Raw genomic sequence first — 57,671 nt, 5'->3', positions numbered from 1 at the left:
TCTATCTCTAGGCGGTAGAAGGTCTGGTCGCTGCCGATGAACTTGGCGTACATCATGCCGCGGAAATCCAGATACATACCACGGTAGGCGTTGGCAGGGACGTCACGGCTGTCGTATGTCAGCAGGAAACCGAGGCCGGAGTTGAAGTTGTTATAGCCATTAGCCGTACCGCCTGCCTCTTTGTACGAGGGTTCGTCCACCAAGAACTTGCCGGGCTCCGTCAAGTGGTCGTAATTGATGTCGATTTGAGGTCCGGCAAAGATATTGCTGTTGCCCAGTCGGAAAAGGAACCAGGGGTTGATTTGCACGCCGCTGTACCGGTATTTGCTGGTACTGTCGCTTCGTACATAATCTTTATTGGTATTATAGCCGATGCCGTAAAAGTTTTCTTCCGTATTTTTATAGCTGAACTTTCCGAAGATACGGAAACGGTCGCCCTTAAAGAAGAGTTGCGGTTTGGAGAAGAGATTGATGCCACCGTTGAACATGAAGGCGATGGCCATGGGCACTACGGAGCGCAGCTGCGTGGTGTCGCTGGGGTTCATGCGGAAGGTCATTAGGGCGCTTCCTCCCAGCACGGCACCGAAGTCGGGGGTGTAGCTGGGTCCGCCCAGAATATTGTAATGCAGATTCCGACGCGCTACCTTTTGCTTGCGTAGTTCTTTTTTGGTCAGTGCAGGAACGCTGTCGTTTGTGGCGGCCGCAGTCTGTTCCTGGGCATAAAAGGTGGTGGCGAACAGCACCAGTGCGATAATGCTTAGTATATATTTTTTCATGTCGTACGAAATGTGGGTGCAAAGGAAACTATTTTATCCCGAATAGTTTTCGCTGTAATAGATAATAAATCTAAAGATGTCACTAAAATTATCAAAAAAGACATTACTTTTGTCTGCTTCACGAAGCAAGACATCAATAACTAAAAACACATAATCTGAATGAAGAAACGATTTTTATCTGTAATTGTTCTGAGTGCCGCACTGTTCTCTGTGCAGGCACAAGAGGGAAAAGGGGGTATCAGCCCCGAAATGCTTGGACAAATCAAGCAAAGTTATCAAGGCACGGCTGCCGACAAGGCGCTCCGCAATGCCATAGGCAATAATGACATCCGTAAACTGGCACTCAACCAGGAGAATATGCAGGGCATGGATACCCACTTCTCCATCAAGGTAGAATCCAAAGGTATCACCGACCAGAAGTCGTCTGGCCGCTGCTGGCTGTTTACGGGGCTGAATGTGATGCGTGCCAAGACCCTTGCCGAATACGGTTTCCAGTCTTTCGAGTTCTCCGAAGTCTATCCCTTCTTCTGGGACCAGTTGGAGAAGGCAAACCTCTTCTTGCAAGGCATCATCGACACCTCCAAGAGTCCCCTGACTGATAAGACCGTGGAATGGCTCTTCCAGCATCCGCTGAGCGATGGGGGTACCTTTACCGGTGTGGCCGACATTGTTTCCAAATACGGCCTTGTTCCCAAAGATGCCATGCCCGAAACAAACAGCAGTGAAAATACCTCCCGCATGGCCAACCTCATCTCTCTGAAGCTGAAAGAGTATGGTCTGCAACTGCGTGACATGGCTGCCGCCGGTGCCAAGCCCGAAGCTCTGGAGAAGGAGAAAACTACGATGCTCGGAACCATCTACCGCATGCTGGTGCTGAACCTCGGTGTACCTCCCACGGAGTTCGACTATGTCCGCCACGATGCCAAGGGTAATCCTGTGGAGACAGAGCATCACACTCCCATGTCTTTCCTTGAGAAATATGGAGACAAACAACTGCTGACCAACTACGTAATGCTGATGAACGACCCCAGTCGCGAGTATTACAAGTGCTATGAAATAGACTATGACCGCCACCGTTACGACGGCAAGAACTGGACTTATGTCAACCTGCCCGTAGAGGACATCAAAGAGATGGCCATTGCCTCCTTGAAGGACAGCACCATGATGTACTTCTCTTGCGATGTGGGCAAGTTCCTGAACTCCGAACGCGGTCTGCTCGATGTGAAAAACTATGACTACGAATCACTGATGGGCACCACCTTCGGGATGGACAAGAAGCAACGTATCCAGACTTTCTCCAGTGGCTCTTCCCACGCCATGACCTTGATGGCCGTTGACTTGAACAAAGACGGAAAGCCCGTAAAGTGGATGGTAGAGAACAGTTGGGGAGCCGCTTCCGGTTATCAGGGACATCTCATCATGACCGACGAGTGGTTCAATGAATACATGTTCCGTCTGGTAGTGGAGACAAAGTATGTTCCCGCCAAAGTGATGGAACTGTTTAAACAAAAGCCCGTCCGCCTGCCGGCATGGGACCCGATGTTCGCTGAAGAAAAGTGATGATAAGGATTAGGGATTAAGGATTAGTGGGCTGCACTATGATTCCGCAGGGTATTAATCCCTAATCCTTAACCCCTAATCCTTGTTCTCGTGTTCGTTAACGAAAGGGATTACGGAAATTTCTCCGTAATTCCTTTCTTTTTTACTCTTTATTCACGTTCTTTTTTGCTACTTTTGCGGCAAATTAATGAAACCATTATTTTAAATAAACGCATGGCAAATGTAATTAAGTTACGTAAAGGCCTTGACATCAACCTGAAAGGCGCTGCTGCCCAGGAACTTGTGTCTGTTAAGGAACCGGGATTCTATTCGCTGGTTCCCGATGACTATACAGGCATCACTCCGAAAGTGGTGGTCAAAGAGCAGGAATATGTGATGGCCGGGGGACCCTTGTTTATCGACAAGAATCATCCTGAATTGAAATTTGTTTCGCCCGTTAGCGGCGTAGTGACAAGCGTGGAGCGTGGTGCACGCCGCAAGGTGCTGAACATCGTCGTAGAGGCTGCCACTGAGCAAGACTATGAGGAATTCGGCAAGATGGACCCGTCCAAGATGAGCGGCCAGCAAGTAAAAGAAGCTCTTTTGCAAGCAGGTATGTTCGCTTTCATCCGCCAACGTCCGTACGACGTTATCGCTGATCCGACGGTAACTCCGAAAGCTATCTTCATTTCGGCTTTCGACAGCAATCCGCTGGCTCCCGATTTTGAATTCGCGCTGAAGGGAGAAGAAGCAAACTTCCAGACGGGACTCGACGCTTTGTCAAAGATGGCAAAGACGTATCTGGGTATTAGTGTAAAACAAAAGTCTGCTGCTCTTGTGCAGGCAAAGAACGTTACCGTAACAGCTTTCGACGGACCACATCCGGCAGGCAACGTGGGTGTACAGATTAACCACATCTCTCCGGTAGTGAAGGGTGAAACGGTCTGGACCATCAGTGCCGAAGCCGTACTCTTCATCGGACGTCTGATGAATACCGGTCGTGTGGACATGACCCGTACGGTGGCTGTAACGGGTTCCGAAGTGTTGAAACCCGCTTATTGCAAGCTGAAAGTCGGCGCTCTGTTGACGAACGTTTTCAAAGGTAACGTGACTACCGACAAAGACCTCCGCTACATCAGCGGCAACGTGCTGACCGGTAAGAAAGTTTCTCCGAACGGCTTCCTCGGCTCTTTCGACAGCCAGCTGACCGTTATTCCCGAAGGAGATGAAATCCATGAAATGTTGGGTTGGATTATGCCGCGTTTCAATCAGTTCAGCGTCAACCGCTCTTACTTCAGCTGGTTGATGGGCAAGAAGGAATATGTGATAGATGCCCGTATCAAGGGTGGTGAACGTCACATGATTATGTCCAACGAATACGACCGCGTATTTCCGATGGACATCTTCCCCGAATACTTGGTGAAAGCAATCATTGCAGGTGACATCGACCGTATGGAGGCTCTGGGCATCTACGAAGTAGCTCCCGAAGACTTCGCTCTCTGCGAATTCGTATGTTCTTCCAAAGTGGAAGTGCAGCGCATCGTACGTGCAGGGCTCGATATGCTTCGTGCCGAAATGGCATAATCGGGGCGTATGGCAAATCGTAAATTGTAAATCGTAAAATCGTAAATATATTAATGAAAGCGTTAAGAAATTATCTCGACAAGATAAAGCCGAACTTTGAGGAAGGCGGCAAATTCCACGCATTTCGTTCGGTGTTTGATGGCTTCGAAACATTCCTGTTCGTGCCCAATGCCACTTCGAAATCGGGAACGCATATTCACGACTCCATTGACAGCAAACGCATCATGTCGATGGTGGTCATTGCGTTAGTACCGGCGCTGCTGTTCGGTATGTATAACGTAGGTTACCAGCATTTCCACGCGACCGGTGCTGCCGGAGGCTTCTGGGAAATGTTCATCTACGGTTTTCTGGCTGTATTGCCAAAAATCATTGTATCTTATGTAGTAGGTCTCGGCATTGAGTTCGTAGTGGCTCAGTGGAAGAAGGAGGAGATTCAGGAAGGTTTCTTGGTTTCCGGTATCTTGATTCCGATGATTGTTCCGGTAGACTGCCCGTTGTGGATTCTGGCGGTGGCTACTGCATTCTCTGTAATTTTTGCTAAGGAAGTATTCGGTGGTACGGGTATGAACGTGTTCAACGTAGCTTTGATTACCCGTGCATTCTTATTCTTCGCCTATCCTACGAAGATGTCCGGTGATGCCGTTTGGGTATCGGGCGACAGTATCTTCGGTCTGGGACAGTCGGTAGATGGTCTGACGGTAGCTACTCCGTTGGGTGCAGCCGCTACCTCGGGCGCCGTTCCGGAGTTCTCCTGGGACATGGTGACCGGCCTTATTCCGGGTTCTATCGGTGAGACAAGCGTTATCGCCATCGCTCTGGGTGCCATTCTGCTGTTGTGGACGGGTATTGCAAGCTGGAAGACGATGTTCTCCGTATTCGTAGGCGGTGCCTTCATGGCATGGGTGTTCAATGCAATCGGTCCCGACACTCCGATGGCACAGATGCCTTGGTACGAACACCTCGTGCTGGGTGGTTTCTGCTTCGGTGCCGTGTTCATGGCTACCGACCCCGTTACATCGGCACGTACAGAGACCGGTAAGTATATCTTCGGATTCCTGATTGGTGCCATGGCTATCATTATCCGTGTGCTCAACCCCGGTTACCCCGAAGGTATGATGCTTGCCATCCTGCTGATGAATATCTTCGCTCCGCTGATTGACTATTGTGTGGTACAGGGCAACATCAGCCGTCGCGAGAAACGTGCAATCAAGTCTAACAATTAAATACCGGAAAAGAAATGAATACCAATAGTAATAGTTATACTATCATTTATGCTTCGGTAATGGTTGTTATCGTTGCATTCCTGCTGGCATTCGTAAGTTCTTCCTTGCGCGAGACGCAGAACAAGAATGTGGAACTTGACACGAAGAAGCAGATTCTTGCTGCACTCAACATCAAGGACGTGAAGGATGCCGAAGCTGAATATAATAAATATGTAAAGGGCGATATGCTGATGAACGTTGACGGTACTCTGACAGAGAATACCGGTGTATTTGCTACCGCTTACGAGAAGGAAGCCAAAGAAAATAACCGTCTGCACGTATTCGTGGCAGAGGTTGACGGTGAGAAGAAATATGTATTCCCCGTTTACGGTGCCGGTCTTTGGGGCGCTATTTGGGGATATGTTGCACTGAACAGCGACAAGGATACCGTTTACGGTGTTTACTTCTCCCATGCCAGTGAGACTCCGGGTCTGGGTGCCGAAATTGCCAGTGCGCACTTCCAGGGAGAGTTCCCCGGCAAGAAAACGTTGGAGAACGGCGAGGTAGTCCTCGGTGTTGTGAAGAACGGCAAGGTAGAGAAACCTGACTATCAGGTGGACGGCATTTCCGGTGGTACCATCACTTCTGTAGGTGTGGATGCCATGTTGAAGGCTTGTCTGAGCAGCTACAAGAACTTTTTAACTAATAATAATGAGGAGGAATAAGAATATGGGACAATTGTTTTCAAAGAAGAATAAAGAAGTATTCTCTACTCCGCTGGGACTGAACAACCCCGTTACCGTGCAGGTATTGGGTATCTGTTCTGCTTTGGCTGTTACTGCCAAACTGGAGCCTGCCATTGTGATGGGTCTTTCAGTGACGGTGATTACAGCATTCTCCAATGTAGTGATTTCACTGCTGCGCAAGACGATACCCAACCGTATCCGTATCATCGTTCAGCTGGTGGTTGTTGCCGCGTTGGTAACTATTGTAAGTGAGATTCTGAAAGCTTTTGCTTACGATGTAAGTGTGCAGCTTTCTGTATATGTAGGTCTGATTATTACCAACTGTATCCTGATGGGACGCTTGGAAGCATTTGCCATGCAGAACGGTCCCTGGGAATCTTTCCTTGACGGTGTGGGTAATGGTTTGGGATATGCCAAGATTCTGGTAATCGTAGCCTTCTTCCGCGAGCTTCTGGGTTCGGGAACGCTGCTCGGTTTCAACATCTTGAACTATGAACCTCTGCAGAAGTTGGGCTATGTGAACAACGGCTTGATGCTGATGCCGCCAATGGCGTTGATTCTCTGCGCTTGCATCATCTGGTATCAGCGTGCACGTCACAAAGAATTGCAGGAAAAGCAGTAATAAATAAATGAAGAATGAAAAATGAAAGAATGAAAAATGGGCTGCTCTGCTGCAGTACAAGTTCTCATTGCTTTAATTCTTTAATTCTTTAATTCTTAATTTATCGAAGAGATATGGAACATTTAATAAGTTTATTCGTCCGCTCTATCTTTGTGGACAACATGATATTCGCGTTCTTCCTCGGTATGTGTTCTTACCTTGCCGTATCGAAGAATGTGAAGACTGCCGTAGGACTGGGTATCGCCGTAACTTTCGTGTTGGTGGTTACGCTTCCGGTCAACTATTTATTGCAGACCAAGGTGCTGGCTGCCAACGCAATCATTGAAGGCGTTGACCTCAGCTTCCTGAGCTTTATTCTTTTCATTGCTGTAATCGCAGCTATCGTTCAGTTGGTGGAAATGATTGTAGAGCGTTTCAGCCCTTCGCTGTATGCTTCACTGGGTATCTTCCTGCCGCTGATTGCTGTAAACTGTGCCATCATGGGTGCTTCTCTTTTCATGCAGCAGCGCATCACGCTGGGTGAGAGCGACCCGAAATTCATCGGTGGCATTGCTGATGCTGTCTCTTATGCGTTGGGCTCCGGTATCGGTTGGTTGCTGGCTATCGTGGGTTTGGCTGCCATCCGTGAGAAAATGGCCTATTCTGACGTTCCTGCTCCGTTGAAAGGGCTGGGCATCACGTTTATCACTGTAGGTCTGATGGCAATGGCATTTATGTGTTTCTCTGGTTTGAACATCTAAAAGAAAGGAATAAAACAATGGATATGAATATGATATTAGCAAGCATTGGAGTATTCCTCGTGGTTGTCATCCTGCTTGTTGTTATCCTGCTGGTTGCCAAGAATTTCTTGGTGCCTTCGGGTAATGTAAAACTGACTATCAATGGCGACAAGGAACTGGACGTAGCTTCCGGTTCTACATTGCTGAATACGCTGTCTGTAAACGGTGTGTTCCTTTCCTCCGCTTGCGGTGGTAAAGGTTCCTGCGGACAGTGCAAATGCCAGGTAATGGAAGGTGGGGGTGAAATCTTGCCTTCTGAGACTCCGCACTTCAGCCGTAAGCAAATACAAGATCACTGGCGTCTGGGTTGCCAGGTGAAAGTGAAAGGCGATATGGCCATCAAGGTTCCCGAAAGCGTACTGGGCGTAAAAGAGTGGGAGTGCGAGGTTATCTCCAACAAGAATGTGGCTACGTTCATCAAAGAGTTCATCGTTGCATTGCCCAAAGGCGAGCACATGGATTTCGTTCCGGGTTCTTATGCGCAGATTAAGATTCCTAAATATTCGATGGATTATGATAAGGACATCGACAAGAGCCTTATCGGTGATGAGTATCTGCCTGCATGGGAGAAATTCGGTCTGCTGGGCTTGAAGTGCCGCAATGACGAAGAAACCATCCGTGCCTATTCTATGGCCAACTATCCTGCCGAAGGCGACCGCATTATGCTGACGGTACGTATCGCCACGCCTCCGTTCAAGCCGAAAGACCAGGGCCCGGGCTTCATGGATGTAATGCCGGGTATCGCTTCTTCTTATATCTTTACCCTGAAACCGGGTGATAAGGTAACCATGAGTGGCCCTTACGGAGACTTCCATCCGATATTCGACTCCAAGAAGGAGATGATGTGGGTCGGCGGTGGTGCCGGTATGGCTCCGTTGCGTGCACAGATTATGCACATGACGAAGACGCTGCACACTACAGACCGCGTGATGAATTACTTCTACGGTGCACGTGCATTGAATGAAGTGTTCTATCTGGAAGACTTCCTGCAGATTGAAAAGGATTTCCCCAACTTCAAGTTCCATCTTGCACTGGACCGTCCCGATCCGGCAGCCGATGCAGCGGGCGTGAAGTACACTCCGGGCTTCGTACACAACGTAATTTACGAGACTTACTTGAAAGACCACGAAGCTCCCGAAGACATCGAATACTACATGTGTGGTCCCGGCCCGATGTCGAAGGCTGTTGAGAAGATGCTCGACGACCTCGGCGTTCCGGCTCAGAACCTGATGTTCGATAACTTCGGTGGATAATCTTCCTTGTCCGTCTTGAGATAAAAAAACTCCGGCTTGGCCTTCAGGGCTTTGCCGGAGTTTTTTGTTCGGGGCATTTCCTCTCTATTGAAAGAAAGTGGAGTGGATTCTTCGTCGCTTTTTCTTTATTCCTTGATATGAATCAGTGCATTTGCCAGAATGGCTGTTATTTCTCCGGTGGTAATTCCTGTTGACACAGACCTCGTATGAATGGTTCTTGGTGAAGGAGAATGCGGTTTTTCTGAGTTTTCATGTTGGATGTTTTATTGAATGTTATCGTTTTCCTCTTCTGTTTCTTCTTGAATGGTGTCTTTGGGCAGCAATCTTGGAGAAATGCATTTCTTGGGAGTGAGGCTCATGCCTTTCAGCATTTCGGCCTGGCGCACTACGCTGCCGTTACCGTCCGAGAGCTGGTTGAAGGCTTTGTCGTAATCCCTTTGCAGGCTGGCCAGCCGGTCGCCGATACCGAGGAAGGTGTCGGTAAAGCCTGCAATCTTTTCATATAAGATGGTGCCGCGCTTGATGATGGCCTGCACATTCTTTACCTGGTTCTCCTTCTTCCAAAGGTCGAGCGAGAGGCGCAGGGCGCTAATCAGGTTGGTGGGGCTCATTAGTACCACCTTTTTGTTGTAGGCATATTCCCAGAGGTGGGCATCGCTTTGGATGGCGAGGAGGTAGGCACCTTCGGTGGGGATGAACATCATAACGAAATCCGGTGATTGGGCGTCGTAATGCGAGTAGTCTTTATGGCTGAGCTCGTCGATATGGGCGCGGACAGATTGCAGGTGTGCTTTCAGGAAGTGTGCCTGCTCCTCCTTGTTTTCGGCAGAGGTGTAGGCAGCATAGGCAGTCAGCGACACTTTGGAGTCGATAATCATTTCCCGTTCGTCGGGGTATTTCACGATGATGTCGGGCTGCATCTTCTGCTCGCTTTCCTCGTTGATGATGGCTTCGCCCCGTTCGTCTTTTAGAAACTCCTGGCGGAAGTAGTGTTCACCTTCAATCAGTCCGGAGGCTTGCAACAGACGTTCCAGAATCATTTCGCCCCAGTTGCCTTGCATTTTGGAGTCTCCTTTCAGGGCACGGGTCAGGTTGTTGGCATCTTCGCTGAGGCGGTTGTTCAGTTCCACCAGTTCCTTGATGCGTTCACCCAGCGAGAAGCGTTCTTTGGCTTCGGTGCTGTATACTTGTTCCACCTTTTGGCGGAAGTCCTTCAGGTTATCGCCCAGCGGACGGAGCAGATTGCCCAGGTGTTCGGTATTCAGCCTGGTAAAGTCTTCGGCTTTGCTCTGGAAGATACGGTTGGAGAGATTCTCGAACTCGGTGTTCATGCGCTTGTGCAACGCTTCGGCTTCTTCCTTCTGCAGCTTCAATAATTCTATTTCCTTCTTTGTCCCGCTGATTTCTGCCCTCAGTGCGGCAGACTTGCGGTCTGCCGCCAGATAGCCGACTACGGTTCCGATGATTATCCCTATAATCAGTAATACTATCTCCATAAGTGTTTTGAAGTGTCCGCCTTATTGTGTCAATATTTCGTTTCCGTCTTCAGTAATCAGGATTTGGCTTTCCCATTGGGCAGAAGGCAGTCCGTCGTCTGTGCAGACGGTCCATCCGTCGGCTTCGTCGATAAAGACTTCGTAGCTTCCCATGTTAATCATCGGTTCGATGGTGAACGTCATGCCCGGCACTATCAGCATGCCCGTACCACGTTTGCCGAAGTGTTCCACATCCGGTTCTTCGTGGAACTTGACGCCGCAGCCATGTCCGCAGAGGTCGCGTACCACGCTGTATCCGTTCTTTTCCGCATGCTCCTGGATGGCGGCGCCTACGTCACCGAGGCGTGCCCAGGGCTGTGCGGTCTGTATGCCTATGTCACGGCATTCTTTGGTGACCTGTACCAGTCTCTGCATGTCGGGGCTGACTTCGCCAATCATGAACATGCGTGATGCGTCGGCAAAGTAACCTTTGTAAATGGTGGATACATCGACATTTACAATATCACCGCTTTTCAGGAATTCCCTGGTGCTGGGAATGCCGTGGCACACTACATCGTTGATGCTGGTGCACACACTTTTTGGGAAGCCTTCGTACATGAAGGGGGCGGGGATGGCGTCGTGGTCTGTGGTGAAGCAATACACCATATGGTCAATTTCAGCTGTGGACATGCCTTCGCGAATGTTCTCGGAGAGATAATCCAGCAGGGCCGTGTTGATTTTGGCGCTTGCACGGATACCGGCTAACTGCTCCTCGGTACGGAGTGCGCTTCGCATCGGCAGTTTATATCCTTCTTTCTTATAATGTTGAATTTTGGCTTCTACTTCGTCGGAATAGTTTTTAGGAGTAAACCGGACTCCTTTCATGAACTTTTTCATTGTCTTTTCTTTTTTATGAGACTGCAAAAATACACAATAATGCAGGTGCTTGTACTATCAAGAGCCGAAAAAACATTCGTTTTCTTTATCCCGATACCAGCTTAGAGGGTATTCACCACTTCTATTTCGCTTCTTGAACTGTCTATCCTCCGTACTTGTATCTGGGTCTTTATGCGCTCTTTCAGTCCTTCCACATGACTGATGATGCCTACCTTCTTGCCGCCCATCTGGTGCAGTTTTTCCAATGTGTCCATAACGGTGTTCAGGTAGTCGCTGCTCAGTGTGCCGAAACCTTCGTCGATGAACAGTGTGTCTACCGAGAGGCTCTGGCGGCTGAGGGAAGAAAGTCCGAGGGCAAGTGACAGAGATACCAGGAAGCTTTCGCCGCCCGATAAGGTGCATGCCGGACGTGCCGCACCTCCTTGATGGAAGTCGCGCAGCAGGATGGTGAGCGAACCGGCCTGGCATTCCAGTTCGTAGCGGTCGGTCAAGCGTTGCAGATAGAAATTGGCGCCTGCCAGCAGTTCTTTTAAGACGAAGCTCTGGGCTATGTTGCGGAAGTTCTTTCCCCGTTCGTCACCGAAGTGGTGGCAGAGGCGGTCCCACTTCAGATACTCTTCGCGTAGCCGGTCGGCACGTTCCTTTTCTTCCTTTATCCGGTCGATGTTACGGGTGTTTTCTTCCAGGCGTAACTTCTGCTGGCCGATGGATTGGTTGCCGACGGTTATCTTTTCTTCGAGATTCGCGATGAGTGCATCCAGGGTTTCGAGGTTCTCGTTTTCTTCTATTTCGGGCTTCCGGCCGATGTGCTCTTCCACTTGTCCGGTGGCCAGATGAAAGGCGGTCGATGCAGCTACTTCTTCCTCTTTAAGTGTCTGCAATGAGGCACGCAATGCTTCTATCCGGGAGCCGGACCAAGCGGATAGGACGGTGATACGCTCCTCGTCGAGAGTGGGGTTGGCGGCATAGAACCCGGTTAAATCCTTTTGCAGCCTTGCCATTTGTTCTGCGGTGGAGGATATGCTTTGTTTCAGTCCGCTTGCTTGTGTATTCAGATTATTCCAGGCAATCCCCAGGTCCTTGATTTCCATTTCCTGTGTTGCTGCAGGTGCGTTGCGCCAGTCGGGGAATGCGGCATCGATGCTTTCCTTGTTGATGTTTATCCCTTCCAGCTCTTTGTGGATAAGGGCAATGGTGGATTTCAGTTCTCTTTGTTTTTCCTGCGCCAGCTGGTAGTTGCGCGTAGCTTGCGTCAGGCGGTCAATAAAGGAGAGGGGGGAGTTTTCCCATTCCGTGTTCCATCCCTCCCAGAGGATGTGGGGAGTGACGCGGTCCATGGTGGCACGTATGTTCTCCTTTTCGTTGGCGGTGAGCGACTCGTAATTGACGATGCTGTTTTTCAGCTCATTCAGCACTCTGTCGGCAGAGTTGAAGGCTTGGCGTGCAGCGTCCACATGTTTTTGGCATTCGTCCTTTTGCCGTTGCAGAGTTATGATTTGTGCGCTGAGCTTTTGAACTTCAGTGAGCTTTTCGTTCAGTTTGTCTGCTTCCAGCTTGTTCTTTTCCAGTAGCTTCTTCAGGGTTTCGCCGGTGGTTGTGGAGAGGCCGACGCTGTTGCATTGGGCGCATTTGGCTTGTGCGTCAGTGTGGGCAAGGTCGTAGCTCCGGAGCGCTCTTGCTGTGGACTGACGGGCATTCTCTGCCAGCGTTCCGTAGGTCTTGGATTCTGTCCGGTTGTTGTTCAATGCCTGCTCGGCTTCCTTGTATTCTTTCTCTTTTGTTTCCAGGGAGGTGCGTATGGGAGCAAGGACAGACTGGAAATCTTCATCTTTGCAAAGCGATTTTATTTCTTGTCCGCACACAGGGCAAGTATCTCCGACGGCAAGCCGGGAGCGTGTTTCCTTTGCCCACTCTTCTACGGCTTCCTTTTGCTTGTCGTAGAGGGTGCGGATGTCATTATAACTTGTTTTCTTGCTGTCGAATGCCGTTTGCAGGAGGACGTATTGCTTTTGGCACGCCTCCACTTTGGCGTTCAAAGCCTTTTCGTTTTCCTTTGCCTCGTTCAGTGTCCTTTCCGTTTCAGCCAGTAAAGACAAGGCGCTCAAGGCTTGCAGCAGGTTCTCCCGTCCGGCATCGAGTTTGTTTTTCTTGTCTTGCAGGGCAGGGCGGTCCATGGTTTCAAGCTGCTTGTTCCGGAGGTTTATTTCGTTTTGCAATGTATGGTTCTCTTGTTCTTTCCGGGTGAGGGCAGCTTCCTTGTCGGTACGCTCCTTGACTTTTACGGGTTGTTGCGCGGCAAGTCTTTCAAGGTGCGCGTTGTAGGTGCCGATGCGTGTTTGGGCATCGAGTGCGGATTTCAGGCCGGTAATGATGGATTGGCTTTGCTCGAACATGGGCAGTAAGGGCGAATGCTCTTGCAAATACTTCTCGGCACGATGCAGCTTGTCTTCTTGCTCTTTCAGGAAACCGCATAGCCACTTGCTTCCTCCGTCCAGCCGGGCAAAGGATGCTCTCAGTATCCCGGCTTGTGCATGGTTCTGTTGTTGCTGCTGTTGCTGCTGTTTCAAGGTAGAGAGCCAGTTGCGGGCGTCGGCGGTGGCATTCCATTCTTTAATCAGGAGTTCTTTCTGTTTGAATTCGTCCGATTGCAGTTGCGCTTGCTTCCCTTCCCACATTTTCTTTTGCTGTTCACGGGTGAGGAGGAGTTCGGAGTATTTCTTCAGCCAGTCCCGTTTTGCGAGGGCGGTAGTTTTCTGCTCATTGGCTTCCTTGACTCCGGCATTTTGCGTGGCTATGGCTTCCTTGATTGTGGAGATTTCTTCTTCTGCCAGGATGTGGATGCCTTCCAGCTTCCGGTTCTGGTTTTCGTATTCCGTCCGTCTTTCCTTGGTGGCAGCATATATTTCGGCACCTATTTCGGAGTAGATACTTGTACCGGTCAGCTTTTCCAGAATATCCGATTTTTCGCTTTCCTTGCTTTGCAGGAACTTGGTGAAGTCGCCTTGCGCCAGCATGGTGGTGCGGCAGAATTGTTCGAAGGTCAACCCCACTGCAGCTTGTATTTCTGCCTTTATCTCATTCTTTTTGTTGAGCTGTGCGCCGCTTTTCTTGTTTTCCAGTGTCCAGCGCACATCTTGTACGGCTCCTGAAATCTTACGGTGTGCCCGTGCCACGTACCATCGGGCGGTGTAGGGCGTTTCGTTCGAGCCGGTAAACTCCAGCTCCGTCCATGCTTCACTGGTGTTACGGCGCATCAGTTGTCGGCTGTCGTTGATGGCAACATCTTCCTTTTTGGCAGAGAAAGTCTGGCTCAGGTCTTTGTATTTTTCGTTCTCGGCATGGTCCATGCGGGGCGTTTCGTTGTAGAGTGCCAGGCAGATGGCGTCGAGAATGGTTGTCTTCCCTGCACCCGTCTCGCCGCAGATAAGGAAAAGGGATTCCTCGCTTAGCGGTCCGTTCTCAAAGTCGATGACGGCATCTTCTATGGAGGCAAGGTTCTTTATGGTGAGTTTCTGGAGTTTCATGTTCCGGACAAATGATTAGGAGTTGTTCTTGCTTTTCACTTTTTGCATGACAGTCTCCATCAGCTGGCAAAGTTCTGGGTCCATCTCTTCTCCTTCGGTTTCGCGGTAGTAGAGTCTGGCTATTTCCAGGGGAGACATTTCCTGCATCTCTTGGATGGAGATAGGCTTGCTCTCGTCAGTGTCGGCCTGCCGCTCTCGGGTAGTCTTGATGTAGCAATATTTGCATGCCTTGCCTTTGGCGGCGTTCGAGGCTTTTTCGTTGCAGTCGGGGGGCAGGTAGCCTTTTGTCAGCACATTCAGACGGAGGTATGCAGGTTTCTCTTCCGGATATTCTTCCAGCAGTTTCAAGGCGTCTTCGAAAGGTGTCGGGTCATGGGGAAGTGTGACGAGCGGAATCGGATTTTCAATTTCCCTTGTACTGATTTGTGGCTCTGCCCCTTTCTCCAACTCGATGATGGAGACGGAGTGCGGATAGGTTTCGTCGAAGCTGACGGGGAGGGGAGTGCCGCAATAGCGTGCGTGGTGATGACTGCCTTTGATGTCCTGAGGGCAATGGATGTGTCCGAGTGCCAGGTAGTCGTACCCTTCTCCCATAGCGCTGAGGGGAACATACTCTATTCCGCCGATACTCTCATCGTGCCCGCTACGGTCGCTGCCTTCAATAGAGAGATGGGCCATGAGGACGACGGGAAGTTGTGCCGTATTTCGTTTCTTCACTTCGTCCAGCAGTGCCTGGAAGAAGCGGGTCTGCCGTTGGTCGCGCGGTGTTTCAGTGTCCAGCAGGGGGAAGTTTTGCGGATAGACGTGGGGCACGGCAATGACGTAGCCTTTTGTTTCTTGTCCGTTTTTTACCTCGATGATGTGCTTGTCCAGATTCACTTCCTCGGCCGTACGTTCGATGTTTCCCACGACGTTCAGGCCGAAGTGCTGCCAGAGGCTGCTGTCTATCTCCAATTTGGAGCTGCTGTCGTGGTTTCCGGCGGTGACTACGATGGCCATTCCGGGGCAGGCTTGATGGATGTTCAGCATGGCGTCGGTGTACATCTTCTGCGTGGCGGCAGCGGGAGAGGAGTAGTGGTAGATATCTCCGCTTACCACCATGGCGTCGGGCTGCTCTTCGGTTACTATGCGGGTGAGTTGCCGTAGGAAGGCCTGCTGTTCGGCGGTACGGTCGTAGTTGTAGAGGGTGTGTCCCAGGTGCCAGTCGCTGGTGTGTAGTATCTTCATTGTTTTTATGGTTTCAATGGATGTGGGTTATGGTTTCCTTAGAATATAAATCTTGTGTGTTCCTCGTCCTTTGTAGTCGATGCCCGATTCGGGATTGGCTATCCATTCGCGCAACTCGCGGGAGGCGGCAGACTTCAATAAGCCGGTCAGTTGGCAATAGTCGGCTTGGGTCATGAAGCTGTTCTTTTCCAGGTATTTTTTTGCCCGTTCCAGCCGTTCCTGCGGAGAAAACACTTGTGAGGAGCGTTGGAATTTGTCGGTGGAACGTTTCAGGTGGCAATGGCGAGCGGTACGGTACAGTAGTTCTTTGTCCACCTTGAAATGTATGTCCTTCAGGCAGATGCTGACGGCGTTTCGCTTGGTGTTTCCTTCTTCGCCCGTTTCCCGTTCACGGTCTTGCCGCAGACCGAGGGCAGGGGTGAATACTCCTAAGTTGTCAATCTTCACGGAGTAACCTTGCCCCATTTGGTAGGCTATTTCGTCGGTGATGGCTTGCACCAGTCCGATGATGTCTCCTCGTGTGAAGGATGAGGCGTATGCTATCTTTTCGGTGATGGTTTCCAAGTCCACCTGCCCGTATAGTTTCATTCGTGGGTAGAGGATGCGTTTGCCGTCTTCTCCCGGCAGGTTCAGTTCCTGCATGTTGTATTCTGCCATGATGGTAGCGTTGTTATGAGGTTCGTTTGTTTATTGGGGCTTACAGAGTTTGTCCCAAGGTTGCGGATGTGTATGCCAAGGTTGGGGATTTCTATCCCAAGGCTTGGGATAGACAAACCAAGGGCGAAGGTAATTCTTTATCTCTATACTTGCAAACTTTACTATTAGTAGTTAGGAAGTTTTTTATTGGTAGTCGGGAAGTTTTTTGTTATAGGTTTGAGAGAGGAATTGAAAAAAACGTTATCTTTGTTACATAAGAGAAGTGCATGAATGATGAACAAAACTAAAATTAAGCGATATATGAAATATTATCCGGACTTATTATTGTTGTTTACCTTATTGTCCGTTACCACAATGATTAAAGCACAAATATCGATAAGACCTTATAGCGAATGGGAAGCAACCCAGTTTGTTGCAGTGAACGGACATCAGCCCGAAGACTATGTAACGCCAGATAATAATTGGGAAATACTATACAATTTACGGACTCCACGTACTCAAGCCGAACTTCGTGAAATGGGTATTAAATGCTCTGATAGCCAATTATTGTTATTGGAAGTAGGTGGACTTGTCAGTAAAACAAAAGGAAAATGGAAAGCTACTATACCCATTCTCGACAAAGAACAGACCAATTCTCTAAGAAGCTTAAGTAAGGAGATTGCTGAATCCATGTATGTCAAAACAAAGGCAGACTTTATATCATTGGCACAAACTATCAGTGAAATGGGATTCAAGAACAATGTACTCTCACTTGTTTTTTCATACCTTCTGGATGGAAAAATGTGGACAAAGTTAGTCTTGTTTGAGGATGTTGACAATTATACAAGCTGGAGTGGCTGTTACTGGGTATTATACGAATCAAGAAATGGCTTTGCATGCGGTACGAATGGTTTCGGAGAACAGAATTTGATTTTGACTTACATCAATAGCGGCATTGCTCCTGACAACGACATTATGGACCATTGTGCTGATGAAATAGCACAATTCGGAAAAGTAACAGATGCCAAACTCGTTTCTCAGTTAAAACCTTATGGGCTGGTAGATGATAATGGAGATGTATTATTTCCTATTATAAAGAAACGGCAAGACCGCTTTCATCAAATAACTGAAAAATTGGTAAACTCTATCAGTGCGGAACTAAAGAATAATTGTGGCTCCTTAGCAAGCCAATATGGTATTGACAATGAAAAAGTGGCAATGGTGATGCTGTACCATGAAGTCATGTGGGATTTGGTAGATAATCTGATTCAAGATAGGATAATCTTTACTCCAGCTATTTTCAAAGATGAAGAATCGAATAAAGAACGATTGAATGAAGTCGTTTTCTTCATAGAAGGAGGATTAATGCAATAATAATTCGATAGAGAAAAGGACATTTGACTTTGAAGAGTTTTCTGTAAATGCATTTCAAGTGCATAGAAAATAGCCAATTAAAAATAAAGAATTATGTACGAATGGGCCAATGAAATGAACTGTGCCGTAACTGTATGCGACACAAAGGGAATCATCCTATATATGAACGAGAAAGCATGCCGTACGTTTGCCAAACACGGTGACCTGATAGGCAAGAATCTCTTTGATTGCCACAACCCGCAATCGCAAGCCAAGATACGCGAACTGCTGGAGACGGGGGGAGTGAATGCCTACACCATTGAGAAGAACGGTGTCAGGAAAATGATTTATCAGACGGCATGGAAGCAGGACGGAGTGGTCGGTGGCCTGGTGGAGATTTCGATGGAAATACCCGGAGAGATGCCACACTATATGAGAAAATAACAAAATGATATATGATATGAAAACACTTTCTAATTCAGAACTGACAATTAAAGTCTCCCCACATGGGGCCGAGTTATGCAGTATCTTGCATGATGGAAAAGAATATCTTTGGCAGGCAGACCCCGCTTTTTGGAAACGGCATTCTCCGGTGCTTTTTCCCATTGTAGGCAGCGTTTGGGAGAATGAATACCGCCACGAAGGCGTTTCCTACGCATTGACGCAACACGGTTTTGCCCGCGATATGGATTTTGAATTGATGCTTGAACTGGAAGATGAGGTACGCTATCGACTGGTTGACAGTGAGGAAACACGCAAGAAATATCCTTTCCCGTTTTGCCTTGAGATAGGCTATCGGATAGAGGGAAAGAAGATTGAGGTGCTTTGGAAAGTCATCAATACCGGAACACGCGAAATGCACTTCCAGATAGGGGCCCATCCGGCTTTCTATTACCCGGACTATGATACGGAGACAACGGACCGTGGATATTTCGGCTTTGATAAGACGGAAGGTTTGCACTATATCCTTATCTCCGAGAAAGGATGTGCCGCTCCGGATAAGGAATATTTGCTTGAGTTGACAGATGGCCTGCTGCCTTTGGACATCCACTCCTTTGATAAAGATGCCCTGATTCTGGAAAACAGTCAAGTGAAAGAAGTTACATTATATAATAAGGAGAAGAAGCCCTATCTCAGTCTGTATTTCGACACTCCGGTGGTGGGGTTGTGGTCGCCTCCGGCCAAGAATGCTCCGTTTGTCTGCATCGAGCCGTGGTACGGGCGTTGTGACCGTGCCCATTATAAGGGCGAATATAAGGATAAGGACTGTATGCAGCACTTGGCGCCGGGAGGAGTCTTTAAAGGTGGGTATACAATTGATATAAGATAAAAAATGAAGAAGGATACTGAAAATAATTCGGTATCCTTTTTATTTGGAGAATGCAATGTCATTATCTTTGCGCCCGGTAAAAAATATAGGTTGTTTTTTAAGGTATGAAGAAGAGTCTTATTGCATTGGCGTTCGGCACATTGGGGCTAGGGATTGCCGAATTTACGATGATGGGTATTTTGCCCTATGTGGCTACTGATTTGGGAATCAGCATTCCCGTGGCCGGTCATTTCATTTCTGCGTATGCGTTGGGTGTTTGTTTTGGTGCGCCCATGCTGCTCCTGGCCCGTAAACGCCCGTTGAAGCAGATTCTGCTGGTCTTGATGGCATTAATGATTGTGGGTAATATTTGTGCGTCTATGGCACCCAATTATTGGGTCTTGCTGTTGGGACGTTTTGTTTCCGGACTTCCTCATGGCGCTTATTTTGGGGTGGCTTCCATTGTTGCGGGAAAATTGGCTGATAAGGGGAAAAGCTCGGAGGCGGTTTCAATTATGATAGCGGGAATGACTGTGGCCAATCTGTTTGGGGTGCCGTTGGGTACTTCGTTGAGCCATACACTGTCTTGGCGTGCCACGTTTCTGCTGGTAGGTGCCTGGGGATTGATAACACTGTACTACATTTGGCGTTGGGTACCGCAGGTCGAAGGACTGAAAGACACGGGATTTAAAGGACAGTTCCGTTTTTTGAAGAAGCCGGCGCCGTGGCTCATATTGGGAGCTACGGCTTTGGGCAACGGTGGCGTATTCTGCTGGTATAGCTACATCACCCCGTTGCTGACTGAGGTTTCCGGTTTTAGTGCGGAAAGCATTACGGCGCTGATGGTACTGGCAGGATTCGGAATGGTTGCCGGCAATCTGGTCAGTGGGCGCATGTCCGACCGGTACACTCCGGGAAAGGTAGGTACGGTGGTGCAAGGGATGATATGTGTTATTTTATTATTGATATTTTTACTCTCGCCCTATCCGTGGTGTTCGGCAATATTGATGACACTCTGTACGGCAGGTTTGTTTGCCGTCTCCAGTCCGGAGCAGGTGTTGATGATTCGTGTGGCCCCTGGAGGAGAAATGTTGGGAGGCGCTTGTGTACAGATGGCCTTCAATTTGGGGAATGCTATCGGAGCCTATATCGGAGGTCTTGCCTTGAGTGGAGGATACCGTTATCCCGCATTGGCAGGCGTACCGTTTGCACTGATGGGATTTATTTTATTCCTTGTCTTCTACAAGAAATTCCAGGCTAAGTATTAAGTGTTTCATTTTTTTTGTGTATGTTTGTCCACAAGTATTAACTAAACTCGATAACTTATGAAGACTTTGAATTATGTGAAGATATTGCTGTTGTGTGTATTTACGATTGGACTGGCGTCTTGTGGGGATGATGTGTATTATACTATGCAGAATAGTGACGACAAATTGTGTGAAAGAACATGGGTTGAAGATTACGAAAGTGATGGTGTTGTGACTGGTGCGTATCAACTAAGATTTTATAAGAAAGATAACAAGGGGCAGGAAGTATCCACAACTTACACTACGGACGGTAAAGTGACTTATGATCGGGAGTTTAATTGGCGTTGGACAGATGATAGCAAAGAGACTTTGAAGTTGACTTTTGCAGATGGTAAAGTGAAATACTTTGAGAATGTATGGGTGCGTGACCATTATCTTTCCGGTAAGATAGAAGGAAAAGTTGTGATGTTGACAGATGCAAATTATATAAATAAATGAAGGTTATGAAGTTTTTTGTGCAGTTGTTCTTGCTGTCTGTCCTATGTATAGGCTTGTCTTCTTGTGAAGACGATCAAGATGTAGTGGATTCTACTATTATCGGTCGTTCATGGACAGGCGATGTAGGCATGTTGGATGACTTTGGTATGTCGGTGATTAGTACATTTTCTTTCGGGGCAGATGGTTTCGGAGAAGAAGTTCAACGTTATCGCAATGGGGAATATTGTGATTCATTCCGTTTTCAATGGTGGTGGGAAGATAGTTATAGTAGAAACCTTGTATTAGATTATGGCAGATATGGTGGCATTTCTTATATGGATGATGTCAGAGTCAGTGGTAATCAGCTATGGGGTACATTCTTCTTTTCGGATGATTCTCCGGGTTTTAATTTCACATTATATATGGAATAAAAAAATAGGATTATTTGTATGTTCCCTATACTCATTGTATAGGGAACATTTTTTATAAGAAATCTTCTACTTATTCTTCAAGACCAGCTTCTTGAACTCTCCCGGATAAGGTGTTTCAAACCGCATCAGCTCTCCCGTGACGGGATGATAGAAACAGAGTTTGAAAGCATGCAGGGCCAAGCGTCCGATAGGATTTACGTCTTCCAGTCCATAGCGTCCGTCGCCGATAATGGGATGCCCCAAATCCTGCATGTGTACACGTATCTGGTTTTTTCGTCCCGTTTCCAGGTTCAGTTCAACGAGAGAGTATCCATTGGCTCGTTTGATGGTACGGTAATGCGTAATGGATTCTTGTCCCCCGTCATCTGTCGGGCTGGAGTATACATACAGCTTACGGTCTGTCAACCAAGAAACCACGGTTCCTGCATCTTTTTCCATCTCGCCGACCACTACGGCTACGTATCGCCGGTCTGTTACAATGCCATGCCAGTTATCGCGTAGTGTACGTTGGGTCTTCTCGTCTTTGGCAAACATCATCAAGCCGGAGGTGTCACGGTCCAGGCGGTGCACGATGTGTACACGGTGCTGCTTGCCCGAGCGTTGCACGTATTCATTCAAGATGGTATAGGCGGTACGTTCCTTTTGCCGGTCAGTGTTGACGGACAGCAAACCCTGCATCTTCTCTATCACGATGATATAGGCATCCTCGTATACAATCTTCATCAGTTTATGGTTGAACTCTTTACGTCCCTTCTCACGGCTGATTTGTACTTTCATACCCGGTTTCAGGGGAAAATTGTATTGTGTAGTGATAACGCTGTCCACATATATAATGCGTTTGCTCAGCAATGATTTCAGCTTGGTGCGGCTGGCGTCCGGCATTTTAGCTGCCAGAAACTCCATGAGCTCCATCGGTTCCTTCACCATATAGTCCGTATATTGTGTGCGGGCTCTTGCTGTAATTTTTTCTTTTGCCACGACTGGTTTTAATTTACGATTAGACAATTTACAATTTACGATTGAAAACTACTTGGACTTTCAATCTTTTAATTCCAATAATACTACGTTTTCCACATGGTGGGTGTGCGGGAACATGTCTACCGGTTGAACGGCCTTCACTTTATATTTCGCATCGAGCAGTTGCAGGTCGCGCGCCTGCGTAGCCGGATTACAGCTGACGTATACGATGCGTTTGGGTTCGGCAAACAGAATGACATCCACTACATCCTGGTGCATTCCGGCACGGGGAGGGTCGGTGATGATGACATCGGGACGGCCGTATTGGTTGATGAAGTCTTGTGTCAGCATGTCTTTCATATCTCCGGCAAAGAACAATGTATTTTTAATTCCGTTAATCTCGGCATTGACCTTGGCGTCTTCAATGGCTTCGGGCACATATTCTATGCCGATTACCTGGCGTGCGTACTTGGATACGAAATTGGCAATGGTACCCGTGCCGGTATAAAGGTCATAAACAAGCTCGTTACCGGTCAGTCCGGCAAAGTTGCGCGCTACTTTGTAGAGGTTGTAGGCTTGTTCGGAGTTGGTCTGATAGAAAGATTTGGGACCTACCTTGAAGCGCAGTCCCTCCATTTCCTCGAAGATGTGGTCTTTTCCCTTGAAGGTGTGTACCTCGAGGTCGGTGATGGTATCGTTGCACTTATTATTAATAATGTATAGCAGGGAAGTGATTTCGGGGAATGTATCTGCTATGTATTGCAGCATTTGCTTGAACAGAGCCATTTCCTCCTCTTTCTCTATCTTGCAGATGAGGATTACCATCAGTTCGCCGGTGGTAGAGGTACGCACAATCATATTGCGTAGCATTCCTTCATGCGTACGCAGGTTGATGAAGGAATAGTTGTGCTGGTAGGCATAGTCGCGTACCGCATTGCGGATGCGGTTGGATATATCGTCCTGCAACCAGCACTTTTCTATGGCAAGCACTTTATCGAAAGCATTGGGAATATGGAAGCCTACGGCATTCATCTGTTCGTACACTACATTCTGCTGAACCTCTTCTGTCGTCAGCCAACGTTTGTTGGAAAAAGTGTACTCCAGTTTATTCCGGTAGAACTGAGTTTTTTCTGAACCTAATATCGGAGAGATTTCCGGCAATTCGATTTTGCCGATGCGGGTGAGGTTGTCCGTTACTTGTTTTTGCTTATACTTGATTTGCTCGGAATAGGGGAGAACCTGCCATTTACAACCGCCGCATACACCATAATGTTGGCAGAATGGAACTGCCCGTACTGCCGAATATTCATGGAATTTCACAGCCTCGGCTTCAGCATAATGATGCTTTTTTCTCTTAATTTGCAGGTCAACTACATCGCCGGGGACGACATATGGTACGAAAATCACCAAATCATTGACTTTTGCGATGGCTTTTCCTTCGGCAGCCACATCCGTAATTGTCACCTTCTCCAGTAGGGGAAGTTCTTTTCTCTTTCTTGCCACTTTTACACCAATCTAATAAATTCTTCGGCAAAAATAGACATTTTTTCGGGATTTCTCTCTATGAAATGAAATATTAAAGATTGCAATGTCGAAATTGCATTTTAGCATAAAGTTTTTTCTGAAAAAGTTTTCTAGTCTGCGAAATATACTTAGATTTGCGAACAGAAAAGAGAAATCACTATCAAAAACTTTAAATTTATATTATGGACAAAAAAAGAGTTTATACCTTTGGTAACGGCCAGGCAGAAGGAAAGGCCGATATGAGAAACCTTTTGGGTGGGAAAGGTGCTAACCTTGCAGAAATGAACCTTATAGGGGTTCCGGTTCCTCCGGGCTTTACAATAACGACAGAAGTTTGTACGGAATATTATGAAATGGGGCAGGATAAAGTCGTTGCTCTGTTGAAGAACGAAGTTGAACAGGCCATTGCCCATGTGGAGACGCTGATGCGTTCCAAATTCGGTGATGTGGAGAATCCGTTGCTGGTTTCCGTTCGTTCGGGTGCACGCGCTTCCATGCCGGGCATGATGGACACTATCCTGAATCTTGGCTTGAATGACGAAGTGGTGGAAGGCCTGACGCGTAAGACGGGCAATGCACGCTTTGCATGGGACTCTTACCGTCGTTTCGTGCAGATGTATGGCGACGTGGTGCTGGGTATGAAGCCGGTGAACAAGGAAGATGTAGACCCGTTCGAGGCTATTATAGAAGATGTGAAACATGCTAAAGGCGTGAAGCTGGATAACGAGCTTGAGGTGGAAGACCTTAAGGAACTCGTGAAGAAGTTCAAGGCTGCGGTGAAAGAACAAACCGGAAAAGACTTCCCGACTTGTGCCTACGAGCAGTTGTGGGGTGCCGTTTGTGCCGTATTCAACTCCTGGATGAACGAACGCGCCATCTTGTATCGTAAGATGGAGGGAATTCCTGACGAATGGGGTACTGCCGTAAGCGTTCAGGCTATGGTATTCGGTAATATGGGCGAGAGCTCTGCTACGGGTGTTTGCTTCAGCCGCGATGCTGCTACCGGTGAAGACCTTTTCAACGGTGAGTATTTGATTAATGCACAAGGCGAAGACGTGGTTGCCGGTATCCGTACTCCGCAACAGATTACAAAAATCGGTTCTCAACGTTGGGCTGAATTGGCCGGTGTAAGCGAAGAAGAACGTGCCAGCAAGTATCCTTCCATGGAGGAGGCTATGCCGGAAATCTATAAAGAATTGGATGCTTTGCAGACGAAGCTCGAAAACCACTACCGTGATATGCAGGATATGGAGTTTACCGTACAAGAGGGTAAACTCTGGTTTCTCCAGACCCGTAATGGTAAGCGTACCGGTGCCGCTATGGTGAAGATTGCCGTAGATTTGCTGCATCAAGGTATGATTGACGAAAAAACCGCATTGATGCGTTGCGAGCCCAATAAGTTGGACGAATTGCTCCACCCGGTATTTGACAAGACAGCGCTGAAGCAAGCCAAGGTATTGACCCGTGGTCTTCCCGCTTCTCCGGGTGCCGCTACGGGACAAATCGTATTCTTTGCCGATGATGCTGCCGAATGGCATGCTGCCGGCAAGCGTGTGGTGATGGTACGTATCGAGACTTCTCCGGAAGATTTGGCAGGTATGGCAGTTGCCGAAGGTATCCTGACTGCCCGCGGTGGTATGACTTCGCATGCGGCAGTGGTTGCCCGTGGTATGGGTAAGTGCTGTGTGTCCGGTGCAGGTGCCTTGAACATCGACTACAAGGCGCGTACAGTGGAAGTGGATGGTGTACTGTTGAAAGAAGGTGACTATATCTCCTTGAACGGAAGCACCGGTGAAGTATATAAAGACAAGGTGGAGACAAAAGCGGCTGAGCTGTCCGGTGACTTTGCGGAACTGATGGATTTGGCAGACAAATATACGAAGCTGCAGGTTCGTACCAATGCGGATACTCCTCATGATGCCGCAGTAGCACGTAATTTTGGCGCTGTGGGTATCGGTCTTTGCCGTACGGAACACATGTTCTTTGAAGGCGAGAAGATTAAAGCCATGCGCGAGATGATTCTGGCAGAAAATGCAGAAGGGCGCCGCAAGGCTTTGGCTAAGATTCTTCCCTACCAGCAAGCTGACTTCAAGGGAATTTTCAAGGCAATGGAAGGCTGTCCGGTGACGGTGCGTCTGCTTGATCCTCCTTTGCATGAGTTTGTTCCCCATGACCTGAAGGGACAGCAGGAAATGGCAGATACGATGGGCGTGAGCCTCCAGTATATCCAGCAACGTGTTGAGGCACTTTGTGAGCATAATCCGATGTTGGGTCATCGTGGTTGCCGTTTGGGAAATACATATCCTGAAATTACACAGATGCAGACGCGTGCCATCCTGGGTGCTGCTTTGGAATTGAAGAAGGAAGGTGTTGAAACCCATCCTGAAATCATGGTGCCTCTGACCGGTATCTTGTATGAGTTCAAGCAGCAGGAAGAAGTGATTCGTGCTGAGGCTGCCCAGTTGTTTGAAGAAGTGGGTGACAGCATCGACTTCAAGGTAGGTACAATGATTGAGATTCCGCGTGCCGCCTTGACTGCCGACCGCATTGCTTCCTCTGCCGAGTTCTTCTCATTCGGTACGAACGACTTGACTCAGATGACATTTGGTTATTCACGCGACGATATCGCTTCCTTCCTCCCGATTTATCTGGAGAAGAAGATTCTGAAAGTAGACCCGTTCCAGGTACTCGACCAGAATGGTGTAGGACAGTTGGTGCGCATGGCTACTGAAAAGGGACGTGCTATCCGTCCGGATTTGAAGTGCGGTATCTGCGGCGAACATGGCGGTGAGCCTTCTTCTGTGAAGTTCTGCCACAAAGTTGGCTTGAATTATGTCAGCTGTTCTCCGTTCCGTGTGCCTATTGCACGTCTGGCTGCGGCGCAGGCTGCCATTGAAGGCTGATTTCAATAATACTGAATAATGACATTTATGGGCTGCATGCTTTACTTGGTAATGGCATGCGGCCTATTTTGTTGGAAAAAACTGTAGTTTCTATTAATTTATTTGTATTTTCTTTAGTATATTTGCTTCCCATAATTTTATAGTTTCCAATAAGCAAGCAAAAAACGATGATATTGACAATTACGGCAGCATACGATGTTTGGACGAATGACTTCTATCAGAATAATGAAGCATTGGTATATAGTTTTGGGATAATTGTCATTCTGCTTTTGGTCATCATGATAATCATTTCCATCAGCAAGAGCAAAAGGTTGAAGACGTTGCAGCGCATCAATGAGGTTGCCGAAGAATCCAACCAGCTGAAGAATGCTTTCATCGCTAATATGACTCACGAAATTCGTACTCCTTTGAATGCCATTGTAGGCTTTACAACTATGCTTGCCGAAATGGATAATTTGGACAGAGAAACCCGTATGGCTTTTCTGAAGGAGATTAATGATAACAAGGACTCGCTGCTGCAACTGGTCAATGACTTGCTGGACTATTCGAAGATTGAGGCAAATACTCTGGAATATAACGATGGAGAAGTGGATGTAAACGCGCTGATTGATGAAGTCTGTACGACGGAGAATATGCGCTCGCATCCCACGGGCATTCAGGTGGAGTTTGTAGAACGGCTGCCTCAATGCCGTTTGGTGGTAGACCGCGTGCGTTTTGCCCAAGTCATAGGTAACTTGGTGAGGAACGCCTTGAAGTTTACGGAGATGGGCAGTGTGAAAATCGGTTGCAGGAGATTGAGCAACCATAACTTCTATTTTTATGTGGCAGATACAGGCTGTGGTATCGATGAAGTGGGAAGACATGCCATCTTTGAACGGTTTGTGAAGATGAACTACAATATCAAAGGTACGGGGTTGGGGCTTTCCATCACCAAATCTATTGTGGAGCACTATGGGGGAGGTATCGGTGTGGAGTCTAAGAAAGGGGAAGGCTCCACCTTCTATTTCACGTTGCCTGCCGGTATTGAATACAAAGAGTACGGTAAATTTTGATTTGCCAGTCCAAGAAGGCTCAATCAGCCATTTTCTTCAACTTCTTGAAGTGGCGGATTACTTCCAGATAATCGCGGTCGGTGCAGGCATTGAATTTATTCCATAAGTCACCCATTACAACGGCACCACCGAATCCGTAATCCTTAATCTCCAGTATGTTGTCGGGAGTAATGCCTCCCAAAGCCATGACTCTACTGTCTATGACCTTACTTTTTCCTGCTTGCCGCAACTCTTCGGCTGTGAAGCCGGACGTGACTCCGGACTTTGTGATGCAATTATATATCGGGCTTAGGAACAGATAGTCATAGAAATGCTTCTTGTTCTGCACTTCGTCCAGTGAATGGCAGGTGCAACTGATGTGACCCGAATAGTCATGGGGCTCTTTGGGATTGCGGGTGTTTAGATGAATCCCCATCAGGCTGAACTCTTCCTGCAGGTAGAAGTGCTCATGGGTAATGATGCGCTTATGGTATTTTGCGGGTATCAGCGTTAAAAGCCGTTCTGAATACATGGCGGGAGTTTCCGGCTTCCTCAGATGTAGAATATCCAGCCCCTCTTCGAATAGTGCCGTGATAATCTTGTCTTCTTCCACAAAAAATGTGGGTGCTGTTACTACGATGAGTTTCATTTCTTTTGTTTAACTTTTAAGTTTAGCAAAGTTAATGAATACTTATGGTAGAAGCCAAAGAATTTCTTTAAAATATGTTAGATGGCTATTTTAAACAAGAAAACGCATTCTTGAACCTTAGTTGCTCAAGAATGCGTCATTAACATGTTTAGTGGGACCTTGTTGCTTATTTCAGTCTTTTACCTACTACATCCCAGTCGATGATGCTCCACAGTTCGTTCACATGGTCGGCACGGCGGTTCTGGTAATCAAGATAGTAGGCATGTTCCCACACGTCGAATCCGAGTAGCGGAACAAGACCGGCGCGTACCGGATTGCTACCGTTGGCTTCTTTGGTGATGTGGAGTTTGCCGTTCTTGTCGGCAGACAACCAAGCCCATCCGGAGCCGAACAAGCCGACAGCTGCCGCGTTGAATTCCTTCTTGAAATTCTCAAAGCTGCCGAAGTCGCGTTTGATGGCTTCTGCCAGCTTGCCGGTAGGCTCGCTGTGGGCAGGCTTCGGAGCAAACTGTAAGAAGTATAATGTGTGGTTCAACACTTGTCCTGCATTGTTGAAGATGGCACCGTCCGGTGCTGTGGCAACAATGGTTACCAGGTCTTTGCCTTCAAATTCCGTTCCCGGAACGAGGTTGTTGAGGTTGTTCACGTAGGTTTGCAGATGTTTACCGTAGTGGTAATCTATGGTTTGCTGACTGATTACAGGTTCCAGTGCATTGTTGGTGTAGGGAAGTTTTGGCATTTCGTAAGTCATAACTGTTATCATTAAAATCGTTAATATTGTATTCATAAGTTTCAATTATTTAATTTTGGAACTTTACTATATAAACACTATAACCTATAGAAATGTTCGTACGTCTCCGAAGCTTTTTTTATCTTTGCCTCCGTAAAAACAAAGGAAGAAAAAATATCATCATTTTAAGATTATACGGATATGCCCGATTATATAGAGGAACTGAACGAAGGACAACGGAACGCGGTGTTATACAATGACGGTCCGTCACTGGTGATAGCCGGTGCCGGTTCGGGAAAGACGCGCGTGCTGACCTACAAGATTGCTTATCTGCTGGAGAATGGCTACCAGCCTTGGAACATTCTGGCATTGACCTTTACCAACAAGGCGGCGCGCGAAATGAAGGAGCGTATAGCCCGTCAGGTGGGGCCGGAGAGGGCGCGCCATCTGTGGATGGGAACCTTTCACTCCATGTTCCTGCGCATTCTGCATGTCGAGGCCGGGCATATCGGCTTCACTTCGCAGTTTACCATTTACGATACGGCAGACAGTAAAAGCTTGATACGTTCCATTATCAAGGAAATGGGGCTGGATGAGAAAGTGTACAAGCCGGGGATGGTGCAGGCGCGTATCTCGAATGCCAAGAATCATCTGGTTTCTCCGGCAGGCTATGCCAACAACAAGGAGGCTTACGAAGGAGACCGTGCAGCCAAGGTTCCGGCGCTTCGCGACATCTACCAGAGATATTGGGAGCGTTGCCGGCAGGCAGATGCGATGGACTTCGACGATTTGCTGTTCTACACATTCCTGCTGTTCCGGGACCACCCCGAGGTGTTGGCGCGTTATCAGGACCAGTTCCGTTACATTCTGGTAGATGAGTATCAGGATACCAATTTTGCACAGCACAGCATTGTGCTGCAACTTGCCAAGAACCATCAGCATGTCTGTGTGGTGGGGGATGATGCACAGAGTATCTACTCCTTCCGTGGTGCTGATATTGACAATATTCTCTACTTTACGAAAGTATATCCCGATACGAAGGTCTTCAAGCTGGAGCAGAATTACCGTTCCACCCAGACCATTGTCCGCGCGGCCAACAGCCTGATAGAAAAGAACCAGTGGCAGATACGCAAGGAAGTGTTCTCAGAAAAGGAGAAGGGAGAGGCCATCGGTGTGTACCAGGCATACAGTGACGTGGAAGAAGGGGATATTGTGGTGAATAAGATAGCTGAACTGCGGCGTGAAAAGCGCTATGCCTACTCTGATTTTGCGATACTCTACCGTACCAATGCGCAGAGCCGTATTTTTGAGGAAGCCATGCGCAAACGCAGTATGCCTTACCGTATTTACGGAGGTTTGTCGTTCTATCAACGCAAGGAAATCAAAGATGTTATCGCTTACTTCCGTCTGATAGTGAATCCCAATGATGAAGAGGCTTTCAAACGTATTATCAATTATCCTGCACGGGGTATCGGAGATACGACAGTGGGAAAAATCATTGCTGCCGCCACCGGGCACAATGTCAGTTTGTGGACCGTGCTTTGTGAGCCGTTGGCGTATGGCTTGAACTTCAATAAAGGTACGGTGGGAAAGTTGCAGGCATTCCGCGAACTTATATCTGCCTTTATCACAGATGTTGCGGAGAAGAATGCCTACGAGATTGGTGCTGACATTATTCGCCAATCGGGCATCATCAATGATGTGTGTCAAGACAGCTCTCCCGAGAATCTGAGCCGTAAGGAGAATATAGAGGAGCTGGTGAACGGTATGAGTGATTTTTGCGCCCAACGGCAGGAGGAAGGAAACCCTAACGTGTTGTTGGGTGACTTCCTTTCGGAAGTTTCCCTTCTTACCGACCAGGATTCGGATAAGGATGGGGACGATGAGAAGATAACCCTGATGACTGTACATTCGGCCAAGGGATTGGAGTTCAAGAATGTGTTTGTAGTGGGGATGGAGGAGAATCTTTTTCCCAGCAGCATGGTGGGTGACTCTCCCCGGGCATTGGAGGAAGAACGGCGGCTGTTCTATGTAGCCATCACACGTGCCGAAGAACACTGTTTCCTATCGTATGCAAAGACGCGTTTCCGGTACGGCAAGATGGAGTTTGGCAGTCCCAGCCGTTTTCTGAAGGATATAGACGTACGGTTCCTGCGCCTGCCTCAGGATGCGGGAATGTTCCGCAGGGTAGAGGAGGAAGCTGCCGTTTTCCGCAGGGAGAACGCCAGAGGCTTTGCGCCTGATAAGGAAGATGCTCCGTATGGAGGAAAAGAGCGTGTGTCTGTACGGCCGAAGCAGCAGATTATTGCGCCGACCGTTCCACGTAACCTGAAACGGGTGGCGCCTTCTGCAAATACGGCAAGTACATCGCCTTCTGCCGGCGCGTCTGCCAACCGTGTACAGCAGGGACAACTGATAGAGCACGAACGTTTCGGCCTGGGTGAAGTTTTGAAAGTGGAGGGCGAAGGAGACAATGCGAAAGCCACCATCCGCTTCAAGAATGCGGGAGACAAACAACTTTTGCTGCGCTTCGCGCGTTTCAAAGTTATAGGGTGATGAATATTGTTTACAAAAGAATGACTTTGCAGAAGGGCGGCATCTGTTTTACTAAATATTCCCCGGAGAATTACTAAAATGAGGAGGACGATTTAGTAAAACTTCGGAGAAGATTTACTAAATCGTTGGAGAGGGCTTGTCAACCCCTTGTGGCGTGTTTATTAGGATGGAATCATAAATGGTAAAAAAAATATATATAAAATGACAAATAAAGACTTTTCCCTTTTCCCTTCTCCCTGCTATATTATGGAAGAAGGATTGCTGAGAAAGAACCTCGCACTGATAAAAAGTGTGGCCGACCGCGCAGGTGTGGAGATAATCCTCGCTTTCAAATCATTTGCCATGTGGCGTTCCTTTCCCATTTTCAGGGAGTATATAGACCACTCTACGGCAAGTTCTGTCTACGAAGCCCGTCTGGCATTGGAGGAGTTCGGAAGTAAGGCACATACGTACTCGCCTGCCTATACCGAGGCCGATTTTCCGGAGATAATGCGGTGCAGCAGCCATATTACTTTCAATTCGCTTTCGCAGTTCCACCGCTTTTATCCGGTAGTGGTGGCGGAGGGAAGCGGCATTTCCTGCGGTATCCGTATCAATCCTGAATACTCTGAGGTGGAAACGGAGCTTTATAATCCCTGCGCACCCGGTACCCGCTTCGGTGTAATGGCCGACCAGCTTCCCGAAGAACTTCCGGCGGGTATTGAAGGTTTTCACTGTCATTGTCACTGCGAGTCTTCTTCCTACGAGCTGGAACACACATTGGAGCACTTGGAAGGAAAATTCTCCCGCTGGTTCTCACAGATTAAGTGGTTGAATTTAGGAGGCGGGCATCTGATGACGCGTAAGGATTATGATGTAGAGCATCTTGTCCGTCTGTTGCAGGGCTTGAAGGGGCGCTATCCACATCTTCAAATCATTCTTGAGCCCGGTTCCGCTTTTACTTGGCAGACCGGTGTGCTGAGCTCGGAGATAGTGGACATCGTGGAAAATCGCGGCATTCGTACCGCCATTCTCAACGTTAGCTTTACGTGCCACATGCCGGATTGTCTGGAGATGCCCTATCAGCCTGCAGTGCGTGGAGCGGAGATGGGCGATGCGGGCCCTTACGTCTATCGCCTTGGAGGAAACTCCTGCTTGAGCGGCGACTATATGGGACTGTGGAGTTTCGACCATGAGCTGCAGATAGGGGAGAGAATCGTCTTTGAGGACATGATACATTACACCACTGTAAAGACGAATATGTTCAATGGAATTCACCATCCGGCCATTGCAATGTGGACAAAAGAAGGAAAAGCTGAAGTTTTCAAGCAATTTTCTTATGAAGATTATCGTGGGCGAATGAGTTGATAATCAAAAGTCTGCTTGTATGCCTGGCGAAAATGTACACTTTTCTGTGTGAAAAAAGTCTGCGGAATGTTTGCAGGTTTAAGGAAAATATCTACCTTTGCATCCGCAATCGCGGAAATAGCTCAGTTGGTAGAGCATAACCTTGCCAAGGTTAGGGTCGCGAGTTCGAGTCTCGTTTTCCGCTCAACGCAGTTTAGATTGCAATTACCTATGCCCAGGTGGCGGAATTGGTAGACGCGCACGTTTCAGGTGCGTGTGTCGAGAGGCATGCAGGTTCGAGTCCTGTTCTGGGCACCAAGGTAAAGCAGTCGGTTCTTTGAATTGTTGAAAGTAAGTTGGAGAGGTGGCGGAATTGGTAGACGCGCTACTTTGAGGGGGTAGTGACAATTATGTCGTGGGAGTTCGAGTCTCCTTCTCTTCACGCTTTTATACATTGCGGAAATAGCTCAGTTGGTAGAGCATAACCTTGCCAAGGTTAGGGTCGCGAGTTCGAGTCTCGTTTTCCGCTCTTTCAGATGTATTGAAGATGACTTATGCCCAGGTGGCGGAATTGGTAGACGCGCACGTTTCAGGTGCGTGTGTCGAGAGGCATGCAGGTTCGAGTCCTGTTCTGGGCACCAAGGTAAAGCAGTCGGTTCTTTGAATTGTTGAAAGTAAGTTGGAGAGGTGGCGGAATTGGTAGACGCGCTACTTTGAGGGGGTAGTGACAATTATGTCGTGGGAGTTCGAGTCTCCTTCTCTTCACGCTTTTATACATTGCGGAAATAGCTCAGTTGGTAGAGCATAACCTTGCCAAGGTTAGGGTCGCGAGTTCGAGTCTCGTTTTCCGCTCTTTCAGATGTATTGAAGATGACTTATGCCCAGGTGGCGGAATTGGTAGACGCGCACGTTTCAGGTGCGTGTGTCGAGAGGCATGCAGGTTCGAGTCCTGTTCTGGGCACTTTACTCCTCAAAAAAGGAGAGTCATCCCATGCGGAAATAGCTCAGTTGGTAGAGCATAACCTTGCCAAGGTTAGGGTCGCGAGTTCGAGTCTCGTTTTCCGCTCTTTTCAGATAAAAAAATCCCGCAAGCATTGTTCGGTGCTTGCGGGATTTTTTTGTTGTATGGAAGTTGTTGTTACAGTTTCTGTAATGAGAATCCGAGCATCATTCCGTCGTAGCTGTTGGCCAGCGAGCCGATACTCTTCAGAGTGGAGTTGCTGCTTTTGCTGGAGAGGAAGGTTATCAGTTTCAGTAGCTTGTCCGATTCGAACAGCAGGTCCATAGTTGTGGAGGTAGCGTTGACCTTGGCATTCATACCTATCAGCTTGGCGAATTTCAAGTTGACCTTTTGGGTGGATGCATTGTAGGAGTAGCTTCCCTTCATGCTCTTTTGCCCTACTTTGGCGCTGAATGTGCTGTCGGCGTTGAATGTGAATGACATTTGCCCGGCTTTGATGCCTACTTTGGCAAGCTGTTCGTCCAGTTTCTTTTCTGCGGCTGTGGTGGCAACGGCACCGCCGGCTTTCTGCAGCAGGTTGTCCGATTCGAATTCAATGGCGGAGCCGGTATACGACCAAGTGCCGGTCATATCCGCTGTTGACTTGCCGGTCACGGCATTTACCGCCTTCTCTATATTTTCTTTGTTGAACAAATCCTTGATGGATTGTGCGTGACTATTGCCGGTCAGCAGTAGTGCGGCAACAAACAGTTGCCAAAAAACTAATCTTTTCATTTTACTTATGTCTATTGTTTGCTATTCAGGCTTTTGTTGATACTTTCGATATAGTCCAGCAGCTCTTTCCGTCCCATGCGGTTTTCAGAAGAGGTGATGAAGTAGGGAGGCAGCTCTTCCCACTGTTCCTTCAACTGTTCCAGGTATTCGTTGATGTGGGTGTTCAGTCTGCCGCCTTTCAGTTTGTCGGCCTTTGTGAAGACGATGGCAAAGGGTACGCCGTTCTCGCCCAGCCATTCCGTAAACTCGAGGTCGATGGCTTGGGGAGCCAGCCGGCTATCTATAAGAACAAACAGACAAGTCATCTGTTCGCGTTGCAGTATATAACTTTCTATAATACGTTTGATTTGTTCCTGCCCTTTCTGTCCCCGTTTGGCATAGCCGTATCCCGGAAGGTCTACAATGTACCAGCTCTTGTTGATGAGGAAATGGTTGATGAGCATGGTCTTTCCCGGTGTGGCAGAGGTCATGGCAAGCCCTTTTCTCCCGGTCAGCATATTGATGAGACTGGATTTTCCTACGTTGGAGCGTCCGATGAAAGCATATTCGGGAAATGTACCAGTGGGGCATTTCCGCACGTCTGTGTTACTGATGACGAATTCAGCGTTTGTAATATCCATTTTGTTGCCTTTTTGGGGTTTTACGTGTGGCAAAGGTAGCACTAATTTCATAAGTTTGTACTATCTTTGCCCAGAAAGCGAAGATAGGCTGTACCTCAGCATAAAAAATGAACTCGTTCATTTTATTCTGCATTCGGTTTGCACTATCTTTGTGGCCAATAGGAGAATTTTAAGTATGAATGGACAGTTTCCCTCTACATTATTGGAGAAGGCGGTAAATGAGTTTGCCAAGTTGCCCGGAGTGGGACGCAAGACGGCTATGAGGCTGGTTCTTCACCTGCTCCGCCAGGATACGGCAGTGGTGGAAGCGTTCGGCAATGCCATCGTGACGCTGAAGCATGAAGTGAAATATTGCAAGGTATGCCATAATATATCAGATACGGAGACGTGCCGCATCTGTTCCAGTCCGCAACGGGACGCTTCTGTGGTTTGTGTGGTAGAGAACATCCGCGATGTGATGGCTGTGGAAGCCACACAACAGTTCCGTGGTTTGTATCACGTGCTGGGAGGTGTCATCTCGCCGATGGATGGCATTGGCCCCGGAGACTTGCAGATAGAAAGCCTTGTGCAGCGGGTAGCCGCCGGCGGCATCAATGAAGTGATTCTTGCGCTGAGCACGACGATGGAGGGAGATACCACCAACTTTTATATCTACCGCAAGCTGGAAAAACTGGGCGTGAAGCTCTCTGTCATAGCCCGTGGCATTTCCATCGGCGACGAATTGGAGTATACGGATGAAGTGACTCTGGGACGCAGTATTGTGAACCGCACTCCATTTTCCGGAACTGCCTGATTGTTTGGGCCATTATCAATTATTCATTATCCACTATCAATTTACTAAATGGAAGAACAAATAAAGAAGACCGCAGCGCGTGTCCGAACAACTTTTGCCTATTTCTGGATGCTTCCCATCCTGCTCGTTCTACTTGGAGAAACCGGAGGCGGATGGGTAGGTATGTATGCCGGAGATGTACGTGTCACCTATATGGCTGAGACGGTAACCATTCTGCTGGCTGCCTCTTGCGTACCCATAGCCTTGAAACTCTTTTCATGGGTATTAATCCGGAAAATAGATGTAGTGACGCTTCCCGAAGCCCTCCGCCTCTATGCGCTGTGGAGTGGCGTGCGGCTGGCATTGCTTGCCATACCGGTGCTTGCAGGCTTTTTCACCTATTATATCATGTTGAGCAGTACGGGTGCACTGTGTGCACTGATAGGACTGACGGCTTCTCTGTTCTGCCTACCGGGTGAGGGACGCCTGCGTAAAGAACTGCATATCAATAAAGAAGAAGAAATGTAACCGACTGGAAGATATGAATAAATCTTATTTCTGCAGTGAAAGGGTGCGTCTCCGTGCTATGGAGCCGGAAGACCTGGAAGTGATGTATGCTATGGAGAATGATTCCCAGACTTGGGATGTGACGAACTTCACCGTACCCTATTCCAGATTTGTCTTGAAACAATATATTGAGAATTCCGAATGCGATATGTTTGCCGACCGCCAGCTGCGTATGATGATTGTACGTGCAGAGGATGATGCGCTGATAGGTACCATCGATATTACAGAGTTTTCTCCCATGCATGCCCGGGGAGAGGTGGGCATTGCCATACGGAAGGAGTATCAGGGCAATGGTTATGCCAAGGAAGCGCTGCGTTTGCTGTGCGACTATGTTTTCAGTTTCTTGTATCTGAAACAGTTGATAGTCCATATCTCGGTGGATAATGAGGCAAGTATCCGCCTTTTTGAATCCTGCGGTTTTGTGCGTTGCGGGCTTTTGAAGGAGTGGTGGCGCGTAGGAGGATGCTATAAGGATGTCGTGCTGTTGCAACTTCTCCGAAGCACTAATTGAGCGTTGGAATCTGAGGGAAACGCGACCATATTTCATATTTTGCTCCCAGCTTGCACAATGCCTTCTTCCAGAGTGTGCCGCTGGCCGCCTCGTTCATTAGCGAACTGATGTTTTCTTTGCCTACCAGCCAGGTGTTTTCTTCAATTTCCCGGCCCAGTTGTTCGTACTCCCAGCCGGAGTATCCCAAGAAGAATCTGATTCTGCCTTGAACGGGATTTCCCTGCATGATGTAGTTTTTAATGGCTTCAAAGTCACCGTTCAGGTAGAAGCCTTTGCCGATGGACAGCGCTCCGGTAATACCCTCGAGCGTGTGCAGATAGAACAATGTATCTGTGCTGAGTGGTCCTCCTTTATAGATAGGTATACTTTCCGGGCAGTCGAAGTCTTTCAGCACATCATTCAAGAATAGGGGGAGCGGTTTGTTCAGAACCAGTCCCATTGTGCCGTCATGTGTATGGTCCACCAGTAGAATGACGGATCGTCCAAACATATGGTCACACAAAAAGGGTTCGGAAATCAAGACCTTTCCCTGGGCAGGAACCACATGGTTTGTTTCTATCTTGAATAGATTTATATTGCTATACATGCCCCTAATATACATAATATTCCACAATAAACCAAAGTTCTTCGCTGTTTTTCATTTTAAAAGTTTCTTTTCTCAGATTTTATGGCTTTTTTTATTCGGAGAAAATACTTAAGTTTGCAAGTAATTGGCAATTTAATGCAATGAAATATACTACATTATATACGTTAATTTTAGGGCTGTTTTCTATAGGATGGACGGATTGCCCGGAGGATTTTATGGAGCGTATGCAGCGTCCGGGACATTCTGAAATACAGCTTTCTAAAGTGACGATAAGTGGCCGTGTGCTGGATGAAAGCGGGTTTCCGTTGGCCGGTGCCACTATTCAAGAGAAAGAAACTGCCAATGGTGCGATAGCGGATTCGGAAGGAAAATTCACTCTGGTGGTTGCCGATAATGCAGTGCTTCGTGTTTCGTTTATCGGCTACATGTCCCAGGATATTGAGGTGGAAGGACATTCGACCTTTCATATCACACTAAGAGAAGATATGATAGAGCTGGATAACGTTATTGTTACCGCTTTGGGTATCGAAAAGAAAGAAAATTCTCTTTCTTACGCCACAGATTTAATAAAAAACGAGGAGTTGACGCGAGTAAAAATGCCCAACTTAATTACTTCGTTGACCGGCAAGTCGGCAGGTGTGCGTGTCAATCAGGTTTCTTCCGGTCTGGGAGCCTCAGCCAAAGTCAGTATCCGTGGAATCCGTTCGGTGGCGAGTGACAACCAACCGCTGTATGTGATAGACGGTGTTCCCATTCTGAACTCCACTTCCGAGCAAGCATACTCTGCCATAGGCGGAACGGCCAATGCCGGCAACCGTGACGGAGGAGACGGCATTTCCAATCTGAATCCTGAAGATATAGAGAGTATCAGTATCCTGAAAGGAGCTCCCGCGGCAGCTTTGTATGGTAGCCAGGCTGCCAATGGGGTGATACTGATTACTACAAAGAAGGGGCAGTCGCACGGGCAGCGCAGTGTTTCTTTCTCGACGAGCCTAATGTTCGACAATGCTTTTGCGCTACCCAAGATGCAGAACCGCTATGGAGTAAGTGACGGTGTGGACAGTTGGGGAGAACGGGCAAACCTTCCCGAATACGATAATCTGAGAGACTTCTTCTCTACTGGTGTCACCTCCATAACTTCCATCTCCTTGAGTCACGGCAATGAGAAGTTGCAGAACTATTTCTCCTATGCTAATACTACGGGGCATGGCATCATTGGGAAACATAACCTTTCGAAGCACAACCTCACTTTCAGAGAGACTTCCGTTCTATTGAATTCCCGTCTGAAGTTAGATGGCAGTATGAACCTGATGCGCCAGGTGGTGAAGAACAAGCCTACCGTGGGTGGTTTCTACATGAATCCTTTGGTGGGGCTCTACCGTTTTCCACGGGGTGAGGATATTGCTTATTATAAGGAGAACTTCGAGGTTTATGATGAGGGTAGAAACTTGAGCATACAGAATTGGCATACCTCCTACGAGGATTTTGAGCAGAATCCCTACTGGATTACCAATCGCATATTGAGCAAGGAGAACCGCATGCATGTCATAGTCTCCTTATCCGCCAATCTGAAGATAAACGATTGGTTAAGCCTGCAGGCCCGTGGCAATGTAGACTATATTAACGACAAGGTGCGCCAGCAGTTCTATGCCTCTACCGCTCCGGCGTTGGCGGGAGCCAATGGGCGTTATATCGAGATGGACTATCAGGAAACCCAATATTACGGAGACGCCATACTGATGATGAAAAAGCAGTGGGATGCATTCTCTCTCAACGCGGCGCTCGGTGTCAGTATCAATGACAAGACTGTGAACTCCACCCGCTATGACTCTAAAACAGCTTCGCTGAAATATGCCAATGTGTTCAATCTGGCCAATATCATCATGAATGGTTCTGCCGGGCTGGACCAGAAGATTGATGCGCGGCGCCAATTGCAGTCCTTGTTTGCGACGGCACAACTGGGCTACAACGAGTTTGTCTATCTTGATTTGTCGGCCCGTAATGACTGGTCTTCCACGCTGGCTTATACATCTCATGAGAAAAGCGGGTTCTTCTATCCCTCCGTGGGATTTTCGCTGATATTCAATAAGCTGATGACTTTACCCCAATGGGTGTCACTGGCAAAGATAAGGGGGGCATACAGCATGGTGGGCAATGATATTCCCATGTTCATCACAAATCCTTCCTCGCATATCACGGCGGGCGGAGAGTTCCTGGCAAGTGATGCCGCGCCGTTCAAGGATATGGAACCGGAGATGACGCACTCCTTTGAGGCGGGTATAGAAGCGCGTTTTTTAAAGAACCGCATTGGTTTGAATGCCACTTTCTATAAGACGAATACCCGGAACCAGTTCTTCAAGCTTCCTACTCTGTCGGGCGATAAATATGCCTACCGTTATGTCAATGCGGGTGATATACAGAATGTGGGGTGGGAGATTTCATTGGATGCCGTTCCTTTGCTGACAAACCATTTCAAGTGGAAAACAGAGGTGAACTTCTCCACCAACCGCAACAAGATAATTTCACTGCACGAAGCGCTGAAGGAGTTTCTTTACGGTCCTACCAGCTTCTCGTCCAGTTATGCCATGAAATTGGTGAAAGGGGGCTCTATCGGTGACATCTACGGAAAAGCTTTTGTACGTGACGATGCGGGCAATATCGTTTACGGCACGGAAGGAGACAATACCGGCATGCCTTTGGTGGAAGGTGATGGCAATACGGTGAAAGTGGGCAATGCCAATCCAAAACTGATGCTGGGCTGGAATCATATGCTGTCTTACAAGAATTTTTCTTTCTATTTTCTGGTGGATTGTCGCTTTGGAGGCGATATTTTGTCCCAGACGCAGGCGGATATGGATATGTATGGCGTTTCTGAAGTCACGGCCCGGGCCAGGGACAAAGGTTATGTAATGCTTGAAGGTAACCGGATAGATAATGTGAAAGGATTTTATAAGAATGTTGTAGGCGGACGGGCCGGGGTGACGGAATATTATATGTATGATGCCACGAACATCAGGCTGCGTGAGCTGTCCGTGGGCTACCAACTGCCTGCTGCCTGGATGGAAAAGACCAAAGTCCTCAAGCGGGCACAACTGTCCTTTTCGGGACGCAACTTGTTCTTCTTCTACAAAAAGGCGCCTTTCGACCCTGACCTGGTACTCTCTACGGGCAACGATAACCAGGGAATTGAAGTCTACGGTATGCCTACCACGCGTAGTTGGGGATTTTCTTTGAAGTGTGAATTTTAAGAGGGGGAGGGAGACTTGATATGAAGAGGATTATAGTACTGATTGGCATGGTTTTCGTGTTTCTGGCTTGTACGGGAGACTTTAAGGAAATCAATACGGACAAGTCCGGCGTGACGGACGAGGACTTGCAGGCCGACTATAACGAACATGGCATCCGTCTTGGAATCATCCAGCAAGGCATCTATTTCAATTACGACTACGGAAAGGGGAAGAACTGGCCTTTTCAATTGACCCAGAATTTGAATGCCGACATGTTCAGCGGTTACATGCACGATGCCAAGCCTCTGAATGGAGGTTCGCACAATTCGGACTACAACTTGCAGGATGGATGGAACAGCGCCATGTGGGGACATACCTATGAGTATGTTTTCCCGCAGATATATCAGTCGGAGAATGCCACACGTGACCGTATGCCTGCCTTTTTCGGCATTACCAAGATACTGAAGGTGGAAGTGATGCACCGTGTCACGGACTATTACGGCCCTATTGTGTATAGTCATTTTGCCGATCCCGAAGCCCGTTATATGCCTAACACGCAGAAAGAGGTCTATAGTGCCTTTTTCTGTGAACTCGATACGGCTGTTGCTGTACTTTCCGATTATATTGTCGAGCATCCGGGAGCTTCGGAGTTTGCGCGTTTCGATATGTTGTTGGACGGTGATTATGACTCTTGGATAAAGTTTGCCAATTCGTTGCGGATGCGGCTTGCCATGCGCATTGCGGTAGCCAGTCCGGAGAAGGCAAAAACGGAATTCCGTAAAGCGATGGATAATGAATACGGAGTCATTCGGGAGGCGGACGAGTCGGTGGCGGTTTCCACGGCGAGTGGATATACCAATCCGTTGGGCGAGATAAACCTTGTTTGGAATGAAGCTTATATGGGAGCGCCGATGGAGTCCATACTGAACGGATATGAAGATCCCCGTCGTGAAATCTATTTTGCCACTTGCCAGAATGAACAGTTTGCAGGCGAGTATCGCGGCATTCGTCAGGGTACATGCTTTGCACATAACTATTATAATACACTCTCAAAATTGAAAGTCACCCAGCAGACTGATGCAGTGTTGATGCCGGCAGCAGAAGTCTGGTTCCTGCGTGCCGAGGCTGCCCTACGGGGATGGACCGATGAGTCGGTGAAAACCTGCTATGAAGAAGGGGTAATGGCTTCTTTCCGTCAGTATGGCATCTTGCAGTCCGATGCTTATCTGGAGAGCGACTTGTTGCCTGCCGATTTTGTGGATACCTACGATATGGAGAATGATATTACCGCCCGTTGTCAGGTTTCGCCACGCTGGCTGGAGTCAGCGGATAGGGATACGAAACTGGAGAAGATTATTACCCAAAAATGGATTGCCATGTTTCCCGAAGGGTGTGAGGCTTGGGCTGAACAGCGCCGGACGGGGTATCCCCGGCTATTCCCCGTACGCTTTAATCACAGTAAAGACGGGTGCATAGATACTGAGACAATGATTCGCCGTCTGAACTTTCCCGGCGGACTGAAGACGGAGAATGCCGAGCAGTATGCCGCTTTGGTAGAGGCACTGGGTGGGGATGACAATGCCGGTACCCGATTGTGGTGGGATACCGGCATCAACTGGTAGAGATACCTTATTTATATAGGGATATTTTTTATTGGATGGGGTGATTCTCGGCAAAAATCGCCATACGTTCGTCCAACTGGTCGTACTGATGGTCTTGGATAAAGGAAGTGCAGGCACGCAATCCTTCTTGATGGCTTCCGGTGGTCACCAGCGAAATGGCGCTTACACCGTAGTACATTAGTTCCCGCGCAAGTTCTCCGCTACTCATGCCCGGATAACCGATGGTGAAATAGAAACCGTCGGCAACGGGATCACCCAAATCATTGTCGTATACCAAGTGGAAACCGTGGCGCAAGAAGATTTCTTTCAGGCGGCGGGCACGCTCACCGTATACTTTCACTTCATCAAGGAAGTTGTATTGACCTTCATTGGCTGCTTTAAGCATGGCGGCAAGAGCATACTGCGCAGAGTGGCTGGTGCCGGAGGAGAGCGCATAGAGTACGCGGTGGATGAATACTGTGCCGAAGGTGCCGCCGCCGTAGCGTTGTGTCAACCCGGGATAGGCCCGATGATACAGTTTGTCCGAAATGCAGCTGACACCGATACGTTGACCGGCATAGCTGAAAGCTTTGGAACCGGAAATGAGCAGCACGTAATAGTCCGTATAGTGTGCCACAGAAGGTTGGTAAGGCGCTTGGAACGGTTTGCTCAAGTCTTGGCGGAAGTCCATGGCAAAGTAGGCGAGGTCTTCCAGCACAATGACGTCATATTGGGTTGCCAGTTCGCCGATGATGCGCAACTCTTCTTCTTTCAGGCAAATCCAGCTGGGGTTGTTGGGATTGGAATAGACGATGGCGGAGATATTGCCTTTGCTGAGGTAACTTTCCAGCTTCGCTTTCAACTTGTCGCCACGGTAGTCATATACGTCAAAGGTTTCATATTTCTGTCCCATCACGACCAACTGCTGCTTCTGTACCGGGAAACCGGGATCGATGAAGAGAATGGTATCCTTTTTCTCATCGCATTGGCTACATGTGAGAAATGAAGCGAAAGTTCCTTGCATGGAGCCGGTAACTGGTACACAACCTTCGGGGGCTACATCTACATTGATAAAGGCTTTGATGAAACGTGCTGCTTCCTCTTTCAAGGCGGGAAGTCCGTTGATGTCCGGGTAGAGGCTGGCAATACCATTCTGCAATGCCTCCACCTCTGCCTGTACGCCGACGGTTGAGGGGGGGAGTCCGGGTACACCCATTTCCATTTTTATGAATTCCACACCCGATGCCGCTTCGGCATTGGCTGCAATGGCTTTTACTTCACGGATGGTTGCTTTGGCAAAGTCTGTGATATGAAAATCTGCGATAGTTTCATCTATCAACTTACGTTCAATAGGAGTATTTCTCATGATTTCAATATTAATTTAGTTTTGCAAAGGTAACATAAATCTCTTATAATCAAGCTTTGTTAAAAAAAAGATGATTTTTTTTCTTTCAATCTATTGCAGATATAAGAATTTTGTCTACCTTTGCAACCGCAATCGAGAGAGATGGCAACAAAGAAATGAAATAATGGTGCGTTAGTTCAGTTGGTTAGAATACATGCCTGTCACGCATGGGGTCACGGGTTCGAGTCCCGTACGCACCGCGAAAGCAAATAGCAAATTAAAGCAAAGCTCTGAAATTCTTGAATTTCAGAGCTTTTTTTGTTTTCTGTATCGGCAGAGAATAACGATTAAAAACAAATCATGCGTGGGATTATTCGTGGGATTTCTGCCAGTCTTACTATACTCATCTGATGAACTTGAACTTTCTTGCGGTATAATCGGGAATTCGGGTACAAATATCCGTAAATCATATACACCTTCGCTTGTGCTATCGCGGTACCTTTATCATCAGAAGTTTAACAAGAAAAATAGAGTAATATAGCGTATGGCAAAAACAATTTTAGGAGTTCTGTCGAATCCCTGCAAGGTGACCCAGCTAACAAACTCAATAACTTCATGCAATAAATAGAACGACTATGAACAAGATTTTTTTAATTTCAGTATTCAGCATTTTAACACTCAATGTTATGGCACAGGAAAAGATAGTACAGACAGCAGGACGCATCCAGTTGGGTGAGTTTGCTCCTAAATTTGCGGAGCTCAACGACGATGTCCTCTTTGGCGAGGTCTGGAGCCGCACCGACAAACTCGGTCTGCGCGACCGTAGTTTAGTAACTATTACCTCTCTTATCAGTCAGGGAATCACGGATAATTCGCTCGTGTTCCACCTTCAGTCGGCAAAAAAGAACGGCATCACCCGTACGGAGATTGCCGAAATCATCACCCATATCGGATTCTATGCCGGTTGGCCCAAAGCGTGGGCAGCGTTTAATCTGGCCAAAGGCGTATGGGCAGAGGACACCGCCGGTGAAGATACCAAAGCCGCGTTCCAGCGTGAAATGATTTTCCCCATTGGAGAACCGAACACAGCATACGCACAGTACTTCATAGGTAACAGCTATCTTGCTCCCGTTTCACGCGAGCAGGTTTCCGTCTCTAACGTCACTTTCGAGCCTCGTTGCCGCAATAACTGGCACATGCACCGCGCTACTAAAGGCGGTGGACAGATGCTTATCGGTGTTGCCGGTCGTGGGTGGTATCAAGAAGAAGGCAAGCCGGCAGTAGAGATTCTACCCGGTACGGTTATCCATATCCCTGCAAATGTGAAGCATTGGCACGGTGCCGCTTCTGATGGTTGGTTTGCCCATCTTGCTTTCGAAGTTCCCGGTGAGGATACTTCTAATGAATGGCTAGAGCCGGTGACGGATGAAGAATACGATAAACTTAAATAATACAATCCACAAGTCAAAACTGAAACTATCATTTTGCTCTGTCATTAGCTTCGCTCAAAACCTTATCTGACTTTTTCATTAAAGTATAGTTTTTGCTTCGTTCTGACTGTGTTGAGACGGACGAACTCAACGTCTTCTTTATCAGCATACAACAGCTGTACGAACACTTTGCTGAATATAAAGTATCACTTTATCGCGAGTAAAGCAACACTTTATTGCGAGTAAAGCAGTGCTTTATCAGTGATAAAGTATCACTTTATTACGAATAAAGTGTCGCTTTATTGATGATACTCGATAACTTTTCATTTAACTTGTTCCTGTAGCGGGCACAAACGGGTATTGGGGTGCGGTTGCCCTGAAAAAAGGGCGTACTTTCTTTATTTGCGGAATATGTGTCATCTTTGTCATACTTGTAATTTAAAACAGTAGCAACTATGGAATTGATTGGCAGACGTTACTCGATAGGGATACAGAATTTTGAGGAACTTCGCAACCGGAATTGTGTGTATGTGGACAAGACGGAGCTGGTTTATAAATTGGTGAATACAGATAAGGTCTATTTCTTCAGTCGTCCCCGTCGGTTTGGCAAGAGCCTGCTCGTGTCTACGCTGGAGGCCTATTTCCTGGGGAAAAAGGAACTTTTCGAGGGACTGGCCATGGAACGGCTGGAGCAGGAGTGGGAGGCCTATCCGGTGCTGCACGTCGATTTCAGTCTGACGAAATATACCGAGCTGCGCGACTTGACGGGGCAATTGAATTTGTTTTTATCCCGTTGGGAAGAAATTTACGGAAAAAAGGAAGAGGAAGAGGGGGCGGCAGAGCGTCTGCAAGGCATCATCCTGCGTGCCTACGCCAAGACCGGAAAGCCGGTTGTAGTGCTGATTGACGAGTACGATGCTCCTCTGCTTGACAGTAATTCCGATGCCCTTTTGCAACAACAGCTTCGCAACGAGATATGCAAGTTCTTCAGTCCTCTCAAGGGATTGGGGCAATATCTCCGTTTTCTCTTCATCACGGGCATCAGCAAGTTCAGCCAGCAGAGCATCTTCAGCAGACTGAACAATTTGCAGAGATAGATATTCTGCGCCACGCAGACTTCGATGTGCGCGCTCTGGAAGGTGTTGAGGCTACCGATGAGCAGTTTGATGCGCCTACGGAACAGATAACGAGTCCCATTCCGGTGCTCTACCAGAGCGGTTATCTGACGATAAAGGGATATGACCCGCTGTTCCGCCTTTACAAGCTGGCTTACCCCAATAGTGAGGTACGTTATGGTTTTACGGAGTCCCTGCTTCCTTCATACGTTCATCGTTTTCCGCGTGAAAACACCTTCTACGTCGTCTCTTTCCTTCGCGACCTGATGAAGGGTGATGTGGATAGCTGCCTGGAGCGTACCCGTTCCTTCTTTGCCTCCATTCCCAATGATTTGGAGAACAAGACCGAAAAGCATTATCAGACCATTTTCTATTTGCTGTTCCGGTTGATGGGGCAATATGTGGAGTCGGAAGTGAAGAGTTCCGTAGGCCGTGCGGATGTGGTGGTGCAGTTGCAGGATGTCGTTTATGTCTTCGAGTTCAAATACGACGGTACCCCGGAAGAGGCGTTGGCGCAGATTGACAGCAAGCAGTATGCCATCCCTTACCGGGCAGACGGCAGGCGTGTGGTAAAAATTGGCGTGAATTTTGACAGTTCCACGCGGACGATTGGCGGGTGGAAAATAGCTAAAGCAGATTAGAAGAAGAAACTGTTTTGATTTTATATCCTTCTTTCTCAAGTCATTTTCCTTTTTTCTTTATATTATTGTTTAACTTTGGCGCTATTAAGCGGATGCCTCTTCGAGTGCATGGGTAGAAATGAATAAGCAACAGAAAGGAAGGAGTAGATGAAACGCTATAAGAAGATTCTTATGATATGGATATGTGCCATTGTAGTGGTGGCAGTGTCTGTGATAGTAGCATTATATGATAATGCCAACCAGGGACAAGACGTGGCTAAGGAGGTTGCTGTAGAAACTCTGCGGAAGGTTGCGGAACGGGTCGTGAATCGGGAATTTGATGGGCTGGGGATGTTCTATGCATTTGGGTCTGATAGTGGTAAGAAGCATACCAAAAGGAAAGCGATATCAGAAAATGGTGAATTTGAAGTGATAATAGATTCATTGAAAGAGGCACAAGGACTATTCCCGTTGGATGTCGTAGGGTTTAAAGCCGATATGTTGAATTATTATGGAAAATTTCCATTGGAAGAGATTTGTCTTGAGTGGAAAGCTGAGATGAATGATAGGTATGGCGGAGTCATGTGTGCTCTTTTTCTGAAGGTTAATCCGATGGGAAAGGGCATTGTGCAAGAATTATCTACTGGAGATGAAACTATAATTGCTTCACAGAATGATTTAGGTACTTACTATTTGAACGGTATGTACACAATGAGGTTGACAGCTTATATGCTGCTTGATTTTTGGCACTGTGTGGATTGGGCAGACCATGTGCTGCAGATACTATCCTGTATTTTGTGCATTCTGTTATTGGGACTGGCGGTTTATATAGGAGGGCAACAGTATAGAAAGAGAAAAACGGCTGATACGTTGACAAAGAGCACTTACCGGTTCGGGAAGTATATATTTGATTCCGTCAACCATACACTGACTTATGAAGGTGAAAAAATATCTTGTACGCCACAAGCTGCGAAGTTATTACTTGGTTTTGCCAAGTCGTCCGAACTTTTCCTGACGAACGATGAAATAGCGGAAATTTGCGGTTGGCCATTGAGTGATTTGAATTTAGGCAGCCGCCGCAGAAAAGCAATAAGTTTATTGGGTAAACTCTTTGAGGCGGACGATTCCGTTCAGATTCTTCTTCTGCCGGAAAGGAAGGGGTATCAAATTGTTATCTCCAAGTAGATGAAATGTTAACCCATATTGGTGTGTCGGGTGTGAACTTTTTTTCACGCCCCAACTTTGGGCGTTTTCCGAATAAAGACTTGCAAAAGCCAAAATAATCCTTTTATCTTTGCTTGTGTAACAAAAAACAAAAACACTATGAAAAGCAAGGTGAAGCTATTAGGAACTTTGGCAATTAGTGCCATTTCGTTTTTAAGCTATGTTCAAATTAGTCATTCGGAAAAGCTAGATGATTTGCTATTGGAAAATATAGAGGCATTGGCTGCTGGTGAGAGTGGGGATGATAGCAAATGTTTTGGGAGTGGTTCAATAGTTTGTCCTTTAACAAATCAAGGAGTAGCTCATGTGCAAATTTATTATAGCCTGCCTCATTAGCCTATCCGCACTGTCCTTTTCCTCTTGTACACAGAAAAAAGTAGCAACTTCTGTTGCCTACATGGATTTTCCGCAAACAATCGAGCTGAAAGCGAGGGTGCAGCCATTGGACACCGCTTTGTTCCGTTATCCGTTCCGCGTTCGGGTGCAGGGTGATAAGGCTGTGGTAATGGATTTGCATGGCACGGACTACTTTTGCCATGTTTTCCACTATCCGGGTTTCCGCTATTTTGCTTCGTTCGGCAAGCGGGGCGAGGCTCCCGAAGAGATGCTTTCTGCTGAAAATATCCGATGGCATGGTCAATCTCTGTGGGGACTTGATGCTGGTAAGTCCGTATTAACCAAGTATGATTTTACTTCGTCGGGTTGCTCAATCGTTCCTCAGAAAGTGATAAATATGGATGCTGACATGCTTCGCGTTTTAGACTTTGTGATGGTTGACGACTTTACCTTCATTGTTCCGGACGGATCTGGCAGTAGCCGCTTTTGCTGGGTAAACTATCAAGGGAAATTATTGCGCAGAACCGGTCAAATACCGTCAGCCAACGCGGAGGCTTTACAGAATGCCCGTCCTGCATTGGCTCAGGCATGGCGTAGCTTCATCGACTATAATCCCCGAAATGGAGTGCTGGCAGCAGTTACCCAGTTGGGCGAAGTACTTGAAGTCTTTAATTTGAAAGATAGTACGCATGTGGTACGCATTGGTCCGCACGGTGAACCGGAGTTTAAGATTTCTCAGGGTTATGGTATTCCTACGGGTATCATGGGATTTAGCGATGTCCAAGTGGCAGACAGTGCCATTTATGCGGTTTTTCATGGGCGCTCTTTTAAGGAAATTGCGCAAAATGTACAGCAAGGTGTCTATTTGCCGGATGGAGGACGGTATATCTATGTTTTTAGTCTGACCGGCGAACCTCTCTGCAGGTATGTGTTAGATCATTATGTTTATGGCATATCGGTAGATGAACAAAAAGGAATAATCTTGGCAACGGATGTGAATAAAGATGATCCGATAATAGAGTATAGTATGAAATAAAGTAAACTATAATATGGATGGAGAGGAACGGACGGTTCACGTTTGGTTGGTGCATCTCGTACCGTCCGTTCCATAACCCACCAAGAAAGGAGGTCGAGGCAAAGATAGTAATTTGAATTGAAAACAGAGTGTGTTTTCTGCCATTTCGATAGGTATGGCAAGAAAAGAGTTCTCCAAGATTTTTATATCTTGATTCTGGTACGCAAGCATTATGCTTGTGGTAAATGATAAAAAAAGAATAATCTTATACTAATAAAACTGAAGAGTAGTATGAAGAAAATGATTAAGATAGCTTTTGTTGCAGCATTTGCAGCGATTGCAGGATATGGAGTTTATGCAAATCAGAAAACAGATGTTATGTCTGATTTGGCATTGGCTAATATAGAAGCATTAGCAGATGGTGGTGAAGGTTCTGGTGATTGTTATGGTTGTGCTATATATGCAATTGGTATCTGTAAAGATTGGGGATGGGGTGGATGTAAAGGACAATCGCTTATACACTATGTTTAATTAATAAATATAAATCAAGAAATAGTATGAAAAAAATATTAATATTGTTTGTTGTTCTGTTTTCTTTAATCAGTGTAGAAAGATTGCATACTGTAGAAGATACTGAGCAGATATGTGAGTTGCTGTTAAAGAATGTAGATGCTATGGCGTCTGGTGCAGAGATTATAATAGGTCCATTTTGTATTCAAACAGATCGTACATGTTTTGTAGATTATGATGGCTTTTTTGTAAGAGGGTATCGTCAGTATTTCTAGTAATTCATTTTATTGGATAAATACAGAAAATAATTCAGGAGAACTCTTCTTTGTTATTCTAAATAAAAGACAACAAAGAAGAGAATTCTCTTGATTATATGTTAATATACTAATATTTTTTTATTCTTTATTATGAAATATTTATTGGTTCTAATTTTAGTAGTTTCATTTTCATCATGTACAAATTATGATGAAAAAATGAGAAAATTTGATGCTTCATTTACAAAGATGCGTAAAATTACTTCTGCGAATGTCTTAAATCATGAATTAATTTTAGGGAGACCATATATTATTCATTATGCTGATTCATCGGTTGTTATCTATGATGATATAAATGATAGTATATTTACATTAATAGATTTAAGAGATAATAATTCTGTATATCATTTTGGAAAAAGAGGGGAAGGTAATAATGAATTCCTTCAGGTTTTTTCTTTGTGCTCTTTGTATGGAGATTCGTTAATTGGGGTATATGATGTTTATAAGCGGAACCTAGTGGAAATGAATCTACGGCAAATTAAACAAGGAAACATTCAATTTCCAGTGTTGATGCAGGATAGTCTGATGAGCTTAAATATATGCCCAACTCAATATGATACATATTTAGGATTAGGGTTTTATGAAAATAATATGTTTAGTCTTACTGGTAAGCATATTGGAAGTAGGTATTACTACGAGTATCCTTATCGTGATAAACAAGAAAAAGAAGTTAAAAATCGTTTAAGAGGAATGGCTTATCAAGGAACGTTATCTTCTAATAAATCATTGAATCGATTTGTTTTTGCTATAGGGTCAGCACCTATATTTTCATTGTATTCTGTAAATAAAGATAATATAGATAAATCATTTGAATTTGTAGGAGGATACCCTGAATATAAAACAGAAGATACAGGTACAACTAGGTCGGCCCCAATGAGTGTAGCTAATAAAATGGCTTTTATTAAAGCTTATGCTACAGAGAAGTATGTTTATCTACTGTATTCAGGAAATAGTTATAAGGAAGTTGGTGTAAAGGCTTTTAATGGAAAAATTATTTATCAGCTAGCTTGGGATGCCACTCCTATATGTAAGTTTGTCTTAGATTTTCCAATTATGAATTTTTGTGTATCAGATTCAGATGATACAATATATGCTTTAATGGATAAAGAGGAAGTAGAATTGGTTAAATATTCGTTGAATTTGTAGTTATGAATCGTATTTTATATATTTCTCTGTCAGTTATACTATTTATTTCTTGTGGAAATAAGGATCGAGAAATACTCGTAAAGTTAATGCAAGAGTGGAAAGGACGTGAAATATTGTATCCTAATGATATGCATTTTTTTATGCAAGGTCGAGATACTTTGAATGCAGATTCCATATGTATGTATAAGATAATAACCTATATAGATTCGATAGGTTGTATGAGTTGTAAATTGGGTTTATCACAATGGCAAGATTTTGCAGTAAATGTTGATTCTATATTCCCGAATACTGTGCATTTTCAGTTTGTTTTTCAGCCATATAAGCTTAATGAAATACGGCTTTTGTTAAAGAGAGAACGGTTTAATCATTCGGTATATATAGATAAAAATAATAAGTTTAATAAATTGAATAAATTTCCTTCTAATATGAATTTTCAAACTTTTTTGTTAGATAGAAATAATAGGGTTATTGCTATTGGTAATCCAATTTATAATCCTAAAGTGAAAGAACTCTATCTGAAGATTATTAAAGGTGAGAAGATAGAACGAAGAGATGAAAGTAAAGTGATAAAAACAGAAGTGGATGCCAGCAATATATCTGTTTCGCTGGGTCGTTTTGATTGGCAGGAGGAACAAAAAGCAACTTTTATATTGAAGAATGTGGGTGACAAACCATTGGTTATACAAGATGTTGCCACTTCTTGTGGTTGTACTACCGTAGCTTATTCAAAGGAACCGGCATTACCGGGTAAGGAAATAGCTTTGGAAGTGGTTTATAAAGCCGAACATCCGGAGCACTTCGACAAGACGATAACGGTATATTGCAATACAGAAAATTCTCCGTTGGTTTTGAAGATTAGTGGGGATGCAAAATAACTGATTGATGGGATGAAGGAGCGGCTGCAATTGAAAAAATGGTTGAATGGAATAACAAACGTATTATTCTGTCTGTGCCTGCTTGTTGTGATACTGATAGTATTGCAGGTGTTTGTGGTGACCTCCTTCAAGATACCGTCGGACTCGATGGAACCGTCGTTGCTGGCGGGTGATTGTATTCTGGTGGATAAATGTTCGGGTGGAGCACGCCTATTCAATGTGCTTGATGCCGTGGAGAAAAAGGAGGTGAGGATGCACCGTATGTCCGGATGGAGAAATTTTCAGCGGAATGATGTACTAGTGTTCAATTTTCCTTATCCGGGCAGGTGGGACAGCATTGCGCTGGACGTGATGTTGTATTACGTGAAGCGCTGTATCGCCGTGCCGGGTGATACGTTGGAGATAAGGAATACACATTATCGTGTGTCCGGATTTGATGGTATCGCAGGAAATGTGCAGGCGCAGGAGGAATTAGGTAAATTGATATCTTCGGGCATGACGGAGGAACGGGGCCTTGTTCTTAAGAGCTTTCCCGATGGTGGCTGTAATGGGTGGACTATCAGCGAGTTTGGGCCTCTTTATATACCGGCCAAAGGCAGCGTGGTAGGAATGAATCCGGAAACACGGTTGCTGTATCGGAACGTGATAGAGTGGGAACAGAAAAAGAAACTGACATTGCATGGAGATTCGGTTCTGCTGGGGGACAGTGTGATACACAATTACCGCTTCTGTGAGAACTATTATTTTGTTTCGGGTGACAAGATGGTGAATTCAAAAGATTCCCGCTACTGGGGATTACTGCCGGAACCATTTATAGTGGGAAGGGCATGGCTGGTATGGAAGTCCGTCAGCCCGAATACTGGAAAAATGAGATGGAAACGTATCTTTAAAAGAATAGACTAAGATGAAAGTTCTGTTTAAATTGCTCTGGATATTATTGATTGCCGGGATATTGGAGGCTTGCAATGCTTCCGGCAGATTGGAGTACGCACTGGAGTGTGCTGCAACCAACAAAGGCGAACTGGAAAAGGTACTGGAACATTATAAAGATGAGCCTGAAAAATATAAAGCCGCTTGTTTCTTGATAGAAAATATGCCTTATCACTATGCCCTTGAAGGTGAAGAACTGGATTCTTTGAAAACAGTGCTGGCTTCGGCAGATGCTTATGGGGTGATGCTGAAGGATACTGCCGTACCGGATTGGGATTATTATACCCCTTCCGGATTGCAGAGAAAACCGGATGTACTGAATATAAGGGCTGAATTCTTGATAAATAACATTGATTTGGCTTTTGATGGTTGGAAAAAGCGTCCGTGGAATGCTTCCCTTTCTTTTGCAGATTTCTGTGAATGGCTGCTTCCCTATCGTATCGGAAATGAGACTCCGGACAACTGGCGGCAGATATACCATGACCGTTATTCCTTTTTGCTGGACGAGGTTTATACGGGTATCGATGTAGTGGAGGCGATTAGCGTAGTTTGGGAGTATTTGCAGAAGGAAGACCCTTACCGGTTTACGTGGGTCTTTAACTATCCGCATTTGGGAGGAGAGTACCTGCTGCATAATCGTATCGGCAAGTGTCAGGATGCTTGTGATTTTATGATTTATGTGATGCGGGCCATCGGCGTCCCGGTAGCCTATGATTTCTATACTTTCAATGCGGAAACACGAAAAGGGCATGTGTGGAATGTGGTGAGGGATGTAACGGGTGTCTGCCTTCCTTTTACTTTCCCTTCCCGGAAGCCGGAACGGGGAAGTTTCTATATTGACAGTCGGCGCCCGAGCGTGGTTTACCGCCGGTGTTTTGGCAGGCAATGGGACATGGATGGTGATTTTATGCGGAACCAGTCCGTACCGGCTGCTTTTAAGGATGTGTTTGCAAGAAAAGTGTCGGATAATTATTTTGATTCGAATCTGGAACTGCCGGTAGAAGGGATGGACGGGAATTATGTTTATGTGGGGTTGTTCAGTGCTTATGGGTGGCGGGGAATAGATTTTACTAAGGTAGAAAGTGGAAAAGCGCTTTTCAGGAATTTGGCTTCGAGGCAGGTTTATATATTGTTGGCATTCGCAAACGGGCAGTATCGCCCTATTGGAAATCCTTTTTATTTTGATGGCAAGGATATACATCCTTATGTTGCAGATACCTCCAAGTGCTATTCTGCCGAATTGTATCGGAAATACCCTCTTTCGGAACGTATCAGGAATTATATGGGAGGGATAAAAGACGGGCATTTTGAGGCGGCTTGTGATAAGGATTTTAAAAATGCGGAGTTGTTGTGTACTGTGAAAGATACGCCCGGTATCAATTATAATCACGTTATTCTTGAGAAACCGGTAAGGGGTCGCTATGCCCGTTTTTGTTCTTCGGCAGAGGGATATGCGGAAGTTGCCGAAATGCATTTTTATAAAGGAGAGGAAGAAATTGTCCCTATAGACAGTTGGGGAGATGCTCCGGCTACAGTGGGTACTTTTGCCCATCAGGTCTATGATAATGAGCCGTTGTCGTATTTCATTTCATCAAAACCCGGTGCAAGTGTAACGGTGGATTTTGGAAAGGTTGTTGCTATAGACAATTTTATGTATATGCCCCGTAACGATGATAACTTTGTCAGGATAGGGGATTGTTATGAACTCTTCTATTGGGGAGAGGGCTGTTGGAACTCATTGGGTAAGAAAATTGCCGAAAAACCTTTTCTGCCATATGACGGGATACCATCGGGAGCTTTGCTCTATTTGCATGACAGTACCCGTGGAGAAGAAGAACTGATATTTCATATGGAAGCTGGTAAGCAGGTATTTGTATCGGATTGTAAGGATTGATTGGACTGCCTTTCAGATTGGAATAGAAAAAATGGAATAGTGATATGAAGCATTGGTGTGTATGGGTATGGTTTACAGCAGGTCTGTTTATGGCTTGTTCTTCGGAAAATCAGTGGTTGGACACAGCTTTGAATCTTGCCGGTGATAACCGTGCGGAGTTGCAAAAGGTACTGGACCGTTACAAGGAAGAGGACGGTGACAAATATCGTGCTGCTTGTTTTCTGATAGAGAATATGCCTTTTCATGGTGCTTACGAGGGAAAGGCCTTGGAGAATTATAGGAAGTATTTCAGTGAATACGTTTCATTTCCTTATTCCAGGCATGTGCAAGAGTTGATTGATTCCTTGAAAAGAGCAGATGGAGAATTTTCTATAAATCAATTGACTTATAAGAGGGACATTATGACGGTGGATTCCGCTTTTTTGGTCAATCATATAGAATGGGCATTCAAAGTCTGGCGGGAGCAACCTTGGGGAAAGCATGTTGATTTTGATACTTTCTGCGAATATATATTGCCTTATAGAATAGGGGATGAGCCGCTTTCTCTCTGGCGCAAAGAAATTTATGAGCGCTATAGCCCGATTTTGGATGAATTCAGAAAGACTGATGAGGCAGATAATCCCAAGACTGCCGCCCAGTTGTTGATGGATACGTTGCGGAAGGCGGCTTATAGGAATACGGCTCTTTTCCCGGCAGGGCCTCATTTGGGACCGGATGTATTGAAATGGCATACAGGCAGTTGCCGAGAGTTTACGGATGCCATGATATATGTGTTGCGGGCATTGGGCATTCCGTGCGGAGTAGATAGGGTGATGGTATTGGGGGACAACAATGCCTCTCATTTCTGGAATTTTGTTTTGGATAAGGAAGGAAAGACATACATTGCAAATCTTCCTTATGAAGAGGTATGGAGCAAAGCGGAAGAATATAGCATTTCGAGGGGAAAAATGTACCGGGCAACCTATAGTATTGATAAGGAGGCGGTACGGAAACTGAGGAAATATCCCGATGTTTACCCGGCATTCCGACGTCCGTTCTTTCGGGATGTCACTGCACTTTATACCGGTAGCAGGAATTGGACTGTAGCTCTTCCGGATTCTTTGCTTTCCGGACAGTTTCGTGAGGGGGATATATTGTATTTGTGCCTTGCCAACAGACTGCAATGGCAACCTGTGGGATATACTTTCTTTAAGAAGGGGGAGGCTCGTTTTGAGGATGTGGGAGGCGGGGCGGTCTTTACGCTGGCTGCCTGGAACGGAAAGGAATACGCTACAGTATCTTCTCCTTTCCTTTTGGAGCGTGAAACCGGAAAGATACGGTTCATTGTTCCGGAAGCTGAAAAGCAGGAATTGGTCTTGTATAGGAAGTGTCATCTTACTTTGAGTGTTCTTTTCAATGACCGGATGATTGGGGGAGTAGTGGAAGGAAGCGACCGGGCAGACTTTGGGCGGAAGGATACTCTACTTTTGATAAAGGAGGCTCCGTATCGGCTATATACTGTGGCCCGGTTGAAGTCTGATAAACCGTATCGGTATATGCGCTATAAGGGTGCTGACGGATGTTTCTGTAATATCTCGGAACTGGCTTTTTATGAGAATACGGAAGATACCATACCTCTATATGGGGAAATCATAGGTACTCCGGGAAGTTTTGAAGACAATACACATGAATATTTGAACGCATTTGACGGTAATCCGGATACTTCATTTGATTATATACATCCGGATGGAGGATGGACCGGGATGGACTTTGGAAGTCCCCATCGTGTGGAGAAGGTGGTGTATACTCCTCGTAATGAGGTGAATTTTATTTATAAAGGTAATTTGTATGAATTGTTTTATTGGGGTGGAGGAAAATGGAATTCTGTCGGGCGGCAAATGGCTGTGTCAGATTCTATTGTCTATTCAGGGTTTCAAGGTGCTTTATTTTATCTGAAGAATCACACAGCCGGTAAAGATGAACGGATTTTTGAATATAAAGACGGGAAACAAATCTTTTGGTGAATTATAGAATACTTTGAATATTTGATAGATAGAATGAATAATGTACGTAATCTATTGACTGGAAGTTTGGTCTACATTGCTTGTATAGTTTTATTGTCTTTGGCATGTAACGTTTCTTCCGGACTTCCTGTAGCTGATGTTATAGGGCAATGGCTCTATTTCGATAAAAGTGCATTGGTAGTTGCAGGATGTCTGTTGATGGCTGGATTGATGATGGAAAAAAGGTATTTTCTTTTTATACCGGTTTCGTGGGTATTGGTAATGCTGGGGGGCATTGAGGCTGTTTGGGGATTGAGGCAGCTTTATGGTTATGCTGTGTCCAACCATTCCTTGTATGTATTGACAGGTTCTTTCTTCAATCCGGGGCCTTATTCCGGCTATTTGGCCATGATACTTCCGGTCTGTCTGCATCAATGGCTGACCAAGAGGGGGGAGATTCTCTGCTCTGACCGGAATGACGGGAAAGGATGGAAAAAGGTGATGGATAAAGTTGGAGCTATGGTTGCCGGTGGCGTGATGCTGCTTATCTTTTGTGTGCTTCC

General features: G+C 46.6%; 47 protein-coding genes, 10 tRNA genes and 2 pseudogenes (1 of these 59 running past the window's edge). 45 read left to right on the top strand and 14 right to left on the bottom strand.

Translation table 11 applies throughout. The features are described from left to right. On the bottom strand, positions 1-776 hold the 5' portion of the coding sequence (locus DW800_RS13045; RefSeq protein WP_117703957.1) for a BamA/TamA family outer membrane protein. It extends 427 nt beyond the left edge of the window; 776 of the gene's 1,203 nt are visible here — the first part of the coding sequence; the start codon lies at positions 774-776; its stop codon lies off the left edge, out of view. A 159-nt stretch (positions 777-935) separates the two neighbouring features. Between DW800_RS13045 and DW800_RS13040 the strand changes: the two genes are divergently transcribed. The 7 genes from DW800_RS13040 to nqrF all read left to right on the top strand — a co-directional run bounded on the left by DW800_RS13040 (position 936) and on the right by nqrF (position 8,501). Further along, a complete protein-coding gene (locus DW800_RS13040; RefSeq protein WP_117680791.1) occupies positions 936-2,336 on the top strand; it encodes a C1 family peptidase in 1,401 nt (466 codons plus the stop codon). 213 nt (positions 2,337-2,549) lie between these two features. Beyond that, complete coding sequence (locus DW800_RS13035; protein WP_005828312.1) at positions 2,550-3,899, top strand: Na(+)-translocating NADH-quinone reductase subunit A; 1,350 nt, start codon at positions 2,550-2,552, stop codon at positions 3,897-3,899. A gap of 53 nt (positions 3,900-3,952) precedes the next feature. Further along, positions 3,953-5,122, top strand: coding sequence for an NADH:ubiquinone reductase (Na(+)-transporting) subunit B (locus DW800_RS13030; protein WP_005828314.1), 1,170 nt, complete (start codon positions 3,953-3,955; stop codon positions 5,120-5,122). 14 nt (positions 5,123-5,136) lie between these two features. Continuing rightward, positions 5,137-5,826: a Na(+)-translocating NADH-quinone reductase subunit C gene (locus DW800_RS13025; RefSeq protein ID WP_117703956.1), complete on the top strand. Its 690-nt coding sequence runs from the start codon at positions 5,137-5,139 to the stop codon at positions 5,824-5,826. 4 nt (positions 5,827-5,830) lie between these two features. Next, positions 5,831-6,469 carry an NADH:ubiquinone reductase (Na(+)-transporting) subunit D gene (locus DW800_RS13020; protein ID WP_005836455.1) on the top strand — a complete coding sequence of 213 codons (639 nt, stop codon included), beginning with the start codon at positions 5,831-5,833 and terminating at the stop codon, positions 6,467-6,469. A gap of 113 nt (positions 6,470-6,582) precedes the next feature. Then, entirely contained in the window at positions 6,583-7,209 is a 627-nt protein-coding gene (gene nqrE / locus DW800_RS13015; protein ID WP_005828321.1) for an NADH:ubiquinone reductase (Na(+)-transporting) subunit E, read from the top strand. A gap of 17 nt (positions 7,210-7,226) precedes the next feature. Further along, on the top strand, positions 7,227-8,501 hold the full coding sequence (gene nqrF, locus DW800_RS13010) for an NADH:ubiquinone reductase (Na(+)-transporting) subunit F (protein ID WP_016272690.1): 1,275 nt from the start codon (positions 7,227-7,229) through the stop codon (positions 8,499-8,501). A gap of 263 nt (positions 8,502-8,764) precedes the next feature. Here nqrF and DW800_RS13005 read toward each other — a convergent pair whose 3' ends face one another. From DW800_RS13005 to DW800_RS12985, 5 genes are all read right to left on the bottom strand, one after another. After that, positions 8,765-9,997 carry a DNA recombination protein RmuC gene (locus DW800_RS13005; protein ID WP_117703955.1) on the bottom strand — a complete coding sequence of 411 codons (1,233 nt, stop codon included), beginning with the start codon at positions 9,995-9,997 and terminating at the stop codon, positions 8,765-8,767. A gap of 21 nt (positions 9,998-10,018) precedes the next feature. Then, a complete protein-coding gene (map, locus tag DW800_RS13000) occupies positions 10,019-10,873 on the bottom strand; it encodes a type I methionyl aminopeptidase (protein ID WP_005828329.1) in 855 nt (284 codons plus the stop codon). 101 nt (positions 10,874-10,974) lie between these two features. Continuing rightward, positions 10,975-14,397 carry an AAA family ATPase gene (locus DW800_RS12995; protein ID WP_117703954.1) on the bottom strand — a complete coding sequence of 1,141 codons (3,423 nt, stop codon included), beginning with the start codon at positions 14,395-14,397 and terminating at the stop codon, positions 10,975-10,977. 15 nt (positions 14,398-14,412) lie between these two features. Next, a complete protein-coding gene (locus DW800_RS12990; protein ID WP_117703953.1) occupies positions 14,413-15,624 on the bottom strand; it encodes an exonuclease SbcCD subunit D in 1,212 nt (403 codons plus the stop codon). A gap of 27 nt (positions 15,625-15,651) precedes the next feature. Further along, positions 15,652-16,281 carry an HU family DNA-binding protein gene (locus tag DW800_RS12985; protein ID WP_119958124.1) on the bottom strand — a complete coding sequence of 210 codons (630 nt, stop codon included), beginning with the start codon at positions 16,279-16,281 and terminating at the stop codon, positions 15,652-15,654. A 270-nt stretch (positions 16,282-16,551) separates the two neighbouring features. Here DW800_RS12985 and DW800_RS12975 point away from each other — a divergent pair, with 270 nt between their 5' ends. The 6 genes from DW800_RS12975 to DW800_RS12950 all read left to right on the top strand — a co-directional run bounded on the left by DW800_RS12975 (position 16,552) and on the right by DW800_RS12950 (position 21,077). Next, the gene (locus DW800_RS12975) at positions 16,552-17,634 is read left to right on the top strand and encodes a hypothetical protein (RefSeq protein WP_117703952.1); all 1,083 of its coding nucleotides are present in this window, start codon (positions 16,552-16,554) and stop codon (positions 17,632-17,634) included. Between the two features lie 93 nt (positions 17,635-17,727). Next, a complete protein-coding gene (locus DW800_RS12970) occupies positions 17,728-18,057 on the top strand; it encodes a PAS domain-containing protein (RefSeq protein ID WP_035448305.1) in 330 nt (109 codons plus the stop codon). Positions 18,058-18,073: 16 nt separating this feature from the next. Further along, on the top strand, positions 18,074-18,943 hold the full coding sequence (locus tag DW800_RS12965) for an aldose 1-epimerase family protein (RefSeq protein WP_035449249.1): 870 nt from the start codon (positions 18,074-18,076) through the stop codon (positions 18,941-18,943). 104 nt (positions 18,944-19,047) lie between these two features. Next, entirely contained in the window at positions 19,048-20,190 is a 1,143-nt protein-coding gene (gene araJ / locus DW800_RS12960) for an MFS transporter AraJ (RefSeq protein WP_117703951.1), read from the top strand. A 57-nt stretch (positions 20,191-20,247) separates the two neighbouring features. Then, a complete protein-coding gene (locus DW800_RS12955) occupies positions 20,248-20,667 on the top strand; it encodes a hypothetical protein (protein WP_117703950.1) in 420 nt (139 codons plus the stop codon). 5 nt (positions 20,668-20,672) lie between these two features. Further along, on the top strand, positions 20,673-21,077 hold the full coding sequence (locus DW800_RS12950) for a hypothetical protein (RefSeq protein WP_117703967.1): 405 nt from the start codon (positions 20,673-20,675) through the stop codon (positions 21,075-21,077). A gap of 66 nt (positions 21,078-21,143) precedes the next feature. Here the strand turns inward: DW800_RS12950 and DW800_RS12945 are convergent, their stop codons facing one another. Both DW800_RS12945 and rlmD read right to left on the bottom strand, forming a co-directional pair. After that, positions 21,144-22,055 carry an RluA family pseudouridine synthase gene (locus DW800_RS12945; protein WP_005828353.1) on the bottom strand — a complete coding sequence of 304 codons (912 nt, stop codon included), beginning with the start codon at positions 22,053-22,055 and terminating at the stop codon, positions 21,144-21,146. A 60-nt stretch (positions 22,056-22,115) separates the two neighbouring features. Continuing rightward, positions 22,116-23,537, bottom strand: coding sequence for a 23S rRNA (uracil(1939)-C(5))-methyltransferase RlmD (rlmD, locus tag DW800_RS12940; protein WP_117703949.1), 1,422 nt, complete (start codon positions 23,535-23,537; stop codon positions 22,116-22,118). Positions 23,538-23,740: 203 nt separating this feature from the next. On the opposite strand from rlmD, the gene ppdK reads away from it, so the two are divergent. Beyond that, positions 23,741-26,461: a pyruvate, phosphate dikinase gene (gene ppdK, locus DW800_RS12935; RefSeq protein ID WP_005828357.1), complete on the top strand. Its 2,721-nt coding sequence runs from the start codon at positions 23,741-23,743 to the stop codon at positions 26,459-26,461. Positions 26,462-26,628: 167 nt separating this feature from the next. Continuing rightward, positions 26,629-27,513 (top strand): sensor histidine kinase, encoded by an 885-nt coding sequence (locus DW800_RS12930; protein ID WP_005828359.1) that lies wholly within the window; start codon positions 26,629-26,631, stop codon positions 27,511-27,513. Positions 27,514-27,532: 19 nt separating this feature from the next. On the opposite strand, the gene DW800_RS12925 is transcribed toward DW800_RS12930, so the two are convergent. Together DW800_RS12925 and DW800_RS12920 are read right to left on the bottom strand one after the other, a co-directional pair. After that, positions 27,533-28,141, bottom strand: coding sequence for a thiamine phosphate synthase (locus tag DW800_RS12925; RefSeq protein ID WP_035448311.1), 609 nt, complete (start codon positions 28,139-28,141; stop codon positions 27,533-27,535). 166 nt (positions 28,142-28,307) lie between these two features. Continuing rightward, positions 28,308-28,928 (bottom strand): superoxide dismutase, encoded by a 621-nt coding sequence (locus tag DW800_RS12920; protein ID WP_005828364.1) that lies wholly within the window; start codon positions 28,926-28,928, stop codon positions 28,308-28,310. Between the two features lie 144 nt (positions 28,929-29,072). Between DW800_RS12920 and DW800_RS12915 the strand changes: the two genes are divergently transcribed. From DW800_RS12915 to DW800_RS12860, 11 genes are all read left to right on the top strand, one after another. Next, the gene (locus tag DW800_RS12915; RefSeq protein ID WP_117703948.1) at positions 29,073-31,427 is read left to right on the top strand and encodes an ATP-dependent helicase; all 2,355 of its coding nucleotides are present in this window, start codon (positions 29,073-29,075) and stop codon (positions 31,425-31,427) included. Positions 31,428-31,628: 201 nt separating this feature from the next. Further along, the gene (gene nspC / locus DW800_RS12910) at positions 31,629-32,774 is read left to right on the top strand and encodes a carboxynorspermidine decarboxylase (protein ID WP_035448315.1); all 1,146 of its coding nucleotides are present in this window, start codon (positions 31,629-31,631) and stop codon (positions 32,772-32,774) included. Between the two features lie 111 nt (positions 32,775-32,885). Then, positions 32,886-32,958, top strand: a tRNA-Gly gene (locus DW800_RS12900). Positions 32,959-32,986: 28 nt separating this feature from the next. After that, positions 32,987-33,071, top strand: a tRNA-Leu gene (locus DW800_RS12895). Positions 33,072-33,111: 40 nt separating this feature from the next. Continuing rightward, a tRNA-Leu gene (locus tag DW800_RS12890) sits at positions 33,112-33,195 on the top strand. Between the two features lie 14 nt (positions 33,196-33,209). Next, positions 33,210-33,282 (top strand) — tRNA-Gly (locus DW800_RS12885). Between the two features lie 27 nt (positions 33,283-33,309). Beyond that, positions 33,310-33,394 (top strand) — tRNA-Leu (locus tag DW800_RS12880). A gap of 40 nt (positions 33,395-33,434) precedes the next feature. Then, a tRNA-Leu gene (locus DW800_RS12875) sits at positions 33,435-33,518 on the top strand. Between the two features lie 14 nt (positions 33,519-33,532). Next, positions 33,533-33,605 (top strand) — tRNA-Gly (locus DW800_RS12870). A gap of 27 nt (positions 33,606-33,632) precedes the next feature. Beyond that, positions 33,633-33,714 (top strand) — tRNA-Leu (locus DW800_RS12865). Between the two features lie 32 nt (positions 33,715-33,746). Beyond that, positions 33,747-33,819: transfer RNA gene (locus DW800_RS12860), tRNA-Gly, on the top strand. 72 nt (positions 33,820-33,891) lie between these two features. Here the strand turns inward: DW800_RS12860 and DW800_RS12855 are convergent. Together DW800_RS12855 and yihA are read right to left on the bottom strand one after the other, a co-directional pair. Further along, on the bottom strand, positions 33,892-34,488 hold the full coding sequence (locus tag DW800_RS12855) for a DUF4923 family protein (protein WP_016272664.1): 597 nt from the start codon (positions 34,486-34,488) through the stop codon (positions 33,892-33,894). A gap of 11 nt (positions 34,489-34,499) precedes the next feature. Next, positions 34,500-35,108 (bottom strand): ribosome biogenesis GTP-binding protein YihA/YsxC, encoded by a 609-nt coding sequence (yihA, locus tag DW800_RS12850; RefSeq protein WP_005836522.1) that lies wholly within the window; start codon positions 35,106-35,108, stop codon positions 34,500-34,502. Positions 35,109-35,283: 175 nt separating this feature from the next. Here yihA and recR point away from each other — a divergent pair, with 175 nt between their 5' ends. Genes recR through DW800_RS12835 form a run of 3 tightly spaced genes read left to right on the top strand, consistent with a single transcriptional unit; the run spans position 35,284 to position 36,958 of the window. Next, on the top strand, positions 35,284-35,901 hold the full coding sequence (gene recR / locus DW800_RS12845; protein WP_035448317.1) for a recombination mediator RecR: 618 nt from the start codon (positions 35,284-35,286) through the stop codon (positions 35,899-35,901). A gap of 48 nt (positions 35,902-35,949) precedes the next feature. After that, positions 35,950-36,408, top strand: coding sequence for a hypothetical protein (locus DW800_RS12840; protein WP_016272662.1), 459 nt, complete (start codon positions 35,950-35,952; stop codon positions 36,406-36,408). Positions 36,409-36,421: 13 nt separating this feature from the next. Beyond that, a complete protein-coding gene (locus DW800_RS12835; RefSeq protein WP_016272661.1) occupies positions 36,422-36,958 on the top strand; it encodes a GNAT family N-acetyltransferase in 537 nt (178 codons plus the stop codon). On the opposite strand, the gene DW800_RS12830 is transcribed toward DW800_RS12835, so the two are convergent. After that, entirely contained in the window at positions 36,951-37,559 is a 609-nt protein-coding gene (locus tag DW800_RS12830; RefSeq protein ID WP_016272660.1) for a YqgE/AlgH family protein, read from the bottom strand. The genes DW800_RS12835 and DW800_RS12830 overlap by 8 nt on opposite strands. A 125-nt stretch (positions 37,560-37,684) precedes the next feature. On the opposite strand from DW800_RS12830, the gene DW800_RS12825 reads away from it, so the two are divergent. Together DW800_RS12825 and DW800_RS12820 are read left to right on the top strand one after the other, a co-directional pair. After that, entirely contained in the window at positions 37,685-40,792 is a 3,108-nt protein-coding gene (locus DW800_RS12825; protein WP_016272659.1) for a SusC/RagA family TonB-linked outer membrane protein, read from the top strand. A 20-nt stretch (positions 40,793-40,812) separates the two neighbouring features. Continuing rightward, the gene (locus DW800_RS12820) at positions 40,813-42,393 is read left to right on the top strand and encodes a SusD/RagB family nutrient-binding outer membrane lipoprotein (RefSeq protein ID WP_016272658.1); all 1,581 of its coding nucleotides are present in this window, start codon (positions 40,813-40,815) and stop codon (positions 42,391-42,393) included. Positions 42,394-42,421: 28 nt separating this feature from the next. Here the strand turns inward: DW800_RS12820 and DW800_RS12815 are convergent, their stop codons facing one another. Further along, complete coding sequence (locus DW800_RS12815) at positions 42,422-43,738, bottom strand: aminotransferase class I/II-fold pyridoxal phosphate-dependent enzyme (RefSeq protein ID WP_016272657.1); 1,317 nt, start codon at positions 43,736-43,738, stop codon at positions 42,422-42,424. 165 nt (positions 43,739-43,903) lie between these two features. Between DW800_RS12815 and DW800_RS12810 the strand changes: the two genes are divergently transcribed. From DW800_RS12810 to DW800_RS12745, 14 genes and pseudogenes are all read left to right on the top strand, one after another. Then, positions 43,904-43,977: transfer RNA gene (locus tag DW800_RS12810), tRNA-Asp, on the top strand. A gap of 375 nt (positions 43,978-44,352) precedes the next feature. Continuing rightward, positions 44,353-45,168 (top strand): carboxymuconolactone decarboxylase family protein, encoded by an 816-nt coding sequence (locus tag DW800_RS12805; RefSeq protein WP_016272656.1) that lies wholly within the window; start codon positions 44,353-44,355, stop codon positions 45,166-45,168. Between the two features lie 434 nt (positions 45,169-45,602). After that, positions 45,603-46,903: pseudogene (locus DW800_RS12800) on the top strand (AAA family ATPase). A 147-nt stretch (positions 46,904-47,050) separates the two neighbouring features. Then, positions 47,051-48,067: a transcriptional regulator gene (locus DW800_RS12795; RefSeq protein ID WP_016272653.1), complete on the top strand. Its 1,017-nt coding sequence runs from the start codon at positions 47,051-47,053 to the stop codon at positions 48,065-48,067. Between the two features lie 138 nt (positions 48,068-48,205). Beyond that, positions 48,206-48,442 carry an NVEALA domain-containing protein gene (locus DW800_RS12790; RefSeq protein ID WP_005835266.1) on the top strand — a complete coding sequence of 79 codons (237 nt, stop codon included), beginning with the start codon at positions 48,206-48,208 and terminating at the stop codon, positions 48,440-48,442. Beyond that, positions 48,411-49,478, top strand: coding sequence for a BF3164 family lipoprotein (locus DW800_RS12785; RefSeq protein ID WP_009037140.1), 1,068 nt, complete (start codon positions 48,411-48,413; stop codon positions 49,476-49,478). The genes DW800_RS12790 and DW800_RS12785 overlap by 32 nt, the downstream gene beginning before the upstream one ends. Positions 49,479-49,748: 270 nt before the next feature. Further along, a complete protein-coding gene (locus DW800_RS12780; protein WP_005835269.1) occupies positions 49,749-49,988 on the top strand; it encodes an NVEALA domain-containing protein in 240 nt (79 codons plus the stop codon). 26 nt (positions 49,989-50,014) lie between these two features. Further along, complete coding sequence (locus DW800_RS12775; RefSeq protein ID WP_008665591.1) at positions 50,015-50,242, top strand: hypothetical protein; 228 nt, start codon at positions 50,015-50,017, stop codon at positions 50,240-50,242. Between the two features lie 198 nt (positions 50,243-50,440). Next, on the top strand, positions 50,441-51,427 hold the full coding sequence (locus DW800_RS12770; RefSeq protein ID WP_225982649.1) for a BF3164 family lipoprotein: 987 nt from the start codon (positions 50,441-50,443) through the stop codon (positions 51,425-51,427). 2 nt (positions 51,428-51,429) lie between these two features. Further along, positions 51,430-52,302: a DUF1573 domain-containing protein gene (locus tag DW800_RS12765; RefSeq protein ID WP_034523106.1), complete on the top strand. Its 873-nt coding sequence runs from the start codon at positions 51,430-51,432 to the stop codon at positions 52,300-52,302. 12 nt (positions 52,303-52,314) lie between these two features. Then, positions 52,315-53,205 (top strand): signal peptidase I, encoded by an 891-nt coding sequence (gene lepB / locus DW800_RS12760; RefSeq protein WP_016272652.1) that lies wholly within the window; start codon positions 52,315-52,317, stop codon positions 53,203-53,205. A 1-nt stretch (position 53,206) separates the two neighbouring features. Beyond that, positions 53,207-55,126, top strand: a complete 1,920-nt coding sequence (locus DW800_RS12755; RefSeq protein ID WP_016272651.1) for a hypothetical protein — start codon at positions 53,207-53,209, stop codon at positions 55,124-55,126. Between the two features lie 44 nt (positions 55,127-55,170). Then, positions 55,171-57,129 (top strand): transglutaminase domain-containing protein, encoded by a 1,959-nt coding sequence (locus DW800_RS12750; protein WP_016272650.1) that lies wholly within the window; start codon positions 55,171-55,173, stop codon positions 57,127-57,129. 33 nt (positions 57,130-57,162) lie between these two features. Next, a pseudogene (locus DW800_RS12745) lies at positions 57,163-57,671 on the top strand (hypothetical protein); the annotation flags it as partial.

The sequence above is a fragment of the Bacteroides sp. AM32-11AC genome, assembly GCF_003603515.1.
GTDB classification, from domain to species: domain Bacteria; phylum Bacteroidota; class Bacteroidia; order Bacteroidales; family Bacteroidaceae; genus Bacteroides; species Bacteroides uniformis.
This window is presented reverse-complemented; position numbering and strand designations above follow the sequence as displayed.

Coding starts and splice junctions, on each gene's coding strand:
- DW800_RS13040 (WP_117680791.1), top strand. CDS start 936: ATGAAGAAACGATTTTTATCTGTAATTGTTCTGAGTGCCGCACTGTTC.
- DW800_RS13035 (WP_005828312.1), top strand. CDS start 2,550: ATGGCAAATGTAATTAAGTTACGTAAAGGCCTTGACATCAACCTGAAA.
- DW800_RS13030 (WP_005828314.1), top strand. CDS start 3,953: ATGAAAGCGTTAAGAAATTATCTCGACAAGATAAAGCCGAACTTTGAG.
- DW800_RS13025 (WP_117703956.1), top strand. CDS start 5,137: ATGAATACCAATAGTAATAGTTATACTATCATTTATGCTTCGGTAATG.
- DW800_RS13020 (WP_005836455.1), top strand. CDS start 5,831: ATGGGACAATTGTTTTCAAAGAAGAATAAAGAAGTATTCTCTACTCCG.
- nqrE (WP_005828321.1), top strand. CDS start 6,583: ATGGAACATTTAATAAGTTTATTCGTCCGCTCTATCTTTGTGGACAAC.
- nqrF (WP_016272690.1), top strand. CDS start 7,227: ATGGATATGAATATGATATTAGCAAGCATTGGAGTATTCCTCGTGGTT.
- DW800_RS13005 (WP_117703955.1), bottom strand. CDS start 9,997: ATGGAGATAGTATTACTGATTATAGGGATAATCATCGGAACCGTAGTC.
- map (WP_005828329.1), bottom strand. CDS start 10,873: ATGAAAAAGTTCATGAAAGGAGTCCGGTTTACTCCTAAAAACTATTCC.
- DW800_RS12995 (WP_117703954.1), bottom strand. CDS start 14,397: ATGAAACTCCAGAAACTCACCATAAAGAACCTTGCCTCCATAGAAGAT.
- DW800_RS12990 (WP_117703953.1), bottom strand. CDS start 15,624: ATGAAGATACTACACACCAGCGACTGGCACCTGGGACACACCCTCTAC.
- DW800_RS12985 (WP_119958124.1), bottom strand. CDS start 16,281: ATGGCAGAATACAACATGCAGGAACTGAACCTGCCGGGAGAAGACGGC.
- DW800_RS12975 (WP_117703952.1), top strand. CDS start 16,552: ATGATGAACAAAACTAAAATTAAGCGATATATGAAATATTATCCGGAC.
- DW800_RS12970 (WP_035448305.1), top strand. CDS start 17,728: ATGTACGAATGGGCCAATGAAATGAACTGTGCCGTAACTGTATGCGAC.
- DW800_RS12965 (WP_035449249.1), top strand. CDS start 18,074: ATGAAAACACTTTCTAATTCAGAACTGACAATTAAAGTCTCCCCACAT.
- araJ (WP_117703951.1), top strand. CDS start 19,048: ATGAAGAAGAGTCTTATTGCATTGGCGTTCGGCACATTGGGGCTAGGG.
- DW800_RS12955 (WP_117703950.1), top strand. CDS start 20,248: ATGAAGACTTTGAATTATGTGAAGATATTGCTGTTGTGTGTATTTACG.
- DW800_RS12950 (WP_117703967.1), top strand. CDS start 20,673: ATGAAGTTTTTTGTGCAGTTGTTCTTGCTGTCTGTCCTATGTATAGGC.
- ppdK (WP_005828357.1), top strand. CDS start 23,741: ATGGACAAAAAAAGAGTTTATACCTTTGGTAACGGCCAGGCAGAAGGA.
- DW800_RS12930 (WP_005828359.1), top strand. CDS start 26,629: ATGATATTGACAATTACGGCAGCATACGATGTTTGGACGAATGACTTC.
- DW800_RS12925 (WP_035448311.1), bottom strand. CDS start 28,141: ATGAAACTCATCGTAGTAACAGCACCCACATTTTTTGTGGAAGAAGAC.
- DW800_RS12920 (WP_005828364.1), bottom strand. CDS start 28,928: ATGAATACAATATTAACGATTTTAATGATAACAGTTATGACTTACGAA.
- DW800_RS12915 (WP_117703948.1), top strand. CDS start 29,073: ATGCCCGATTATATAGAGGAACTGAACGAAGGACAACGGAACGCGGTG.
- nspC (WP_035448315.1), top strand. CDS start 31,629: ATGACAAATAAAGACTTTTCCCTTTTCCCTTCTCCCTGCTATATTATG.
- DW800_RS12855 (WP_016272664.1), bottom strand. CDS start 34,488: ATGAAAAGATTAGTTTTTTGGCAACTGTTTGTTGCCGCACTACTGCTG.
- yihA (WP_005836522.1), bottom strand. CDS start 35,108: ATGGATATTACAAACGCTGAATTCGTCATCAGTAACACAGACGTGCGG.
- recR (WP_035448317.1), top strand. CDS start 35,284: ATGAATGGACAGTTTCCCTCTACATTATTGGAGAAGGCGGTAAATGAG.
- DW800_RS12840 (WP_016272662.1), top strand. CDS start 35,950: ATGGAAGAACAAATAAAGAAGACCGCAGCGCGTGTCCGAACAACTTTT.
- DW800_RS12835 (WP_016272661.1), top strand. CDS start 36,422: ATGAATAAATCTTATTTCTGCAGTGAAAGGGTGCGTCTCCGTGCTATG.
- DW800_RS12830 (WP_016272660.1), bottom strand. CDS start 37,559: ATGTATATTAGGGGCATGTATAGCAATATAAATCTATTCAAGATAGAA.
- DW800_RS12825 (WP_016272659.1), top strand. CDS start 37,685: ATGAAATATACTACATTATATACGTTAATTTTAGGGCTGTTTTCTATA.
- DW800_RS12820 (WP_016272658.1), top strand. CDS start 40,813: ATGAAGAGGATTATAGTACTGATTGGCATGGTTTTCGTGTTTCTGGCT.
- DW800_RS12815 (WP_016272657.1), bottom strand. CDS start 43,738: ATGAGAAATACTCCTATTGAACGTAAGTTGATAGATGAAACTATCGCA.
- DW800_RS12805 (WP_016272656.1), top strand. CDS start 44,353: ATGAACAAGATTTTTTTAATTTCAGTATTCAGCATTTTAACACTCAAT.
- DW800_RS12795 (WP_016272653.1), top strand. CDS start 47,051: ATGAAACGCTATAAGAAGATTCTTATGATATGGATATGTGCCATTGTA.
- DW800_RS12790 (WP_005835266.1), top strand. CDS start 48,206: ATGAAAAGCAAGGTGAAGCTATTAGGAACTTTGGCAATTAGTGCCATT.
- DW800_RS12785 (WP_009037140.1), top strand. CDS start 48,411: ATGTGCAAATTTATTATAGCCTGCCTCATTAGCCTATCCGCACTGTCC.
- DW800_RS12780 (WP_005835269.1), top strand. CDS start 49,749: ATGAAGAAAATGATTAAGATAGCTTTTGTTGCAGCATTTGCAGCGATT.
- DW800_RS12775 (WP_008665591.1), top strand. CDS start 50,015: ATGAAAAAAATATTAATATTGTTTGTTGTTCTGTTTTCTTTAATCAGT.
- DW800_RS12770 (WP_225982649.1), top strand. CDS start 50,441: ATGAGAAAATTTGATGCTTCATTTACAAAGATGCGTAAAATTACTTCT.
- DW800_RS12765 (WP_034523106.1), top strand. CDS start 51,430: ATGAATCGTATTTTATATATTTCTCTGTCAGTTATACTATTTATTTCT.
- lepB (WP_016272652.1), top strand. CDS start 52,315: ATGAAGGAGCGGCTGCAATTGAAAAAATGGTTGAATGGAATAACAAAC.
- DW800_RS12755 (WP_016272651.1), top strand. CDS start 53,207: ATGAAAGTTCTGTTTAAATTGCTCTGGATATTATTGATTGCCGGGATA.
- DW800_RS12750 (WP_016272650.1), top strand. CDS start 55,171: ATGAAGCATTGGTGTGTATGGGTATGGTTTACAGCAGGTCTGTTTATG.